Source organism: Caballeronia sp. SL1002 (genome assembly GCF_057814995.1).
In genome coordinates this window covers 1-57,671 of the sequence record NZ_JBYMUW010000006.1, presented here as the reverse complement: position 1 = coordinate 57,671, position 57,671 = coordinate 1, and the positions used below count along the sequence as shown (strand labels likewise).

The following is a 57,671-nucleotide window of genomic DNA, read 5'->3' as shown; positions in this document are numbered from 1 at the left end:
ACGACTGCCGTAACCGAACTTGTCGGCAAGCCGCCGCCCAGACGCTCGTCAAAGCCAGGAACGCCCGTTCGCAGACGCGACAGCGTTAAGTGTTCACCTTCGGATGGCGCGGCAAGCTTTGCTTCGAGCCGCGGATAAACGTCGATTCCGCGCGAGGTTATCTCGTATAGATGCACTCCGCCCAAAGCGCGCGTGCCTCGTGACTTCGCGACACAGATTTGTCTGACAGTCCTAGACCCAAAAGCGCGCTCTTCTAGCTGGATAACCCCGTCGACCATCGTGTGTTCCGGGCTTGATTCGTCAGAGTGCGCGCTCGTCAGAAAAAGCACCGTGCATCCCGTGAACGCTGCGTGACCCTGCAACTCGGCGACAAACGTCTTTACATCAAGATTACTCTGCCCGCTCTCGCGTGCATTAAGAAGTCCATCCATAACAAGGACAGTCGCGCCTTGGCGGGCTAGCTCACCGCGCAGTGCCGCAACCAGCGCCGAAAGACCCTCTTCTCGCAGGGTTCGGAAAAGGCTGATGTAGGTGATATCGACGCCCACTCGGGTCGCATCGAAAAACGCAAGCGTCGAGAGCGACTGAAACAAGCGATCGTGCGATTCGGCGAGAAGAGTGACGTAAAGGATCTTGCGCCCTTGTTGAGCTTGCGCGAACGCGATCTGATTCGCCAGAATCGTTTTCCCAGCACCGGGTCGTCCTTGCACAATGTAAGACGAACCCGCGATCAATCCTCCGCCGCAAATATCGTCGAATCCCGGCACATCGCTGCGCAGCCTTGTAGGCACATTTTCCATGTATAGGCCTGTGGATGTTTGGGACAAATACGCCTCTTGGCCCGAAATTTAGTCGCCAATTGCGATCTGGTCAGCCTTGTGCGGCCGCGTCGCGCCTCCAACGACGAACTCTTTCGAAGGTATTTCGACCTTCGAGCATAGCGTAGCACGGTGGATCGAACTAGCGATCCGGCATCTTATCGTACGATTTATATGCCTAATGTCGATTTTATCGCACAATTGAACTGCCCGGCCGGCGCTTGCTGGCATAAATCTGCTCCTATCGACGCCTACGGTCCACTACAAAAAGCAAGGTCCGCGGGGCCATCATTCCGGAGTGTGGGGGCTTATCAGGGCGCACCAAACCCCCAGATCTCTGATCGCCAATATCAAATCTTGGAAATGCAAGGGCTTGATCAGATACGCGTTTGCTCCAAGGTCATAGCTCGTCGCCAGATCGTGCTCCTCTCGCGAGCCACTCAGCATAATGATCGGGATAGACCACAAGGTCTCGTGTCCCCGGATCTCACGAAGGACCTCATGCCCGTCCATTCGAAGAAGCTTCTTATCCAACAAAATGAGCGCCGGATGACCTTTTTCTAGCGACTTCCCCATGCCTTGCCCCAGTAAATAATCCATAGCATCAGCGCCATCTCGAAAAGAAATTACGGGATTCGCTAATCGACAGCGTTTCAGAGCACATAACGCAAGATCAAGGTCTTTTGGATCGTCTTCGATTAAAAGGATGGGCCTCAACATAAGATCAAAGATCAATTATTATTAGTTCAAGTGAATGGTTCGTCACAAAAACGACCGTAGTCGAGGGAAGGCCTGCAGTAATCGCAACTCGAGTGCCGACGGACGAGTATCGTCGACTGCGGCGCGTGGCGCCCTCGTTTTTAAGTGTAAAGTTTTTCCCCGGGCGGCCGATAGTTCATGTGCGTGCCTTGCCCCTCGCCAAACGCCGATTTTAATGGACTATCATCATGTCGCCGACCAATCCCTTGCTTGTCCGATCTGCATCATCGTCGGGCTGCCTCGGCTGTGTTTCGCAACCTGACGAGGCGATCGACCTTTCTTTTGCGTTTCAGCCTATTGTGGATACGGCGGCTCATTCCATCTTTGCGTGCGAAGCGTTGGTCCGTGGCCCGAATGGCGAATCAGCCGCATCAGTGCTGTCCCAGGTAAGCGAAACAAACCGCTATCACTTCGACCAACTCTGTCGCACAACAGCCATCGCTCAGGCTGCGGCGATCGGCTTACAGTCATTTCTTTCAATTAACTTTATGCCTAATGCCGTCTACCGACCAGCGGCGTGCATTAAAAGCACTTTCGCAGCGGCGAAATTGCACGGCTTTCCGATTGATCGGGTGATTTTTGAAACGGTCGAAGGCGAAAACATTATTAGTCGCCCGCATCTGGTGGAGATATTCAAGGCTTATAAAGAATTTGGCTTTAAAACTGCTATCGACGATTTTGGCGCCGGATACTCCGGGCTCACTTTGCTTGTCGATTTTCAACCGGATTTTATCAAACTCGACATGGAGCTCGTTCGAGGTATCGACAGCGACCAGGTCAGGCAAAAAATTGTCGGCGGTGTGCTCAGAATCTGCGCTGATTTAGGGATCACCGTCATTGCTGAAGGCATCGAGACGCGGGGAGAGCGAGACTTCTTCGCCAGCCACGGCGTGACCCTGATGCAAGGATATTTCTTTGCGAAGCCCGGATTCAAGAACGTACCGGCCTTGAACAACGGAGCATTTCAATAACCGGATTGTGCCCCGTTGAACAATTGTGACTTATCCGCCAGATCCCGCATCCAGATCCTTACTGGAGCTGTTTGACCCTTCACTGTCCGATTCCTGCCGCGTATCGTTACCCGCAGAATCTTTTGTGACGCCAAGCTTATCGAGCGTCTCGTCAATCTTGGCTCCATCTCCTTTCGCTAGCCGGGAGTCGACCTCGCCAGGAGACAGTTCTCTAGTCTTTGTCATAGCATCTCTCCGATTTTACCCCGCGAAGATCCGGCGACCTTCACTTTAAGGTTTCAACACGACCTTGATGCACCCGTCCTCTTTGTCCCGGAAGGTTTTATACATCCCCGGCCCGTCTTCGAGCGGCACCGTATGGGTGATTACGAAAGAAGGGTCGATCTGCCCTTCTTGAATGCGCTGAAGTAGATCATCGGTCCAGCGATTCACGTGGGTTTGACCCATCTTCCATGTCAGCCCCTTGTTCATCGACGCTCCGAACGGGACCTTATCGATCAGCCCGCCATAAACACCCGGCACCGAGAGAATGCCCGCGGGACGGCAAACATAGATCATTTCACGCAGCACATGGGGCCGGTCTGTTTCAAGCATCACAGCTTGTTTGACCCGGTCATACATTGCGTCCATCGAGCGGGTAGCGTGCGATTCCATACCTACTGCATCAATACACTTCTCAGGCCCCTTCCCGTGCGTGAGCTCTTGCAGGCGATCGAGCACGCTCTCTTCGTCGAAATTGATAGTGATCGCCCCGCCGGCCCGCGCCATCGCCAACCGCTCTGGCACCCGGTCAATTACGACGACCTGTTTGGCCCCTAGCAAAATCGCACTGCGGATCGCCATCTGTCCAACAGGTCCGGCGCCCCAGATTGCAACCGTGTCCGTCGGCTCGATCTCGCAATTGACCGCAGCTTGCCAGCCCGTCGGAAAAATATCGCCGAGAAACAGCACTTGCTCGTCCGTTAGTCCTGCGGGAATTTTTACGTGGGTTGTGTCAGCGAAAGGCACGCGAACGAACTCTGCCTGCCCGCCTGCATAACCTCCGGTTAGATGCGAATAGCCGAAGAGCCCAGCAGTCGCATGGCCAAATACCTTGTCCGCCTCCTCCTTGTTGCGATTGCTGCGCTCACAAACCGAAAAGTTGCCACGTTTGCACTGGTCACACTCGCCACAAAAGATAGTGAAAGGCACGACGACTCGATCGCCAACCTTCAATGCCTTATTGTCCCGACCAACCTCGACCACCTCTCCCATGAATTCGTGACCCATGATGTCTCCGCTCTTCATGGTCGGCATAAATCCATCGAAGAGGTGCAGGTCCGAACCGCATATAGCACAACTCGACACTTTCACGATGGCGTCTCGTCCCTCTTCGATGACAGGGTCCGGGACCGTGTCACAGCGAATGTCGTGTTTCCCGTGCCAGCGAAGTGCGCGCATAGATCCTCCTGGGATCGATTCGATGATGAGCCGTCGGCTCGCAATGGTCGAACGCTCAGTGAGCAATCGCCGCACCCAAAAGCATCACACTCTGCTCACGATGGCAGCGCATGCCACGCGTTACTTGCCCTACGACTTGCAATTTGGGGAAGCGCTATTTGGTCCGACGTTTCCGATGGCAATTTGGCCGCCCGGCCATCGTCTGCTGGCACATCGCGTGCTGAAATGGCCGGACTTTGGCTAGCTAGAGCCATAAAGTCCGTGCCCGAACGCTCCCATATCAATGGGGCGCCAATCAACTTGCCTCGAATTAACGAATGCTAAACGACATCCGCATTGCCGAAGGCTCGCCGTTTCCACTCGGCGCCACCTGGGACGGTGAAGGCGTCAATTTCGCGCTGTTTTCCGCGCACGCCACGAAGGTCGAACTGTGCCTTTTCGATGAAAAGGGCGAAAAGGAACTCGAACGTATCGAGCTGCCCGAGTACACCGACGAAGTGTTCCACGTGTATCTGTTCGGTCTGAAGCCCGGCGCGGTGTACGGATACCGTGTCCATGGACCGTATGAGCCCGAAGCCGGACACCGGTTCAACCCGAACAAGCTGCTGCTTGATCCGTATGCAAAGGCGCATGTCGGCGAGCTGAAATGGGACCCGGCCGTGTTCGGCTACACGCTCAACGCCGACGGCGACGACCTCACGTTCGACGAGCGCGACAGCGCGCCGTTCATGCAGAAATGCCAGGTGGTCGACCAGACTTTCACGTGGACGCACGGCACCCGCGTGCGGGTACCGTGGGAACAGACCATTTTCTACGAAACGCACGTGCGCGGCTTCACGAAGCGCCATCCGGCGGTGCCGGAGCACCTGCGCGGCACGTTCGAGGGGCTCGGGCAGAAGGAAGTGATCGACCACATCAAGAGCCTCGGCGTGACCTCGGTCGAACTGCTGCCGATCCACGCGTTCGTGAACGACAGCCATCTGACCGACAAAGGTCTGACCAATTACTGGGGCTACAACACCGTCGGCTTTTTCGCCGCCGATCCGCGCTTTTTCGCGCAAGGGCCGGGTGCGATCGCCGAATTCAAGGCGATGATCGACCGGCTGCACGAGGCGGGGCTGGAAGTCATTCTCGACGTGGTCTACAACCACACGGCCGAGGGCAACGAACGCGGACCGACGCTGTCGTTTCGCGGTATCGACAACGCCTCGTATTACCGCCTGATGCCCGACGAAAACCGCTACTACATCAACGATACGGGCACGGGCAACACGCTCAACCTGTCGCATCCGCGCGTGCTTCAGATGGTGACCGACAGCCTGCGTTACTGGGTCACGGAAATGAACGTGGACGGTTTTCGTTTCGACCTCGCCACGATTCTCGGCCGCGAGCCCTACGGTTTCGACGAAGGTGGTGGTTTTCTGAAAGCCTGCAGGCAGGACCCGATCCTGTCCAGCGTGAAACTGATCGCCGAGCCGTGGGATTGCGGCCCGGGCGGCTATCAGGTTGGCGGCTTTCCGCCGGGCTGGGCCGAATGGAACGACAAATACCGCGATACGGTGCGCGAATTCTGGAAGGGCGACGACGGCGTCGCCGCCGAACTCGCCACGCGCATCACAGGCTCCGGCGACAAGTTCAATCATCGCGGACGCCGCCCGTGGGCCAGCGTGAATTTCATCACGGCGCACGACGGCTTCACGCTCAACGACCTCGTCTCGTACAACGACAAGCACAACGACGCGAACGGCGAAGACGGCAAGGACGGCCACTCGGACAACAAATCGTGGAATTGCGGGGCGGAAGGCCCGACGGACGACGCCGAGATCCGCGCGCTGCGCGAGCGCCAGAAACGCAACATGCTCGCGACGCTGCTGTTCTCGCAAGGTACGCCGATGATCCTCGCGGGCGACGAGTTCGGCCGTACGCAGAACGGCAACAACAACGCATATTGCCAGGACAACGAGATCAGCTGGGTGGACTGGGACGGTATCGACGAGGACGGCCGCGCGCTGATCGAATTCGTCCGCAAGCTCACGACTCTGCGCCACACACTGCCGGTGTTGCGGCGCGGGCGCTTTTTGACCGGCGAGTTCCGCGAGGACCTGCAGGTGGCGGACGTGAAGTGGCTGAGTCCTTCCGGCGACCCGCTCACGCCCGAGCAATGGGACGACCCGTCCATGCGCTGCTTCGGCCTCGTGGTCGACGGCCGCGCGCAGGCGACTGGAATTAGACGACCCGCATCGGACGCGACCATTCTCCTTGTCGTTAATGCCCACCATGATATCGTCGATTTCAGCTTGCCCGCCATTCCCGGCAGTGATCGTTGGCGATGTCTTATCGACACCAATGCCCCAGTTCGTGAAGAAGTGAGTGAATTTCTTTCTGGCGACGTGTACCAAATCACTGGGCGATCGCTGTTGCTTTTTGCGCTGCGCGCGCACGGGGATACCGAAGAAGTATTTCAAAGGCTCGAAAACGAGCTGACCGACTGACCACCGACAACGGTCCGTCAAAATAGTCAGGAGCTTTCCTCCATGACTGAATTGGCACCACACGGCCGCAACTATATGCGGCCCAGGCCGGCGGTCCGATTGTCGCTGGTGGATGCATGTCTGGGAACCGACTTTCAGCTCGTACCTATCAATGCGATAGAAAAAAACAAATTCGAAGCATATCAATCAGGAATGCGTACTGCTGAATCCGTAGTGCCGAATGCCGGCCGTCTCATCCCCCACAATGGAGAGCAACTATGTTCGTTCACAACAAGCGTCTGCAATACACAGTCCGTGTCGCTGAACCGAATCCCGGTCTGGCCAACCTCCTGTTGGAACAGTTTGGAGGTCCGCAAGGCGAGTTGGCGGCCGCGTGCCGCTACTTCACGCAGGCAGTCTCCGAAGACGATCCGGGTCGCAAGGATCTGCTGTTCGATATCGCCACTGAAGAACTGAGTCACCTTGAAATCATTGGCTCAATCGTCGCCATGCTCAATAAGGGCGCGAAGGGCCAACTGGCTGAAGGCGTTGAGAAGGAAGCAGCCCTGTATCGTTCGCTGACCGGTGCTGGGAACGACTCCCATCTGACACAGTTGCTATACGGCGGCGGTGCGCCACTTACAAACTCCGCGGGCGTGCCGTGGACCGCAGCCTATATCGACACGATTGGTGAGCCGACAGCCGATCTTCGATCGAACATCGCTGCGGAAGCTCGAGCGAAAATCGTGTACGAGCGTCTGATCAATGTCACCGACGACCCGGGAATTAAGGATGCTCTTGGCTTTTTGATGACCCGGGAAATCGCGCATCAAAAGTCGTTTGAAAAGGCGCTGCACTCGATCCAGCCGAACTTCCCACAGGGCAAGCTCCCCGGTGTGCCGGAATTCACAAGCGTCTACTTCAACATGTCGAAGGGTGAGGAAGTCCGGGGGCCGTGGAATGAAGGCGGCGATTGGAAATACGTCGAGGATCCGCAGCCCGCTGTCGACGGCGGCGACGGCCTTGCAACGGTAAATGTCACAGCCGACGATGTAGACGTTCTTCAAGCCATGGCGGCGAGAACCGCGTCCGACACCTCGGCCGATCCGACCACCGGCGCAGACCTAGGTGCCGGCGAAGCAACTAAAGTCTAACGCATCGATTGGGGCAAAGGCACTGTTGCCCCTTTTGCGGTTTTGACCGCCAAACTCAGTAAAGACTGCGTCCAACAAAAAGCCCGCCCTCAAGTGGCGGGCTTTTTGCAAATAGGTGCATTACGTCCCTGCGATTTCTTCCGAGACTTCTTGCTCGGCGAGAAGGGTCAGTTTCTCGTCGGTTGCCTTTTCCTCTGCCAGCGTTTCCGCGAGCAGCTTGGCGGCGTCGGTATAACCCAGTTTATTAGCCAACGCGCAGAGCGTGCCATAGGTGGCGATCTCATAGTGCTCCACCTTTTGTGCAGCGCCAATCAGAGCGGCGTCCAGCACCGGACCCTTCTCGATCTCTTCGATCTGCTCCTGCCCCTCTTCCACCAGACCTTCCATCGCAGCGCATTTGATGCGCTTCAGTTTGATTCCGGCCGATTCTACGGCCTTGTCGATCCGCTCGACCTGGCCATGTGTTTCCTCGAGATGCGTTTCAAACGCAGCTTTGAGGTCCGGATTCGTAGCGGCACGAGCCATCTTCGGAAGCGCGCGCGTCAATTGCTTTTCCGCGCTATAGACATCCGACAGTGCGTGGATAAACAGATCGTTCAAAGTCTTCACAGCCATGGTAAGTCTCCGTTAGAAAATGAGCATCAGCGAGTGCCGAAGCGCCTGTTTGAAACCCCTACTGACTCTACTGCACGCCCTTTTTTGCCGCTAATGCCTGTGCCATCTTCAGGTGTTCTTGGATGGTCGGCAGCGCCTTCGTTGCCGCCTTTTTCAGATCGCCGTTCTGGCCACCGTCAGCTTCTTTCTGAAATGCTTCGACTGCCTTTTGATGACCTTCGACCCCAACCTTTTGGATATACGCCTTGTCGAACTCGGCACCATGGAGCCCTTTCAGCGAGTCGAGGACCGCCGTATCCGAGTTGTCCTTCGGGACCGCGATACCATGAGGGGCCGCCATTTTGAGCTGGACCGTCAGTTTCGTGTGGTCGAGCATCATTTGATGTGCAAATGCCTTTACGTCCTTATCTTGCGCTTGTTTTGAAGCGAGCTTGCTCGCGTCGATCTCTGTGGAACTCGACATACTTGCAGCCTGGACGAATTCTTTATCCGGGCTCGGAAGATTATTCGCCATCGTTGTACTCGCCGCCTGCGTTTGCGCAAACGCCATGGCAGGGACCGACGTCACGAGAATCGTCGCTGCAATAAATTTTTTCGCTCTCATTCTTGTCTCCGGTAAATGACCTAAAGATGCGCAACGCAAACCGCGTTCCACGTTGAGGTCGCTAGCGGCCCTACTGGATCGGAACCACGGAACCCAGCTTTTGTGCGAGCAGCCGTTCGTAGACGCCGAAGCGAAGCTCGACTTCGGAATCATTGAAGGTCGCGACCGTTACCGTGACGTGATCGGCCGGCAACCCCAGTATCGTCGAGAGCGCAAGCTCAAGCGGAGCAGCACAGGCCTTGTCCTGCGCGACGGTGGTCGCGACAGTTACGTCATAGGCGCTGTCCTCGTCTCGGAAGACGACCTCAACAAGTCGCGCTCGGGCGCTCATCGTATTTTCGATACCAATCCGAGAAAGATCGGCAACTGTCCGCAGTGTTGCGGTCGGAAACCCGCGCGTGGCGCGCAAGCGCGTCCGATGTTTCCCGAGCGTCACCCATTCAGCATTGAAACTCATCATCACCTCCAGCTTCGATAGGGGAAATTTTGGCTTGAGTGTATGGTCGGGTCCGCCAGTTTCAAGGGCAGAATTGGGCCGAAAAACAGCAAGAGAAAAGCCTAAAAATTTTTGAGTTCGGGCCTTGAAAACTTGGTCCTGATCGCCTATTTTCGTTTTCGTCGCATGAGCAGTCGCGTACATTGCACTGCGTGTTTCGTTTTATTTGTCGTCGGTGAGACAGATGGACTGGAGCGCGTTGCCCGGTCGTCTCCTCGCCGCAATAACAGGAGAACCTGACCATGAGTGACCTTTTCTTTGGAACGAGCCTCTTCGAAGATCTCGATCGCCTGCACAAGCAGATGGCCAGTTTTTTCAATGGCGCGCCATCGAGCATCCGCGCCGGGCGTAGCGGAACGTTCCCCCAAATCAATATGGGCGCCACCGACGACTCTGTTGAGATCGTCGCGTTTGCGCCGGGCGTTGACCCGTCCAAGCTCGAAGTAACCATCGACAAGGGCCTGTTGATGATTAGCGGTGAGCGCCTGCCATCGCGAGGCGAGGCCTCGGAGCAAAGCCGTACCTATGCGCAAGAGCGCTTTAGTGGCTCATTCCGGCGCGCGATCGACCTCCCCCGAGATGCGGATCCCGATAAGGTCCAGGCGCGGTACGAGAATGGATGCTTGACGATCAGCGTCGGAAAGCGCGAATCCTCCAAGCCGCGAGCGATCGCCATCGAGTAACTTTATCGACCTGCTAACACCATCAGATGGAGTAAGCCATGAACGACAAGACTCAATTGACGGAACATAAAAACGCTCTTTCGCAATCCGGCTCGACCCCGTCGCAGCGCGCGGTGGCGGCAATTCCGCCCGTGGACGTGGTAGAGGACAGCCACGGCATTACGCTATGGGCCGATCTACCGGGCGTGCCGAAGGAAAACCTCGATGTTCGGGTTGAAGGGGCGAACCTTTTCATCGAAGCAGAGGCTGTGGTTCCCACGCCCGCCGAACTACGTCTGCAGCACGCGGAGATGGTGCAACCGCGCTTCGCCCGCGCGTTTGCGCTGAGCAGCGACTTCGATACGGGTCGGATTGACGCAAACCTGAAGGACGGCGTTCTCCGACTTACAGTGCCGCGACGCGAGGAAGCGCGTCCACGCCGCATTAATGTTGCAGTAGGCTGAGCTATACAGCAGCCGGGCGGCGCCAACGCGCGGCGCCGCCATCTCACCGAAGTCGAATCAAAAGCGTTCAATGGTCTTCCTCGGCGTCCTCTCGTCGTTGGGGACTCGACCGTGACAACGCGCGCTGTGGATCTGTCCTCAATCGGTCTTGTTGGTTGCAAGCGTGAGCCCGACCCGAGGCAGGAAGCGTCGATGATGCCCAATATCATTTGTTTATTGGCTTGACGGCCACCTAGGTACACCGATTGCGTTAAACGTTTGTCCCGTCCAACGGGGAATGTGCAATTGGGGAAGTCTTCGGCCTGCGTTCGCGCAGGTCTTTTTTTGGGTGAGCACGCCGGGCTTCCTTCCGATAACCAAACGAAAATGAGCCGTCCTATCTGCCACGATCTCGGAAAGAGGACCAACCGCATCGATGGGGCCCGGGCTCAAGAGGTACATCTCGGGCACAGAAGCGGCTTGCGCGGCCTATTGACGTGTGCCGGGCCTGCGGTCGTTGTGTCCGTGGCCTACATGGACCCCGGAAACTTCGCGACGAACATCGAAGCTGGCGCGAGATACGGATACGCCCTCCTATGGGTGGTGCTTGCTGCCAACATGATTGCAATGTTGTTTCAGTCGCTCTCTGCGAGGGTAGGGATCGTGACGGGCCAGAGTCTGGCTGCGCTCTGCCGTCAAAATCTCCCGAACCCTATCGTTTGGTTGATGTGGATCATCAGCGAGATTGCCGCCATGGCCACTGATCTAGCTGAATGTCTGGGCGGCGCAATCGGTTTTTCCCTACTCGCGCATATCCCGCTCGTCCTTGGAATGGTTATAACGGTGGCGGCAACCTATGCCCTATTGATGCTCCAAAGTGCCGGCTTTCGACCCATGGAACGGGTGATCAGCGCGTTCGTAGGCGTAATTGCGGTTGCATACGTCGTTCAGCTGACAATGGTGCATATTAGGTGGGACGCTGCCTTCAAAGGTGCCTTCATTCCCTCCGTACCAGATATGGGCGCGTTGTGGCTCGCAGTGGCGATGATCGGTGCGACGGTAATGCCACACGCCTTGTTCCTGCATTCCGGGCTTGCTGGCGAGCGCCTAGAAATGCGCAACGACGCTGAGCGCACGGAACTCCTCCGATTTTCGAACGCAGAAGTCATTGCTGCGCTATGTATGGCTGGTTCGATCAATATCGCAATGGTGATCACGGCTGTTTGCGCTTTTCACGCGGACCATCCGGAAGTGGCGTCGATCGACTTGGCCTATAAAACTCTTACGCCGATGTTGGGAAATATGGCGGCGTCGGCGTTTTTGGTGGCGTTGCTCGCGTCGGGTGTATCGAGCTCCGTGGTTGGTACGATGGCCGGTCAGATGATCATGCAAGGGTTCGTTTCATATCGCTTGCCGCTATGGCTTCGACGAGCGGTAAACATCATGCCCGGCTTCTTCGTTGTGCTAGCGGGTGTCGATGCCACACGTGCGCTGATTTGGAGTCAGGTTGTTCTCAGTCTTGCCGTTCCTGTGCCGATGGCCGCACTCATCTGGTTTGCCTCACGACGGGACCTGATGCGGCATTTCATGCCAAACGGAGTGACCATTGCTGCCGCAACCTGTGCCGCGGCAGCGGTTACGTCCCTAGGGATCGCACTGATATTTCAAACGTTCGCTGGATAGCGTCGGGTAAATAGTCGACCGCTCTGTGCAGCGGTTGGACCTTTGATATCTTGGCCGTTGGCCTCTAGAGCGCGCCAGGAATAGGCCCGCACGCCATCTTTTCACTCATTCGAACTATTATCTGGCTTATCAGCGCCCTTTTCGACGTTGTCTTTTTGATCGCCATAATCTTTCTGATTTGCTCCGTTGGTAATCTGCACGTCCCCTGCTTTGATCGGATCATTTGATTTGCGCGTGCGTCGCACACGAACCTGCGGTTTAGGTTCGCGCGCCAGCGGCCACGAAACGCGCGCCAAGGTCTTGCGGCGCCTACTCATTCGATAGATTTACTGGCTGAAGCGTTTCCAGGCTATTGATTGCGGGCGTGCGGCCCAGCGCGTGTCCTATGCGGATCAATGTTGCTCCGAAGCCGCCGCGAGCGCGATACGTACTACGCGCGCTGGTAACGACCTGCGGTTTGCATGTCCAGGCAATGCGCGCACCCACGCGTTCGAGCCCGGCGACGAGCGCTACGTCTTCGTCCAGCGCGAGCGGCTCGAATCCACCGCACATGAGGTACGCGTGCGTCGAGACTCCAAGATTGGCACCGTGCACATGGCGATGCCCCTCTTGCGGGAAGTAGTTGCGGTAGAACTCCCGCCGGACGAGTTCGTCGTGAAAGTTCCAATCGTCCACCGCCACGGTGCCGCAAACTGCGTCGACGGAGTGGCTGAGCTGACTCACGAGCCAATCAGGGGGTACCAAGGTGTCGGCATCAGTGAAAGCTAACCATCGTGCGCCTCGACAAATCGCATGGTCAGCGCCGACCCGACGCGCCACGCCGACATTGCGCGCATTGATGGCTATTCTGACCACGCCGCCATAGGCAACGGAAAGTTTCTCGGTGTCATCGGTGCAGTCGTCCATGACTAGAACAATCTCAACTGCTTCGCCACCGAGCTCAGAGTGACATGCGGCTGCTGTGACGGCACGCAGACACGAGTCGATGTATTCCGCTTCGTTATGCGCAGGGATGATAACTGCAAGCATCGCCGGGTCTCCGGATGATAGTCCGGTTTGCCAAGAGCAAAACTCAGGCCGCCTGTCTCGTGAGACCCCGCGTATCCCCGGCGTAACCTCGATCTATCTTCCTCCTTATGCAGCGGCTCTCCCGATCTTGGCGCGCAGGGTTTCGCGATATGACGCTGGGCTAAACGGTTGGACAATCGGATGCTGCCCGCCACGTGTGATGGGAACCCGGCGTCATGGCTGCGGTTACGAGTTAAACAAGTCATCGACAATTCGTCGCCCCGCGCCATAGCCGGCGATGAATGCATCCACCTCACTTAGAAATGGCTTTCTTGGGGATTCGCCAAACCGCAGCGGAGAGAATACGGCGACGGAGGCACCGGCCTTAGAAATTCTCACGACCGCAACAAATCCGAGGTTGTTTTTTGCGCTGGGTCTTGCCATCCACCTGAAATCAGTCTCAACAGCAACTTCAATGTCGAATCCGTGATAATGGTAAATGCGGCTCATTGAGTCACCCGAAATATTAGCTGCGACGCTGGCGAATGCTGGACGTCGTCTCTGGCAACGCTCGGCATCGCCGACCTGTCATCGCAACCGCGACCAGAAGAAAGGTAATTGTCTACGTTATAGGGTTGGGCCACCTCTTCGCCGCACGCACCGTCGAAATGATGAGGACCAGCACTACGATGCCGGCATTGGCACCGAACATCAAGCGCGTCTTCGTGAGGTAATAGCGGGTCTCTGACTGCCAATTGGATTCGTGATCCTCTCCTAGATAGCCGATGAGGCGCGCGGGCGCTCTAACGTTGTGGGTCTCGAAGTCCTCTTTTTTTTGGCTGGTTCTAGGCGGCCTCGTGCGCCAACGGGCTCGGGGCACAAGTTTCAAACCGAGGTCGGATGCGTGGTTGAAATGACGCTGGTAATCCAGACCACCTCCGTGTCGGCTGTCGCTCTGCCAAACCTTCCACTCGCTGAGTGGCGGCTATCCGCAGCGAAGGACCCTGGCCATGTGCGCGGGCGTTGCGCGCAGGTGACGGTCGTTGCCTCGGGCACACCGGCGAGTTTGCGAGCTCTTGGTCTCGGCTTTCTTTGCTTCTCGGCAACCCTCTTCCCCGGAGATCGCGAGGCTAAAAGCAAAGGGTGCTTATTAGCAAATTACGTCGACTCGTAAAACGCGCGATCGACTACGAGCAAGTTTTCGCCTGCCTATTGCGACCGCCACTGCATTCTTTCGAGGACATCTTTCGCCCACTCATGATCGCTCACACTGTCCTTTCTTGTTAGGAGGCTCACTTCGGTCGGGTCGTCTCGCAACATCGTCGACCGCATTGCTGAACTGTTGGAGATAGGAGCGAACAAAGGTAAGTAGAATCTCAAGGACTTCCGTCAGCGGCAACTGCACGGCGGCCAATTCGTGGATCCTCAACGAAACCGAAAAATCGTTGTGAATCTTTAGATTTTCAATTGGCGGGCTGTACCTAATCCAATGCAATTCCATCCCATTTTCGACTTCTCTGGTAAATACTTCCGGCCCGACTTCCGGAAGATAAATAGTTACATCCTCGTCCGAATCGATCCGCAGCTCTGCCGCCGGGCGCATCGCAATTACAGTGAGGAGAAGCAGCCGATGTTTATCGATGTTGTTCAATTTGTGGATTGATCCAAGAGTGGAACGCTCTACTGGATCCGACTTGTACGGTTGAACGCTCTCGATTATTTCTTTATAAATCTCCGGAATACCCTGTGTAGACTCGCCCTTCCAAATTTCTGTAAACCGTTCCGGCGTAAGCGTGACCGGGAATTGAAGACGCGCATTTTTTTCGCCCGACACGTCGCTAACTGACCAAACAATGTGATCAAGGCAGCTACGGAGATGATGCAGGATTTCTCCCGTTAGTATCGACAGACGCGGTGGAACTGTCGGCCCTTCCACCCGGAAGACATAGCGGCCTTCTGGCATCCGATTTTCGGCGACTACCTTGCATTTACTCAGGACCGCCCGCTCCTCCCACCGGAGCTCGGTCAATAGCTGCTGGGCCCGATCTAACTTCAGGAGACATCCGTCAAATAAGCCCGCCAATTTCAAATCTCCCTGATGTGACCCGCGCTTGCCAACCTTGGTAGGTGCCGGGCGCTCGCCGTGGTCCACAATGACTGTGCTTGGACCACATATACTCCGCCCCACCTCCGCCGCGCACGGTCATAGCGAATTTTTTTGGATCGCTGCGAAATTTGCTACACGGGCGGACGACAACCGACGCGGCTATTTCCAGCCATTCGCCTGAACACTCAAAGAACGAATGGGTGCTCCTCCTGCCATCGAATGTATGAGCTTTGCCTGGCGCTGGCTCGGATATCTTGAGCCAAGGCTTTTCAAGGAAATCCGTTGGGTTGACGCTCCCAAGTCGAAAACCGAGGAGCATGAACGAACGCACTGAAGCGTTCTCCTCCCCTTCCGTAAATTTCCATTAATTAGGGCCAGAGTAGAAGTGACCTCGTCATGCCGAATGCCTTCACTTTAGGAGGCGACGGCCCGGGCCGCGCACAATCGACAAGTCGATCCGACTCGATGACTGACGTGTACATATTAGTGGGTATCTCGGCGCTCTCGGCGCAGACGGCAAGCATTGCGTCCCGTTGATTGAGGCGGAGCGATAAATCCCTGCGCCCTGCAGTGGCTACGCAGTCCGCGCAACGCCCAGACGTCCGGAAAAAAATACCAATCGGCCGCAGCCTGCTCTTTACCCTTCGTCGCAAAACTGCGGTCGCTGCATTCGAAGCGCCGCTCTACCTACGCGCGTGCGCCGTGAGCACCATGTGCCGACCTTCGAATGGTTATCCAGCGCCTTTAGCCAAAGACCCGTAAATCAGGGCCAGTGTCCGGAAACGAAGGGTCGGATAGTCCTTACTATCCGACTCTTCACATCGGGTTGCGAAAAATAAATTAGGGCCCGAGTGATAACTTTACTTATGTCAATTGAATCAAGTTAGGTGGTATGCGCGTTCATGTCTCCAGAGGCTCTCTACGCGATGTAGCCACGCTCGCGGACCCGTCGACGGATGTCGCATGCAACCGACCAAAATGACGCTTGGCGTTCTTGCGTTCGTTGTCGATGCCGGACGTCAGTTCGTTCGTAGAGTGGCTGAGCCGGGCGATTGATAGCGGAGTGCCAGACCCATGCACATATATCGGTCGCCGAGCTAGAAGAGTCGGCATACTCTGCCCATAGCCGGCTGCGGAGAATCGAAGCGCGGCCATTCGCAAAGCCATATCGTTCGAAAGTGCTCACCTGCTAAAAACCTGCTTTTTGGAAATCGCTGGCGAGCGTTGACGACGTCGATCTTATATTCGGCGACGAGTTGGCGGATGCCCGAACCCGTAACGCGCTCGACCGATCCAGCGCCACATTCGACACTCTGAGCCGGATCAAGGAGAAGTTCACCTTGCACGCCAGCCAGCTCTAACTCATGCCGCTGGAACTGTCATCCTGCGGCGCAAACCTTCTGCCCAACTTCAAATCGGCAAACTGTCTCTAAAAGCGAGAATGCGGTCTAGCAGCTTATCCACCTCACCTCTATCATTAGATTTTAGCGTGTCTAGGTATAGTTGCTTCGCGCGTGCCTCAGTATGAGCCGTAGAGTCCAGCTTGAACACGTTGATACTCTCTTTCCCTTTTTCAGTTTTGAACTTGACAATTACCTTCCTTGTCTCATCAACCCAATCGTAATGAACCTCAGGATCATCAAGCATCGGATGAACAATCTTGAAGATCAGGCCGACGTACGTGTAGGCCCATTCCCGAACCGGGTTATAAATTCCTTTCTTTATGGGGCTATTGCAAAGATGACACGACAGCGTTAAATTTAGTGTGCAAAACATCAACGCCACATAACTGGGGCGTTTAGGCCCTCCTTTGGGCACAAAGTGTTCTATCTCGTTTGAACTCGTCTCATTGAACGGTAGCCCACAAAATCCGCATCGATGACCCTGGATTTCAAGAAGTTGCCGCCGGACTAAAGCCTTAAATTCTGCAATAGCTGGATCCCTGCTATCCCAGTCGCCGCCTTTGTAAGGCTTCAGTTTTCTGATTTTCTTATGAATAGCTCGAGGCACGCCGGGACGAATGCTAATTTTCTTGATCATTGTTTTTCGAGATATAAGTTTCCGCCTGCGCGAGAACCTCTCGAAGAGGATCTCCCTCCTTGAACATATATTTCTGCAGTTTTTTCAACAAACTCTCTACCGACCCGATATTGTCTCTATCGCGTTTTTTTGAAATCAGAGACAGCAATTCTCTCAAGTCATGCTCGAAATAATAATTACGTGTTGTGCGAAGGCCAAAAACTTCATATAAAATATTCTCTGCCGACCAGGCGTACGTGTCGTAGTCCACGAGGCGACACGTACGCCCGCCGTTCGGCATGCTATTCAAGATTATCACGAGACTAGAATTTTCCGGGCGGAGATCCGAGACCATGAAATGCGAATGAGAGGCTAATATTGCGTGCGAACTTCGGAAGCCTGATAAAATCTTCTTCAATAAATCCACATATAACATTTGCCATTTTGGATGAAGGCTGAGCTCAGGCTCATCAATGAGGATCAGAGAATCTTGGTCCACGCACGCTCCAAGATTAATCATTGTGTGGAGAATATGCTTCTCACCGGAACTCGAATTGTCGAACCCAAACGTATCAGTACCGTGGAAACTTAGCTCCGGCGGAGCGGTTAATTCCAAGAGTGAGAGCACGCTCAAGTCATCAATCGTTTGAGCAAGTAACACTGCCGGAACGTACTCAAAATTAAGATCAAAGATGATTTTTCCATCCTCGACGGATACACTTGATCTAAGTCGATCTATCGCACTTATCAATCTCTCATGTGTAACCTTAAAATCGCTCGGTAGCCTAGCTATCGCCGAGCGTGAGCGTTCAAGAGCCTTTAATCTGTCGTCAAATGCAGTGACAGAAAGTCCACGGCTAAACAACGTTTTTCGATTTAGTGGAATGCTGAAAGTGATGCGCTGCTGGAGCTTAAGAAAATCCAATACTTGCTTTAACTGACCAAGTTCACTATCTCTAATCACACCTGCAACAATAGACGAGAAAATTTGACGCTTTATTGACCCCGTATACGATGCATTAGACGCGGCCCGTATTCCGCAATACTCATATAGTTCTCCGTGGTCATTGCTGAAAGAAAACTTATCGTTCAGCATATACGAAACAGCAATCACTTTTTTTGGCTTCGGGAGATCCACCACTGGAATTTCCGTTCCGTCCAGTTTTGCAACTAAAGATCGCTTATTACGTTCAACGTCGCAAAGTTGTCCATCGACCATGTACGCTACAGTGATATCCTCGTATCTCGCGACCGGATACGACATCCGCTTTCCCATTGCTGAATCTGAAAGCAATCTAAAAAAATCTGCAATAAGTGAAAGAAGATGGCTCTTGCCGGTACCGTTTTCACCAATAATCAGTGTCGAAAGAAGTTCATCACGCGTCCCTAACGGGTCCGCTGTAAAACGACAGTCGTAGAGGATCTTCCCTTTGTGCTTTATCTTAAAAGTGAGAAGGGTAAACATTTGATTTCGCGGGTTAGATAGTTTTATTGTGAAATTCCACCGGCGGATCCATGTCAATCCAATTACAATCCATCAGGCCTCTCGGTTGGACTTTGAGTCAACCTGAATGGTACCCGATGACTGCAATGATTCGGTCCAAGGTCCGAATCGATCAAATCGTCTACTTACCTCCGCACAGCGGGATTCGTACTACACACCGGTTGCAGTCGACGTCCTGTTACTGATTGGCGACGATAGGACGCTGCCTCGATCAACCGATTTTGTCCGAAAGCGGACATGATCGCAGCGCGACGGACTTATGTTGATAGTCCAATGTAACGCGACAATGCGAGACTAGCGAATCCAAGACGGTTGTGGATTCCGACCGCCCGGTATTTCCGGAGCAACCCGATGTCCAGCCGCAAGCATTACGGTCATTGGGAGAGTCGCTGAAGGAATGTTAGTGAAGTTTGACCCGAGGCACAGCTGTGCGCCGTAAGCCATGTACGATAAGGTCCACTATCGTGCGTCGAAAGCCCGATACCGTCGCGCGATGTTTTCGATAAAGGGCTGCATACATGACCTTCGCTACCGGCCCTTCGACGTGGAGACTTCCACGGACCAGCCCGCCTATCAGGTTTCCCACAGCCGAGAGTGAGCCGACTGAAATCAGCGAGCCATGATCCGTGTAACTGAATTGACCGAGCGCTTTATCTTCGAGGCGTGCTCGGAGCGCTTTTGTTAGAAACTCGGCCTGTTGATGTGCCGCCTGCGCGCGGGGGGGAACCATCCGGTCATCTTTCCACGAACAGCTTGCGCAATCTCCGAGTGCAAATACATTTGGGTCGGTTTCGCTTTGCAGGCTCCGGCTAACCTTAACCTGATTGATACGGTTGACCGAAATTCCGTCCAACGAAGCCAATACGTCAGGTGCCTTGATACCGGCGGCCCAGATCGTGATGTCTGCCGGAATGATTCGTCCGCTCTTTGTCTTCACTTCGTGTCGTCCGACTTCGATGACTGGGTCACCGACGGACACGTCAATCGCAATTCTTTTAAGCAAATCGGTCGTGGTTTCCGCGACCTTCACCGGAAGAGCTGGGAGAATTCGTGGACCGGCTTCAAGCAGAGTCACGTCGATGCCATTGTCCCCGCCAGCAGCATGCAGCCCAAATTCCCTGAAGGCCGTCTCCATCTTGCGAAGTTCGGCTGAGAGTTCGACTCCCGTAGCACCGCCGCCGATAATTGCGAGACGCACAGCACCGTCACGCCCCCTTAGGGTGCCCGCCGATTTCTTCACGCAGGTCTGTAGAAGCTTTCGACGCAGCTTCTCCGCTTGAGCCAGCGTATCTAGAGGAACCGCATTCGCCTGCGCTCCCGGAACACCAAAGAAATGGGTCTGGCTGCCGAGCGCAAGAACGAGCGTGTCGTATTCGATTTCTCGAGCTGGAAGAATTTCCTCGTTTCCGTTATCTGTATCGAGCACTGCCGCAAGAGCAAGCCTTCGGGCCGAGCGCTGCAACCCGACCATCTCGCCGCGAACATATTCGAAATGGTGCCAGTGGGCTTGCGCTATGTATTCAATCTGATGATCGTGCGTGTCAAGACTTCCCGCTGCGACTTCGTGAAAAAGAGGCTTCCAGACATGCGTCGGGCAACGATCAACGAGCGTGATACGCGCTCGCTTCGATTTGCCGAGCCTGTCGCCGAGGCGTGTCGCCAGTTCAAGGCCACCAGCCCCGCCACCCACGATAACGATGCGATGCATCACGGACTCCTGAATTAGTTGTAACCAAGAATCGCAACAGCATAGACATCGGCGCGGTCCGACACATTGCTCGCTAGCGAATTCATCGGTGCTTGCAACATGGCCGCATAAAGCGAACCTTTCTGACGTCCGCCCGCTCGCCCGACGGGTACATTCGAGCGGGTTGCGGTAAGCGGCGCGGCAGCGACTGCAGGTGTAGTAGGCGTGATCATAAAGGCACCATTAGTTGGCAATTTGAAAAGCAACCACCTGATTTCGAGTCTTTCAGCGAAATCGCCGTCAGCTGGAAGCCAGTACTAAAACTATAGGAAGACAAATTAACAAAAAAAAGACGACACTTTTTGACTCCATAGGAAGCTTTACCCTTCCTATCGACGATCACTCGGCAAAATTGATGTAGGCGTCTTGCTAAAACGGCGGCCCAGTTATTAACCACTGCCAGCGACAATTCTCGGAACGTAGTCGCCGTCTTGAATTCACTCGCTCCTTTTCACCGTCAAAGGACGCGTTCCACGGCACCAGGCTTGTCTGCCACGGCAGGGTAAAAAGCAAAAATCCCACGCATTGCTAGCGTGGGATTTTCGAGAACACTTTGGCATCAGACGCGCGCGACTCCGATCGCGGCGCGTTGAGCCCTTTATACGAAGGCGGGACTGATGATTGTAGAGATGAGGTGAACGACCGCGAGGTGCGTCGCCTCAGGAATCCCATCGACGTTCGCGTCGACAATGTTTGCGACCGAATTGATAAGCCCGATATCAACGCCGCGTTGAAGAAGCGATGCTTCCAGCGCCGCGCTATGAGCTAGCGCCGGTCTGCCTTGCCGGGCGGCGAATGCGCCTGCGATTGCGTAGCAACCCCAGTTCGAACAGGCCGCCGTTACTAGAACGGCCGTGCCGGTGACTGCGCCTATTCCCGCACTACCATCTGGCCTTTGGTCTCCAAACTTGACGTGCTTGCGCACTGCATCCATCACGACACCCATGCCAATCTCGTTGCCACCGTCGCCGACTGCGACTGTCGGAATTTTTCGTTCAATGGCCTCATCGAAGAGCATGTCGATACGAGCGCGCCCCATACCGTAGTCGATGCCGCGCATGCTGCAGTAAATTCCCTCGATATTTCGACCGACCCGCTCAGTCGAGAAGAACAAGGCTGGCTGGTACTTGTTGAGATACTGCTTTGAGGCGTCGCGCGCCAGTGCGTCTTCCACCGGGAATGGCTCGACACACACTACAGCGAGACTTCCGTCGTCGCGGGCAATTGCGGCCTGTTCGTACGGGAGAACCGTAAGGCCCGCCGCAGTCAGGATTGCCGAAGTCGTATCGATAAGGGTCGCTTCCACAAACGTAATACAGAGCGCCTTCTTTGCCAAAGAAAGTGCACGTACCACCGCAGCAAGTCCTGCAGGCCCATCATTCTCGCCGATTGATGGTGAAATCCAGGCGCGGGAAACCGAACCTGTAGTGACGAAGACATTGGACTTTTCAGGAATAGCGGCCAGCGCGTCCGCCGCGGCGCCCACGAGCGAGCCGCCCTGCCGTTCCCGTGCTGCACGATAAAGATGTTCGACCCCTCGACCACCGAGGTCCAGGGAAATCAACGCGTCGAGCCTGTCGTCGATGGCATCAAAGTTTTTTGCAGCCATTTCATTCTTCCCCTACGATGAGACGTTTGATTTCTTCGGGGTTATCAATGATTTTTGCGACCTTGTTCAGCGATTCCATCACAGCGGTCACAACCGAATCGAACCCACCTACGCGACCTAGTGCATCGAGCGTCGGCTTCAGGCGGAGAGACACACGAGCCCCAGGTTGACCGTGGGTGTTCACTGTCAATACGCCGTAGTCCTGCAGCAGAACCATTCCCAGTGCCGACGTCGCCTCGCACGGGACGACAGTGGGCTTCGAGCATTCTTTTCCAGCCAGCTTCATAAGGATGCGGAGCACGGCATCTTCGTCCACCATTGGCCCCAGGTCGCTACGCTGTACCAATTCCTTGCCGAGCTTCTGCTCAAGCACCGCTGCGAGTTGCTGACCCGCAACGGACTCTTTCCTGAGGTCTTCTGGCTCATATTTCTGCAGCGACCTGAATACAGCGGCTGCAATTGGAGCGCGCGCCTCCATACCGAACTCGGCGCCCTTAGCCGCAGCGGCCGTCACCAGGTCGGTGCGGCCAACAAGTACTCCAGCACGGGGCCCAGACAAACCCGCCTTATCACAGTTGGTTATCGAAACGTCTGCGCCCATCTGAAGGCTCAGCTGACCACCATGCAATACGGTCCGCAAGCGTGCCCCATATGCTTCATCCAAGAAAACCTTTGCTCCGAGGGCGTGGGCATATTCGGTCACTTGCCTCGTAATATGGTCGTCGAGCCGTTCGAGACTGCTGGTCACGGTTGTGATAACGACAAGCGCTGGCTCGTTCCTTCGAATCGTTTCCAGCCATTCTTTATCGCCTTGCACTTCAACTACGTCGACACCTGCGATCTTTGAGCCGCGCACCACTGAAGCGTGGGACCGCCCACCAGGCGGCACCACGGAGACCACCGGCTTTCCATTTGCAAGTGCCGCAATCGTTGCAATGATTCCCGCGCTGGTCCGGTTGAACGTAGCAACCGCGTCACTCGTCTTGCCACCCATGTGGCCAATTGCGACCTGTCGCAACGATTCTGCCTCAAGCCCTGGTCCCACCCATTCCTCGCAGAGCGTACCGATGTCTTCGGGATGTATTGGAAAGTCGCGCTGATTTCCTGTGAAAACCCCTATCGACTCTGCTCCGAGCGTCTTTACACGTTTCGCGGAAACGGCTTGCCCGTGGCGAAGACGAAGTGCTTCATCAATACTTGAGCGAATAATTTCGCCTCGCGCAAAGCCAACCGTTGGGTCGATGGGGTTGCCGAAACTGTCGGTCTTAACGACAGACAAGCTCGGGCTGGCTGCGGTTTTCGCCGCTTCTTTAACGTCATTCATGACTTACACCTGTGTATTCAAATGGTGCAGCTGCGACGATACTCAAAGGACAAACTGAATCGTCATAGCGACACAAAGACAATGCTTCGCAACAGTTCTACAAACGCGGTATGACCCTGCCAGTTGATGCCGTCAACAGCGACTTCAGCTCGGGAGGTGGCTCCATCTCTCGCGCCCGCCTTTACTGTGGCTTCAATCAGCGTGTGCTCGAGAGTTTGGGTATGCAGGACCTCGAGGTTCCGTTTCTTCGCTGCCAAAGCCGCCGCAATACCATACGCGCCCCAGTTTGAAACCGAAGCGCTGACAACCACATCGGTCGCTGTCACGGTAACAACACCAGAGGGGTGGCCTGCAAGCGATTTGCCACCAAACGGATGCACCGCAGTAATGGCGTCCCGTACCGCGCCAAATCCAACCTCATTGCCGCCGTCGCCGATTCCGATACTTAGCACGCCACGCTTTCTGGCGTAGTCTGCAAGAAGGTAAGCGTGCCCGACGTCTTGCGGATTCCTGCAGTCGCCGCGCACACCGTGGAAGAAACCTTCCTTGTTTGGCCCATCCCGCTCGACGAAGATGATGGCGGCTGGCCTGTATTCGTTCATCAGTGCTTCGGCGACCTCGTGACCCGCTTTGAGTCCCAGAGGGAAGCAGACCGTAGATATCGGCGTTGACATGTGGAGTTCGGCGTTGACTGCATCGGCAACCGCAACTACCGGAGCCGCGTGTGCTTCTTCTGTGACAAACACAACGCGCACACCAAAGGCTATAACAAGGGCTCGGGCCAGGACTGCGGCGCCCACCGGGCCATCCGTTTCACCTTGCGGTAGATTCGGTGGCGTACCCGCGCCAGTAGCGATGAAAACGGTGTCACCTTCGGACAAGGTGTCGGCCAGCTTGCGCGCGGCAAGAGAGCTCAACGGTTCACCGTGATATGCGCGACAGGCGTTGTACATTGGCACAACGTAGCCCGCCGGGAGCCCTCCGTTCAGTGGTCTGATTTCAACCGTCATGAGGCGGTCGATACGTTCGCCCGTTATCTGTTCGTTAGTGAAGGTCATCTCGGTGATCTGCTCAACGGTCGATAGGTTCACGGTACGTTTCCTTCACGAGGAGAACGCATACGAGCGAGATGACGGCCGCAACAACGACGTACCACGATACCGACATCGAGTTACCGCTGCGTGCCACGAGCCACGCTGCTATTAGCGGCGTGGGTGCGCTCGAAATAATTCCCGACAGTTGATAGGCAGTCGAAGAGCCGCTAAAGCGATAGCGCGTCGGATACTGCTCGGCATAAATGACACCGTGCAGCGAACCAGTCGATGCATGCCCAATACCAAGACCGAGAGCCAGCGCGACCGTGATGAGCATCGGGTTAGCTGTATCTAACAACCAGAACAGCGGGAACGCATACACGGCAAAGAAAATCGCACCAAATCCGTAGACCACCCGACGTCCCACTTTGTCCGAAAGCCACCCGAACACTGGCTGCATGAACAGATCCACCGCGGCGGCGATGAGAAGGCCGGTCGATGCCACGCTGCGTGGCAGATGCAATGTTCCAGTGATGTAGGTCAGCGCATAAACGGTAATAAGGAAATAGCCGACGTTCGCGACGGTTTGGAAGAAGACCATGATGACGGTCTTTTTCTTTTCGTTTCTCCATACTTCGAGCAAGGGAGCGCGCGACACGTTGCCCGACTCTTTCACCTTTTCAAATGCCGGCGGCTCGGAAACTTGCAAGCGGATGTACATGCCAACAGCCAAAAGTGCGAGGCTGAAGATAAATGGCAGGCGCCAGCCCCATGCGAAGAACTGGTCGTCGGGAAGCGCCGAGACTAGCGCAAATGCACCCGTTGACACCAGCAAACCTGCTGGAACGCCCATCTGCATCGTACTGCCGAATAGACCCCGACGACCCTCTGGGGCGTGCTCCACCGACATGAGCGCTGCACCGCCCCATTCACCGCCCAACGCGAACCCTTGGACAACGCGAAGAAGAATAAGGAGCGCAGGACTCCAGTGGCCCGCTGAATTGTACGAAGGCAGAAACCCGATGCCGGCAGTGCACAATCCCATAACCAGTAGCGTGAAGACCAGCATCTTCTTGCGACCCATTTGGTCACCAAAATGGCCAATGACCATGCCACCCAATGGTCGAAGGATAAAGGCGACGGCAAACGATGCCATGGAAGCCAATGTCGCAAGCTCTGGAGTTAGGTCATTAAAGAAGACCTTCGGAAACACCAAGGCGGCTGCCGTTCCGTAGAGGAAGTAGTCGTACCATTCAACAGTCGTTCCGATAAACGAACTAAAAGCCGCGCGTGTCGAGACACTGCGTGCTTCTTTTGCTTCTTTTGCTTCTTTTGCTTCTTTTGCTTCGTCCGATGCCGTTGCTGCGAGATTTGCGCTCATGATTGGCTCCCAACCTGATGCCCAGTAGAGGTGTGGTCGTGACCCGGTCGGTCGCCAGGTCACCTTATCCGTGGCGCTTACACGTTGATGGTTACGCTTTTGCGCGACGTATACGCTTCCAGTGCGCCTTCAATAGAGTACTCGGCGCCAATACCGCTCTGCTTGGCACCGCCGTAGGACATACCCGGAATCTGTCCCCCGGCTCGGTTGACCTGCAGCCAGCCCGCATCAATCTTTTCCGTAACACGCAGTGCAGTCGTCAGGTCGTTTGTGAAGACATAGGCGGCCAGTCCGTACACCGAGTCGTTCGCCCACTTCAGGACCTCTGCTTCGTCCTTCCACGGCAGTGCGACCAGAACAGGCCCGAAGACTTCTTCACGACATACGCGCCAGTTGTTGTCGACGCCTGTAAAGATCACCGGCTCGGGGAAGAAGCCCTTGGCCTCATCAACTGTCGGGGGCAGTGCTCCCGTAAGAACCTTCGCCCCTTTGTTGATGGCTTCTTCGATAAACGCGCGCACCTCGGAGTAACGCTCCGCGCTAATAATTGCGCCAATGTCGCTTGTTTCGTCCAGCGAATCTCCGATTTTCAGTTCCTTGACCTTCGCTACGACCTTGCTCATGACTTCGTCCCAAACGCTCTCGTGCACATAGAGACGCGAGCCTGCCGTGCAGGACTGTCCTTGGCGTGCAAACCGCATCGCATTGATGATGCCGGTGACCGTCGCATCGATATGCTCCGGCGTTGCTGCATCCGGGTAGACGATGCACGGACTTTTGCCGCCGAGCTCCAGCGTTGCGTGACCGATACGGTCAGCGACCGCATGGCCAACAAGTTTGCCGACCTCGAGCGAGCCCGTGAACGACACCTTGGCCACATTCGGGTGCGCGGCAAGTGGGGCCCCGGCATCGATACCCGTACCTGTCACTACGTTGAACACGCCATTCGGGAATAGCCCGGTCGCGAGTTCTGCAATTTTGATAACAGCAAGGGGCGCGTCCTCGGCCGGCTTAAGGACCAAGGTGTTGCCCGTACCAAGCGCCATGCCGATTTTGACGGCGGCCAGTACGACCGGCGAGTTCCAGGGGATGATGGCGCCGACCACACCGAGCGGCTCCCGCGTCGTGTAGCTGAACAGGCCCGGCCCCAGCGGCAGCGTCTCGCCCTTTTGCTCGGCAATAACACCACCGTAGTAACGCAGAACTTCCGCCGCACCGAGAACTTCCGGGCGGCTCTGCGTGCGCAGCGCGTTGCCGCTTTCTGCGGCGAGGACGCGTGCGATTTCTTCCGCATTTGCGGTAACACGGTTACCCAGTTCAATCAGAAGCGCACCGCGTGCTCTCGATGCCAGGCGACGCCAGGTCGGGAACGCCGCGCTAGCAGCTGCGACGGCAAGTTTGACGTCGTCTTCATCGCTCGCGCCGATAGATACAATCTTCGTACGACGCGAGGGGTTCTCGACGTCGAAGGTGTTGCCCTTGGCCGGCGTGAGCCATTCGTTGTTAATCAGCAAGCCGGTAACGCCCGCCTTAGGCACGACGATTTCGGGGGAAAGATTGTCAGTCATGGAATTCACGGTATGTCCTTTGAAGTTCGGGCGGCTTACTGCGCTGCAGGCAGACTAAGACGCACGTTGAGCAGTTCTTCGTAGATTTCGTTCACGCTAGTTGAGTCTTTGCCGCCGAGTCCCTTTGCGCGAGCCGCGTTATAGGTCTGTAGGACGAGTTGGCCAAGGGGCATCGGCAGATTCGAAAATTCATCCAGACACAACTTGATGTCTTTGTGCATCAGGTCGATGGCAAAGTTAGCCGGCCGCTCCGGTGTGAAGAGCGTCTTCGGTAGATAGTCGAGCATCTTGCTGCCGGCAAGGCCTGCGCTTAGGACATCGCAAAGCACGTCCAGCTTCGCGCCTGCCTTGACGCTCGCGCTCAGGACCTCGCCAAGTGCCACCGTGTTAATCGCGGTGAGAAGGTTATGGCTGAGCTTGGTGAGTTGTCCAGCGCCCGTATCGCCACAATGAACGACGCGACCTGCCAGTACTTCAAAAATCGGATTCAGCTTTTCAAGCACTTCGCCAGAACCGCCGACCATCAAGACCAGCTTTCCGTTTTCCGCGCCAGCGACACCGCCGCTTACCGGCGAATCAACGAAGCTAACTTTCCGCGCAGCGGCTGCAGCCGCGATTTCCTTGGTCGTTGCAGGGTCCACCGTGCTGAAGTCGACAATGATTGCGCCCTCGGCTGCCGTTTGCAGGACGCCAGTCTCACCGGTCACAGCATCGCGCAGCGTCTTCGGACTAGGGAGGCTCAGCAGGATACGCTCGGCGTCCTCTGCCGCCTCGGCCGGGCTCGTTGTGGCGATTGCACCCTTCGATGCGAGCGCGTCGACTGCTGCTTGGCTAGGGTCGAATACTCGTACCTGATGACCCGCAGCGACCAGGCGGGCTGCCATGCGGCCACCCATACGTCCCACACCGATAAATGCAACCTTCATTTGAGCTTCCTCCAACTGAATTCTGATTGGTTAAGCCGGGCAATCGCGCAACACCTAACTCCTTGTGTGACAAGGGTTTTCCCTCGTGTCGTGCCGTGTTGCGTGCCGGTGGTATGACTATAGGAAGTCAAATTAAGAAAAAAAAGACGACACTTTTTGACGCTATGCGTAAGTTTCCCTTACCATAAGATTTCTTATTTTGTTGCAGGGGCGTGCAATGCTGAATCTGGGGCGTCTTCACCTTTTGCACGAACTGTCAGTGCTTGGGACGATTTCCGCTGTGGCCGAAGCAGTTCATCTCACACGGCCAGCGGTATCACAGCAGCTCGCTCAACTCGAGGACGAGCTTGAGACGGTATTGATCGAGCGGTCGGGTCGTGGCGTACAGCTAACGCCGGCGGGTCGTCGTCTCGTGGCGAGAGCGACAAGCCTGTTTGAGATGGTTTCGGATATCGAATCGGAGGTTGCGGCTGCAAATGTCGAAGTCAGCGGCGAGGTTCGCCTGTCCGCATTCGGCTCCCTCGCAAGCAGCGTGGTGCCTGTGGCTATCAGCCGGCTTCTTGAACACCACCCTCAACTCAACGTTGTCTTCAACGAGCTCGAGCCATCCGAGGGCTTACGTGCAGCGGCGGCAAAGCAGACTGACGTTGCCATCGTTGATGACCTTGTGAGCGCAGAGGCGTTGGCCAACGCGCTGGAGTTTCATCCGTTGTGCGTCGACCACTTTGACGCGGTGGTTTCAGCTGGGCACAAGCTCGCTGGCCGTAAAACTGTCGCGCTATCTGACCTTGCCCATGAGCGCTGGGCACTAAACCAGTCGGCGGCGACATATCACACGTTTCTTCTCAACGCCTGCTTTGCGGGCGGGTTCACGCCTAAAGTCACGACGAGCAGCCGGAACATGGCCGTCACCCTTGAGATGGTGCGAACGGGCTGTGCCGTTGCAGTGCTGCCACGACTCGGACTGCTACAGGCAGAGAGAGACCCGGACTTCTCTGTGATCCCGATAGCCCCGGTATTGAACCGACGAGTGTTCATCGCACTGCCTCGCGGAACTGCTAAAAGGCCTGCCATTGCGGCAGTTCTTGATGCTCTTACGCTTGCGGCCGAAGACGCCGAATGACGTTTGCTGCGACAGCATGCAAGCGCCGCAGTCTCCTTGGGGCTGAGTCGCGGCAAAGAGCAAGTTTGTCGACATTGGTAGCACGGCGCCCAGGCCGTTCGCCGACGATTCACCGCCTAAAATCGTCCGCTTCGAGATGAACCTCCGCCACCCCTCTCCTCAACGCCAAGCGTTCGGCTACGGCCACTATACGCTGGCGACCATCGGCGAACGCTCTACGCATCCGGCTCGCGTCGGCGTCGTGACGCAGCCAGAAGCACTGTTCAAGTGCGGCTCTGGGGATCGCGGCCCGCACTGAACGTCCTGCGGTTTCGATCGTGAAAACGACCGCGCTACCGTCTTCCGCGATGATCGGTTCAAACAAAGAGGTTGTGCTCATTTCAATTGAGAGAAATCGTTCGTCTCCGCAAACCGGCGTTTAGATCAACTTTAGCGCCCTCCGAAAAAGAGCGGACCATTATTTTCATAGCGTTCCATTGTCGCAATGATAAACTCTGTTCGCCCCCCGGACGCGCAGCCCGCTCCACATGAAAGCGAATGTTCATAAGCTCCGAAGACGCTCAAGGCGGCGCTTTCTTCGTAATCTTGAGTGATTCAAATATCTCGAGCTAGCTCGATCGTCCGAAGCATCTGTTCAAGTCGAAAGAGCGCGGAATCTTGCTCTCGGGCGCTCATAAGCGAACGAATCATGCCTAAGTTAGCCTCTAATTCACCGTTTCGCGAAAAATGCCGCTCGATGAGGTCAACGAACCCGTTGATTTCGTGATTTGCATAAAAAGGCGTCCAGCGACCCGTATCTCGGAGCCGGTCACGCAGCGATTCGAACTGATGCAGAGCGGTAGAAGCATTCATTTTCATCTGACGTCCTCGTCGGTCCACCGCAATACGCTGTCACGCTACCGTATTCCTGAACTCAGGCTCGAAGCTCTGTGGCTCATGAAAATGCGGCCATTGTCCTGCGCATCATCACTCCATCGATTCACCTACAGCATGCATAGGCAGAAAAAAGCCCCGGAACTATCGGGGCAAAAAGAACGCGCCGGAGGAGTCCAACGCGTCCGAGACTGCGCGATAAAAATAGCTCGATCAAAAACGCTTGTTTAGAACCTTCGCATGATGGGCAATGTGGTCGGCAATAAACGAAGAGATGAAGAAGTAACCGTGGTCATACCCTTCATGCCGTCTCAACGTCAGCAGTTGCCCTGCCTTCTCGCATGCCTCCTCGAAGTACTCAGGGTTCAGCTGTTTGTCGGAGAGAAACTTGTCGTCCAAACCTTGGTCAACGAGGATGCCTTCTGAAAATCTCGAACTCATCGTGCTCATGAGTTCGCTCGCGTCGTATCGCTTCCACATGTTCCGATCATTTCCCAGATAGCCCGAGAATGCGCCGGAACCCCAGTCACAACGCATTGGTGCTGCGATAGGTGCGAACGCCGATACAGACTTGTAGACATCCGGATTGCGAATAGCAAGGACAAGGGCTCCATGGCCACCCATCGAGTGTCCGAATATTCCTAGCCGGCTTCCGTCGATCGGAAACTGATCCAAGATTAATTCACGAAGTTCATCCCTGACATACGAATACATCATGAAATGCTTTGACCAAGGTGCTTCGGTTGCGTCGACGTAGAAGCCCGCGCCGGATCCAAACTCCCAGGAGTTTTTCTCCCAAGGAATACCCGTATCCCGTGGACTCGTGTCCGGGGAGATTAGCGCGATTCCGTGTTCCGAAGCATAGCGCTGCGCGCCCGCCTTAATTGGAAAAGTCTCTTCTGTGCAGGTCAGTCCCGCGAGATAGAAGAGGGCCGGGACTTTACGACTTGCGGCTTGAGGCGGCAGGTATATCGAAAACCTCATCGGCAGGTTGACCAAGCTCGACGAGTGCCGGTAGATCGCCTGCGTCCCGCCGAAGCTCCCATGTTCCTCGACTTTATCGAGCACCATCGAATCTCCTTCAGTAAATAACAACAGACCGGATTGATTCACCTTTCTTCATGAGGTCGAAGCCCTCGTTGACTTGCTCGAGCTTCAGATGATGCGTAATCAGATCATCGATGTTGAGCTTGCCTTCCATGTACCAGTCAACGATCTTTGGCACATCGGTACGGCCGCGAGCGCCACCGAACGCCGAGCCCTTCCACTCACGACCCGTAACCAGTTGGAAGGGACGCGTACTAATTTCCTGGCCAGCTGCGGCCACACCGATGATGAACGACTGTCCCCAACCCTTGTGGGTGCATTCGAGTGCTTGACGCATGAGGGTCGTGTTTCCGACGCATTCGAACGAGTAGTCTGCGCCACCGTCGGTCAACTGCACGATGTGGTCGACTACGTTATCTACATCCTTCGGGTTGACGAAATGGGTCATACCAAACTTGGTTGCCAACTCTTTACGGCCCGGGTTGATGTCGACACCGATGATTTTGTCTGCGCCAACCATCTTCGCGGCCTGAATTACGTTTAGACCGATCCCGCCCAAGCCGAACACAACCACGTTAGCACCCGCCTCGACCTTCGCCGAAAACACTACGGCGCCGACACCAGTCGTCACGCCACAGCCGATGTAGCAAATCTTGTCGAAAGGCGCGTCCTCGCGAACCTTCGCGACCGCGATCTCCGGCACCACAATATAGTTAGAAAAGGTTGAGGTTCCCATGTAGTGGAACAGCGGTTTGCCGTCGAGCGAGAAACGTGATGATGCATCGGGCATCAATCCCTTGCCCTGCGTCGAGCGAATGGCTTGGCAAAGGTTCGTTTTACGCGACAAGCAGAATTTGCATTGACGGCATTCCGGCGTATACAGCGGGATAACGTGGTCGCCTTTTCGCAGCGTGCCGACCCCTGGACCGACATCGACTACAACACCCGCACCTTCGTGACCTAGGATCGCGGGAAAGAGGCCTTCCGGGTCCGCGCCCGAGAGCGTGTAGTAATCGGTGTGGCAAATGCCCGTGGCCTTCACCTCGATCAGCACTTCTCCTGCCCGCGGCCCCTCGAGGTCGACCTCCTCAACCGTCAAGGGTTGGCCTGCCTTCCATGCGACTGCTGCTTTCGTCTTCATTTCTCTAAACTTCCTTGTGGGTGAAAAGAACCTGATACGTGGGCTTGCGCACAGGCCGGCTCGCATTCGATTACGCAGCCTGCGCTCGATGTTCAGGCAGTTTGGTCGCAGGGAATACACCTGACATCACGATGAAGCCCGGCACGCGTTTCACACGATCAGTCCAACGCCGCACGGCCGGATAGTCAGCGAGTGACACCCCACCTTCATCCGACAGCATGATGTAGGGAAAACATGCGAGGTCGGCGACGGTGGGTTGCTCGGTCTCGCAGAGGAACTTCCCACCGATCTTCTCGCGCAGCCAGAGATGATCGTCAAGAACTCTCAAGAGCTCGTGGGCACGACGCCTGCACGCTTCGTCGTCAAAGCTAAAGAAAAACAGATCATGTAGGCGTGCAGCGGAAATAGAACTCGTCAAACCGTCGGCAAACGAGAGCCACATTTGAATTTCACCCGCCAGCCGGGGGTTGTTTGACGGATACCACTGACCGGTCTTGTCGTACTGGGAGGCGAGATAAACAAGGATGGCCTGCGCATCGCGCAGCGTAAGGTCGTCGTCACTCAGTGCCGGCAACTGTCCGAGAGGATTGACCCGAAGGAAAGCGTCGGATTTGTGTGCTCTGCTTGGATAAAACTCAACCGGTTGTAGCTTGTACTCCAAGCCGAGGATACTCAGAAGCAGACGGACCTTGTAGCAGTTTCCTGAAAGTTCGTAATCGTAGAGCGTAATCATGGATGGCTCACATTAGAGGTCAAGTACAAGCTTCTGGCTCTTGCATCGAGATACGCATGGCATGACCCACTTGCCGCTTTCGTGTTCCCGCTTGGACAGATAAGTGTCGTGGTGGTCAAGGTCTCCGCTCAGAACAGCGGTCATACACGTCCCACAGACCCCTTGTTCGCAAGATGCTTCAATCTCGACGCCTTCGTCCCAGCAGGCTTTGAGAAGCGTTTTGTCTGAAGGCACCATGAAGGTCTTGCCCGACTTGGCCAACGTAACCTCAAATGCCTCTCCCCCTTTCGGTACATCGTTGTTCTTGAAGTACTCGAACCGCACGGACTCTTCCGGGATACCACGAGTACATGCGACGTCCTTGACCGTGTCGATCATCGGACCGGGGCCGCAGGTATAGACCTCTGTTGCTTGTGGGTCGAGTTCCGCGACCAGTTCCTCGAGTCGCCGACGCGTTCCATCTACATCAAGTCCTGCATGGATGAAGATATTCTTTCCGAGCGTGCGTAGCCGCTCCTCGAACGGCGTATGTTCGGGGCCGCGGACAAAGTAATGCATTGCATAATCATCGCCGCTTGCATTTAGCGCCTGCGCCATCGCCAGAATCGGTGTGATACCAATTCCACCAGCAATCAGGACAGGCCGCCGACCATTACGTCGGAGAGGAAAACCGTTACGGGGGACCGTAATTTTTAACTCTGTTCCTTCCTGCACGTCATCATGCATAGACTTGGAGCCACCGAGAGAATTGACTTCTCGCTTGACACCAATCAGGAAGGCTTCGCGCTCATGCGGCGCATTGACAATCGAATACTGACGTACGACACCCGATGGCGTCGTGACGCTCACATGCATGCCTGGCGTGAGTTGGGGCAACGAGCGATCGACGGGCGTGAGGCCGAACGAAACGATGTCGCTCGTTTCCTTGATCCGAGACGTTACCTTGCAGCGATATTCCGCCGACGAGGTCTGCGAAACGGCGGAAACGACGGGAATAGGCACCGGCGTTTGCTTCAATTCTCGCGCCAAGCGCACCTGTGAGACAGGTTGCTCGACACGAACACGCTCAAGGGCCCGACGAAATTCACCAAGCACACTCGAGAATCGCTCGAGGAATTTTTGGTCGATCGCTTCATGATGCAGCGCGCTGATATGTACGACCGCCTTGTCGACAGAATGCGGCTGGACATAGAAATGCAAGCTGGACCGCCCGTTTGCGCCAACTGAGAATCCAACCGCATCGTTTCCAAACTGACGCAAACCTACGCTGCTCGGATCCTCGCCAAAACATTCAGCGAAGCAGACCCCGTCGTCGAGAAGCCCCTTGGCCACTTCCGAAGCAGGCAGACTGAACGGTAAGCTGCGCAGAAACGTGACGGTGCCCCCGACGGCTTGGGTCTTGATGAGTGGTGGGTCGCCAATGGGCGCACCGAAGGAAGTCCAAATAAGTCCACCTGACTCGCGCACTGGAAAGGTATTGGCGCACGCCTTGCTCGGCTCCGTAGCATCACGGTGCGCCGGGACGAACGTACACCCGCCGGAACCACTTTCGTATGTCCAGCCGTGATACTGACATCGCAGTTCGTGTCCAACATTAACGCCGAGACTCAGTCGCAACCCGCGATGCGGACAACGATTCTCCCAAGCGTTGGCGATACCGTTGTCGTCGCGCCAGACGGCCAACTCTTGTCCCGCGAGCGACGTCTGAAAGACGTGACGCTCTGTGAGGACCTCAATGCTGGCAATCGGGTACCAGCGATTCGCATCAAATGTACTCATGAATCTCAATTCCTATGTCAGTCGCGAATTGCGCCGTATGTGAGGCCACCGTCGCGCATCCACTTGCGATAGGCAGTCGCGAGAACATCCGCACGAACTGGATTTTCTGTCTTTGCCGTAAGCGGAAGCCTTCTGGGGACCTGATTGACGAGAATCATCAGATCCTGACCAAAGATGGTCTGTTGGAAGTGGCGAAGCTGTTCGTCCGTGTTGACGTTATCGACGTAGCACATCAGCGTGTGAGCGATGCACCATTCCTCGTCCACTGGCTGAACGAAAAGACAGAGGACGTCCCAGCGCGCCGGTTCAGGCGGGCAAGTTTTGTACAGAATTGCGATGTACGGCCGCGTCACGCGATAGATGTAGTCCATATCGAGCGCGTCCTTTGCCGTCGCCGAACCGCGCGGCTGCGGAAATTTGCACTCTGTCGCGAAAATTTCATCGACGGATTCGTCGTATCTCACGTTGTATGGCGCAACCTCGGTGTAAGGCTCAGCGCCAAGAATGTCCGTGTGCACAAACGGAAAGTGCGCCATGTCGAGGAAATTTTCGACCGCGCGCAGTCCGGACGTGTTCACCCGAGTGGACCCAGCGCTCACGATGCGGCGATCGGTTTCGGCGAACTCCGGCACGGAGAAAAGAGCCCTCGGATTCTCGGAGAACGACAGCCAAAGCGCGCCGTACTGCTCCGTGGCCGACATCGGCCGTTCGGTCCCTTCATCGTCCCATTGAGCGGTGACACCGTTATCTTTTCGCGTGTACGAGACCACGCGGCCAAGCAGTCGGGTGTGAAATCTGCGGTCCGGAAGAACGTCCTCAAGCGCCGCTACAGGGTGCCAGTCATCGAACAGTTTCTGGTCAAAATTCAAGTCGACCTCCTCATTTGGCTTGTCAGATTGCAACTCTGGTATACCAAACTCTATTACGAAAAAAATCGCTGATACAAGCGATTTTTCGTTGGGAATAACACTGAGGGGCGAGTTGCCGGCGCCGTGGAGCGACTGGGAATAACAGGCCGGCCTGCGAGCACAGGCCGGGTTCGACTTTGACGCTAGACCGCCAGCGCCAGTTTCAGGTCCACTTCCGGAGTGGCCATTGCGTCAAAGCGATAGCCGCGGATGACGAGGTTGTAGTGCGAACCAAGCAGCGCCTTGGCCGCTGCTGCATCCTTATTTTCGAGACAATCAACCAGCTGTGAATGTTCGTCGCGCAACTGGCAGTAATCGAAACCGACACGAAACATCGCGTTGATCAGTGCTTCGCGGCGCCTTAAATGGTGATGGATTTGATTCAGCGTAGCGTTGTTCAGGAAGGAGATGAGTAACTCGTGGAACTCACGCCCCAACCTGTCACCGAGATCATGTTTTCCTTTCTCAAACGCTGACTTTTCCTTTGCCGTGTGCGCTCGGAGCGCTTTCAGTTGGTCCGGCGTGATGTTCTTGATCAGCTGGTCGATGACGCCGCTCTCGAGCACGAGCAGCATCTGATAGAGCTCAAAAGCGTCATCAAAAGTAGGTCGCCACACGGCGGACGATCGTTTCGGAGAAATTTCTACAAGACCTTCTTGGGACAGGCGAATCAATGCTTGTCGCACCACGGTGCGACTCACTCCGTAAAGGTCGGCGATATCCCGTTCGTTCAGTTTCGCTCCAGGCGGCAGCTTACGGTGATAAATCGCATCCGCGATTGCTCCTACTATCTTCTGGGTCAGCATGTGATTGGCAGAGCGCTGGCTAGCGCGTGGGAGTTGGGGCAGCAGTCGACGGTCAATGGTTCCTTAGATGGGCAATTTGGCACCAAAGAAGGGACGGTTGCACTGATTTCGCCCGCTCATTGACCGCTGACTGTCGGAATTTGCATTCTAGCTTCCTTTGCCGCGAACGCGCCCGAAACGCATATCGGGAAAAACGCTATGTTGGCACGATTTATGTGTGCAAGAACGCTCTTCAAAACCAGGTGCAGGAAATCCCTGATTGATTCCATTTTTTTTGACACCTATTTTGGTATACCAGATAGGTGTTTTGGCCCATTAGATTTACAGAAATGCACCACCTTACCCCACAGGAGCAACTAATGAGTGCGCGTGAGCAGTTCAAGCCTCTTTTGGAAGACAAGTCTTATCTTCGTCACTTCTGGCATCCAGTCTGCACGCTAGCCGAGTTCGAGCGTTCGAATGCGTCCGGACACGGTCCAATGGGCGTAACGCTCCTCGGCGAGAAGCTTGTGCTGGCCCGACTCAATGGAAAAATGGTTGCTTCCCCCGACCGGTGCGCTCACCGGTCAGCTCAGTTGTCGATTGGGCGTATCGCGAAGTGCGCGGGCAAAGACACACTGCAGTGCCCCTATCACGGATGGCAATACGACGAACAAGGCGCATGCAAGGTGATTCCGGCCTGCCCCGACAAGCCTGTTCCGCCAAAGGCCAAGCTCACCATCTTTGACTGCGAAGTTAAGTACGAAATCGTCTGGGTCCGTTTGGACAACTCGTATGGATGCACCGAGATTCCATTCTTAGGTGACTGGGACAACCCGAAAATGCAAGTTATCGTCGCCGACTCCTACATCTGGAACACAGTTGCCGAACGTCGCTGGGAAAACTTCACTGATTTCTCACACTTCGCATTCGTTCACCCGGGAACCCTCTACGACCCGTTCTTTGCGAGCCATCCGCTCGTTCTCGTCAACCGCGTCGACGGGGAACTGCAGTTCGAACTGTCTCCTCCGAAAGAGATGGAGGGCATTCCCGAAGAAGCGCCGATGGGTGACTTCATCTATCGCTGCACGATGCCCTACTCCATCAACCTCGAAATCAAGCTCTGGCGGGATGGCTCGCGCTTTATTTTATGGACGACCGCCTGTCCGATCGACGACAGAACCTGTCGCAACTTCATGGTCATCATTCGCGAGCGCGATGGCCAGCCCGATCACGTACATCTTGCGTTCCAGAAGCGAGTACTGGCTGAAGACCAACCCATTATCGAATCGCAATGGCCCGCCGAGGTCTCAGCGAACGAAATCTCCGTGGCAACGGACAAGGTCTCCATTCAGTATCGGAAATGGCATCGTGAGCTCTCGTTAGCAGCCCCGAACGGCAGAGAGGCATTCCACGAAGCGCTTCGAACTAACGTCATCGATGAGACGGCTAGCTGAGATCCTGCCGCAGAACCATTAAGCGCGCCGGCTGCGTTCGCACTATGGAGTCTATGCATAGCGCAGGCTTTATATCGTCGCAGCAACACCTAAACGTAGTCCTACCGACAAGCGATTCCTAGCGTTGCCGGCCAATCGCGGGCTATACCCTCTATTTTTCTGAAACTATCCGACTCGCTTGACACGGATATATTGACTTCGTACTTTTTGGTGTACCAGATTGCAAATGTAAGAAGCCAACGCGGGTCACAACATAGCCGGCGCACATTGGGAAGGCTCTTTCCACGAGCGTTGGCAACTAGTTCCCCAAAGCAACATAGGAGACAGAAATGGAACATGTACCGCTCATCAAAGATAACCATTACCTCCGCCACTTTTGGCATCCCGTGTGCACGGTCACTGAATTAGAAAGGGCGAAACCGTCGAGCTTCGGCCCACTCGCGGTCACATTACTTCGGGAGCAATTGGTCGTCGCGAAACTGGACAACAAATATGTAGCGATGCGCGATCGTTGCGCGCACCGGTCGGCGAAGCTCTCTTGTGGTCAAGTGGTCGGAAACGAACTGCAGTGTCCGTACCATGGCTGGAAGTACGACACAGCCGGTGCCTGCACCAAGATTCCGGCATGTCCGGCCAGCCCGATCCCGAACAAGGCTCGGGTGGAGAGCTTCGATTGTGAAGAAAAGTACGGGTTGATTTGGGTTCGCCTCGATTCGTCCTTTAACTGCACGGAGATTCCCTACTTCAGTGCTGCAAACGACCCAAAGATGCGAATCGTCGTCCAAGAGCCCTACTGGTGGCAAGCGTCTGCCGAACGTCGCTGGGAGAACTTTACGGACTTCTCTCACTTCGCTTTCATTCATCCGGGAACGCTGTTCGACCCGAACAACGCGGAGCCGCCTCTCGTACCAATGGACCGCGTCAATGGGCAGTTCCGGTTTGTGTACGACACGCCCCCCGACATGGATGTACCCGATCAGGCGCCTATCGGAACGTTCACCTATCACTGCAGCATGCCTTTCGCCATCAATTTGGCCGTCGAGAAGTACTCAACAAAATCACTGCATGTTCTCTTCAACGTGTCGTGCCCTCTCGACGAATCGCGCACGAAGAATTTTCTCATTTTCGCCCGTGAGCAAGGCAACGATTCCGACTATCTGCACATTGCCTTCAACGATGTTGTGTTCGCGGAGGACAAACCCGTCATTGAATCGCAATGGCCAGCGCAAATGACGACCGACGAAGTTCCCGTGATCACAGACAAGGTCTCCGTCCAGTACCGGAAATGGATGCGTGAACTGAGCGAAGCAGCACGAGATGGTGCCGAAGCGTTTAAGGCCGCTCTTCACGAGCCTGTTATTGAGAGCGAGCGGCAGTACGCGGATTTGCGCGGACTTTAAAGCGCCAAGACAGACCCTATAATTCCAGGAGAAGCAATGACTAAAAAGATGTTCAAGCTAGCGTGCGCCGGGCGAGGCGTTCAACCGTCATCGATGGAAAAGCCCGTCACCGATTGGCTGGCGGAGGAGCTGCCGGTCGATGAACAGTTCCGCCTTCTATATGAGACCGGCTTATGGGACGCTATGGACCGGATCCCGGTAGACGACGAACAACTGAAGCAGTATTTGAAGGCTAGCGAAAAGTACAACCTCCCTGTGCTGTCTGGCAGTTGGACTTACGTCTTGGGCAAAGACGAGGAGACGCTCAAGTCGAACCTCGTTCGTGCTCGTGAGGTTGGTTCGAAGTTCCATAATCTGATGGTTTGGGCCAAACATGCGGACGGACATTATGTGACAGACCAGGAGGTAGCTGACTCCTATCTGCACACCTATGACCTCGCGGAACCTCACGGTCTGACTATCTCCTACGAAGGTCATGTCGACATGTGGTCGGAGGACTTTCGCCGAGTTACGAAAGTAGCAGAGATGGTGAGAAGCCGTGGTATCCCATTCAATTTTTGCATGGACTACAGCCACTGCATCTTCAAGATCGAGAATGAAGTCGAGCACGCCGTCTCGCAGATACGTGGTGATAAAGAGTCGATCCGCAAACTCGACCCGTTCAACGACGACAGCTTTGCTGACGAATGGCTGAAGCAAAATATGGTGGTCTGGACGCAGGTCCGACCGGCCGCCCCGAACGGCCCGCGAAACTGGTGGGCATTCGAGACAGGCCCGTGGGATGGTCTTGGCTTCGATCGGCCAGGTCGTTCAATTCAATACCCATTTTCAAATCCGAAGCCCGGTGAATGGCATACGGACGAATGGCACGCGCACAAGCTCTCCACCACGAAAGAGCTGGTCCGTAAGGTAATCGATCAGTACCTGGATATTGATGATTCGAAGATGGAAATCATGACCATCGACAACATCAACCTCGCGGCGTACGGAACCGGCTGGAAGTACAACATGTTCGCCGACAGCTGTCTGGTCGCGAAGTTCGTTCGTGAACTCTACGCCGAACGGGTGGCGGTACATGAAGCCAAGAAGAAGGCCGAGTCTCTCGAGGCATTCGTGAACGCACACCGATCGTAAACCTACATCGCGATTGCTGTCGCTTCGCGCAAGGCGAACTTAGCTTCCCGAAGCGGCGATTCGGTCTCAAGCGAATCGCCGCTTCGAGTAATCCATATCCCTTTTTAATACAGGTTTAGTACCAGCGTCGATAACAAGACGGCGCCCGCGCGGGGATGCTGGTTGACCTCTGAATCTGCCTTAGAGCGAGAGTGAGTCATGTTAGATACACAAAGCAACGAGCAGCTGCCCCTCGGTGAGCTGATTCTCTTGGCCATCCAGCACGTTTTGATTATGTACGCGGGTGCCATTGCCACGCCGCTTATCATTGGAGCAGTTCTGAAGCTTCCGAAGGACCAAGTCGCCTTCCTGATCAACGCAGATTTGCTTGCCGGGGGCGTGGCGACGCTTGTGCAGACCATTGGCTTCAAAGGCGTAGGTATTCGACTCCCCATTATGATGGGTGTCACCTTCACAGCTTTGGGGACGATGATTGCTATCGGCTCAAATCCGGAGTTGGGCTTGCTGGGGATCTACGGGGCCACGATTTCCGCCGGGATCTTTGGCATATTGATAGCACCGCTGATCGGAAAGCTCCTCCGCTTCTTTCCACCAATCGTTACAGGAAGCGAGATTTTGATGGTAGGACTGTCCCTCATGGGTGTTGCGGCAGCCTGGTCGGGTGGCGGGTTTGGCAACCCTGACTTTGGCAACCCAGTTTATCTGAGCATCGCTGGCGCAGTGCTGATCTTCGTCCTGGTACTAGTGAAGTATGCCCGCGGTTTTATCGCGAACCTCTCGATTCTCCTGGGGCTCGCGTTTGGCTTCCTCATTTCCATCCCACTCGGTCAGGTTTCGCTTTCCGGATTGCACGAAGCTGGTTGGATTGGCTGGGTCATGCCTTTACACTTCGGTCTTCCAAAATTCGACCTTTGGGCGACCGCGTCGATGTGCGTGGTCATGCTAGTGACGTTTGTCGAGTCCGCGGGAATGTTCCTCGCCATCGGCGAGATTACAGGCAAGCAAATCACCGAAAAGGAACTTACGCGTGGCTTCCGCGCAGACGGCCTTGGAAATATCATCGGCGGAGTCTTCAATACCTTTCCCTATACGTCGTTCGCACAAAATGTGGGGCTTGTTGCGGTGACCGGCGTAAAAAGCCGTTGGGTGTGCGCTGTCGGCGGCGTCATTCTGATTCTGCTCGGGTTGGTACCAAAGCTATCCGTTGTAGTTGCTTCCATCCCACCGTGCGTTTTGGGCGGGGCCGGCGTGGTGATGTTTGGGATGGTAGCTGCAAACGGTATCAAGACACTCACGAAGGTCGATTTCACCAAAACTCACAATCTCTACATCGTAGCGATCAGCGTGGGTGTGGGCATGATTCCAGTAGTGTCCGAGAAGTTATTTGCAAAACTTCCGAGCGCATTGGGCCCGATCCTCAACAGCAGCATCCTCTTGACCGCAGTTGTAGCCATTGTGCTAAACGTCATTCTGAATGGAGTCAGCTCCGATGAAGAAGCCGCGCGCCTGACTTTAGAGACCGCGAGGGACGTAGAAGTCTGAGAACGCGCATAGGATGTGAGGTAGGCCCGGCGGCGCTGGGGATGTCTTTTGACATCGTAGCGCCGCTTCGCTTTTCGCCATCACACGGCCAACGGATGCTGACGAGGCTCTTACGGTTCCTCGCGGCCACGGAAGGGTTCTGGTACCCTGATTAATGTTTGCGACGGACAGAAAAAAGATGCGCCTAGTTCCTAAGTCGCAAGTACCCACAGTGCGGACGCGGGTCCGCGGTTCTTTTTGGTTGGTGTAACGGTAGATGGCACTCGATATCAAGCTTATTGAAGCGTTTGCCGTGATCGTGAGAACCGGCAGTCTCACAAAGGCGGAGACGCTAACGGGTACGTCAAAATCTACCCTCAGCCGGCACTTGCAACGGCTGGAGGAGGATTTGGGCGTCGAACTTATCGAGCGTTCTTCAAGACGGGTCGTACCCACCGAGGCGGGCAAGGCATTCTACATTCGCTGCGAGTCTCTGCTGATTGAAATGGGAGGCCGTCTTGAACTCGCTCGTGCAGAGGTGCAGGAGCTCAGCAGCGGCGTAAAGGGCAGGCTCTGCATTCTGGCGGAAAACCACTTCACGACGACTTTCGTCTGCCACGTCACTCGCCAGTTTTTGACCAGGTACAGCAACGTCGTCTGTGAGCTATATGCTGCGGGCCTCCCGGGGTCACCGCGCGTGGAGGACGCAGACTGCTATATATGCTCTGAGGCTCCCGACCTACCGAACGTCATTGCTAAACCGGTGGGCCGCTTGAGCTATGGACTGTACGCCAGCCCTATCTACGCTCGCCGTCAGGGCCTGCCCGCAGAGCCGAAGGAGCTGGTGCGTCATGAGCGAATCGCCTTGCGCGAGCCTGACCACGCCGGACAAATTACCTTGCATTCCCAACAGACCTCTCACGCGTACATCAGCCGGTCGATCATTGAAACCAATGACTATTGGGTCATGAAGACGTTTTGCGTTGACGGGTTGGGCATTGCACTGCTGCCCGATTACTTCGTCCAGCCTGAAATAAGGCATGGAAGCCTGATACCTGTTCTGCCGAATTGGAAGCCGGAGACGCGGCGAATATTTTGTGCCTACCATCGACAGCGATTCGGCAGTCAGAAACTTAAAAGCTTCATTGAGCTGGTGGCGCAGAGCATTGGGGACATACAGACCTTCAACAACTACGTCGCCTCGTCGGCGACCATCTTTCCCAAGGCTCCTGTGTAGTGACCGTGGAGGCGGCTAGCAGACGTGCTGTCCGCTCCCACTAGGCGCCCCCGGTAGGTGAGCAGCAAAACCGGCTATTACGGGAGCCGCCTTAGGTAGTCGCAACCCCGCCATAGGTCTTTGCGTACATCTCTGCGATGTGTTCGCCAACCGTATATTCCCGGCCTGAGCCGTCCTGAACTTCGCCACAAGACGTAAGCGGTTTGATGCGGTAAAAATAGTTCGGGTCGAAGAACGTCGGAACCGAGTAACGGTGCCTATCAGGCGCCGTGTTTAGCACACGGTGCATGTTTGAGTGATATAGGCCGCGCGTGAGAATCGGAACCATATCGCCGAGGTTTACGACAAACGTACCCGGAATGTGCGGCGCGCGGACCCATTCGCCATCGGCGTTGCGGACCTCGAGTCCACCGACATCATCCTGAAGAAGCATGGTCAGCATGCCCCAGTCGGTGTGTGCTCCAGCACCAAGTTGGTTTCCTTTCCCCACCTTGTCTTGCGGAGGATAGTGAAGCAGACGAGTGGTAATCATCGGCATGTCCAATCCTTCCGAGAAGTAATCTTCAGGCAAGTCAAGTGACAGTGCGAGCACTCCCAACAGGTGACGGCCGAGGGCGAGCATGCTGTGAATGTAGGCGTCAGTGGTCGGTCCCATCTTAGGAAGGCACTCCGGCCATTGATTGTGGCTGTTGTACTCACCTTTTGTCACGTAAGCCTGGAGGCCGTCAATTCCAGCCATAAAGCCCTCCTTCAAATCCGGCATCGAGCCATCATCCAGGGCTTGGCTTGACATGGGCTCGTAGCCACGCATCGACGGGTTGTCGTTGAAATTGATTTTGAGCTTCTCGTCTCGGGGGAGCGAGAAAAACTCGCGAGCAAGGGCCAGTTGCCCTTCCGTAACAGACTCCGACACGCGATGATTCGAAATGTAAAAGAAGCCGGTGTCACGGCAAGCCTTGTGGACTTCCCAAGCCACTTTCTTTCGCGCCTCGATGTCTTCAGAGAAGCTGCCCTCGAGGTCAATGACAGGGATGAACTTGGCGGCTGAGGGTGGCGTGTACGTGAGCATGATTCTTCTTCCAAAGATGCAGGGCCCAATGTGGGCGGGCATGTCCCGAACGCTTTCGCGACGTGGCACCCAAAACTTACCGCTCCAGATTTCTGCGCGGAAGCCCACCCATGAAACGCAACGTTTCAGTTTTGGGACGTCGACATCGCATTATGGTCGATCGCAGCAAGACGCCCGCCAATAGGACGTCTCCGGGCGACGGTCACCGCTCGACAGGCATGGCTTCACCATCTTCAGGCCTCTAGGGAGACACCTAGGGACTTTCACTAATTTTGAAACGCTTGGTCCTTTGGCTTTTTTAGAATACCTTTTGGTGTACCAGTTTTGCGCACTAGAAGGCCAATGTGTCAAGCGGTTTTCGAGAACTGTCGCGTCAAGTCCGTTTCTTGGCACACGACGAGCGTACGCCGCACAGAGGCCGGGGTCGCTAGCTAATCGAATTTCTGTCTTTGAAGTGAAGTTTGAAGGAACGGCACGCGAAGAGCCACCAAGTAAATCGCGTCAACCGATACTAGACATTAGGAGAACTATATGAATAAACGGATGATGGTTGTAGCGGCGGGGCTTATGTTTGCATCACAAGCACATGCCTTTGAGTGGGCGGATGACTCCATATCTTACTGGTACGGACCGTATTTCAGAATGCCGGGGTCGACTAGCCCTTCGCATCCGAACGGCAATAACGTGGGCATGAACAACATCGAATTCACTCACACCGACGGATTCAAGTACGGTACGAACTTCTTCGATGCTCTCCTGCTGATGTCAAACCGGCAGGATCCGGCAAATGCCACCGGCCACCAGCCCCAGGGCGCCTATGAAGGCTGGTTTGTCTATCGCAACGATTTGAGCTTTAACAAGATATTCAACACAGACAAGTTCACGTTTGGCCCGTTCTCCGACATCGGTTTCAATTCCGGCTTCAACTGGGACGCCAAGAACAACTACTATGCGTCCGGCGAGTTTGCGTTTCGGTTTGGACCGAGTTTCCACATCAAAGTCCCCGTAGGTTATTGGCAGATCTCCGCCGGCGCCTACAAAGAGATGAACAACGACGGCTACTACGGTCCGACCAACTTTCACTGGACGTACAACGTCGAGAGCTCGTGGAATATCCCGTTCACGATCGGACCTGTTCCATTGAGCCTGCAGGGCTATTTGAACGTGATTGGCCCCAAAGGGAACGACTACACGCAGCCAACGAAGACCGAAGTTTTGCTCCATCCGAAAATCATGGTCGATGTAGGTCAACTCGCGTTCGGCAAGAAGAACTGGATCGAGGCGGGCGTTGGTTGGGAATATTGGTATCACAAATTCGGCGCGAACAACTCGCTCGGTGGTGCGATTCAAAGCACACCATTCGTTGAAGCCAAGCTTCATTTCTAAGAAAAAGTCTGAACTGATCAGCCTTGACATCCACAATGCAGTAAGACTTCTGGACATCACCATGTTGAAGACACGCCGAGGTGCGCTTGGGCGCGCCGCTCTAGCGCTGCTCGTTCTGCCTCTTGCGCTTCTCGCGACTGCTCAGGCAGCGACCACACCGCTGAATATCTCCGTTGTTTATTTTGGTAACCCGGGCGACGGTGGTTGGACCCATTCCCATGAAATCGGCATCCAAGCAGCAGAGAAAAAATATGGTAACCAGATTAAGGTAACCAGAGTCGAAAATGTGCCGGAGAGCGCTGACGCCGCGCGAGTATTCAGGAACAGAGCTTCTCAAGGCGACAAACTCATATTTGGAACCGCTTTCGGATATATGAATCCGATGCTACAAGTAGCCAAAGATTATCCAGATGCGGTATTTCTCAACAGCTCCGGATACAAGAGCGCACCAAATCTCGGGACCTACAATGGGCGCGTTTTTGAGGCGGAGTATCTAGCGGGGGTGTTAGCTGGTCAAATGTCGAAATCTCACGTGCTGGGTTTCATCGGCTCGATGCCAATCCCCGAGGTTGTACGCAACATCAATGCATTTGCACTTGGCGCGCGCTCGGTCGCGCCAAACACGGTAGTCAAGGTTGTCTGGATTAGCAGTTGGTGGGATCCAGGCAAAGAGAAGCAAGCCGCCGAAACGTTGATCGGGCTCGGCGCAGACGTGCTCACGCAGAACACAGATTCCACGGCAATGATGTCGGTCGCAGAGGCGCACAACGTCTACGCGTTTGGTTTCGACGCTGACATGAGCAATTGGGGACCGAAGTCCCAATTGGGTGCCATCGAATACAACTGGGGTCTGTACTACGTCAAAGTAATCGACGAAATTCAACACGGTTCGTGGACGAACAAGCCCGTGTATTGGGGAGTGAAGGAAGGCATGGTCGACCTCACACATGTCAATAAATCCATTGTTCCTGAGAAAGTGCAGAAAGCAACGAATGAGGCAAGGGACGCCCTCAAAGGCGGAAAACTCGACCCATTCGCCGGCCCCATTAAAGACGACTCAGGAAAAGTTCGTGTGGAGACGGGGAAAACTCTTCCGGCTGACCAGATTGGCAGCATGAACTGGTTTGTTGATGGGGTGCAGGGAAAGTTGGCGCCGTAATCAGCTCCATGCGCGCTCTACTGATATAAAGCACTCGCGCCGCGAAGCGGTTACTGTTAGTGAGTCACGTTAAAAAACCGCCTCGGTGCATGCGATGCAGCGTGCTGCAATGAGGGTAGCGGTGCACGCGAGGCGTTTCCAATACTAGGTTATGAGACTCAACAGAGGAAAGAAGATGAAACTGAACACCATCGTCCTTGTCGCGTTAAGCGCTGTATCGCTCGCTGGGTCTCTCAGCGCCCTTGCGCAACCGACGGAACCAGGAAATACGACTCAAGCAGCGAGTATCGCATCGTCGGCCCATGTTAGCGATGGCACGCTTCGGCGACGGGTTAAAGCCGCATTGAAGAAAACGCCGGGTTTAACTGCCTACGACATCGCAGTGCGAGCAAAGGCCGGTCAAGTGACGCTGCAGGGCACCGTCAAAAATCAAGGGCAAATTGATCTGGCTGAAAGCGTTGCGAGCGGAGTGCCGGGCGTTACATCGGTTAAAAACACGCTTACAGTGAATCGACCGAACAATTCTTGGCGTTGATGCCTCAAGCAGCGCGGAGAGACCACCGATTCGACGTTAAGAATCGCGCGAGAACGAATTAGACGTCGAACATGGTCTCCGCCCAATGACTTTATAAAGCAAATGCTGTATCTGGAGGGGAGACACATGTCCGAAATCAGTCGATTCGAGGATCCGGCACGCCAGGCACGAATCAACCTCAGTTTATTCGCGATCCTCAACGCGATATTGAGAGAGCAGAGCGTGTCGCGGGCGGCGGTCAAACTCAACATGTCGCAATCTAGCGTTAGCCTAGCGCTGTCTCGACTGAGAGAGCTATTTGGCGATCCCCTTCTCGTCCGTGGAAAGTCCCGCTTGGTGCCGACCGAGCGCGCTTTAGAAATGACTTATTCCCTCTCGGTAATTGCCGAGTGTGTCGACCTCATGACCGGCCGCACCCAGGGGAAGTCGGATGCCGTTGTGCCGCGCAAATGCGTTATTTCGTGTGTGGACGAAATTTCAGCGTTTTTGGTTCCCGTTATCACTTCACAAATCCTCGCCAGTTCCGACCACACGATGGTGGAATTCCGGTCGATGGATAGACTTGACGTGATGGAAGAACTCCAAGCCGGACGGCTCGACACAGCAGTCATCAGTGGCTTTGATGCCGCGCCGTTCGGGCATGAAATGGTTGGGTCTGACCAAATCGTCTGTCTGATGAACGCGAAGCACCCTCTCGCACGATATCCTCATTTGAAGCGTAGAGATTACGAGAAGGCGGAACACGTCGTCCTGAGCTCGAACTTGCGAAGGCCTCAACCGGCGTTGGACCGTGTTCTGCGAGATTGTGGAATCAAGCGTCGCGGTGCTGTTGCACTACCGTACGCAGACGTCATTCCACATTTGCTGGAACGTAGCGACTTGCTATTTACCACATCTCGAAAATTCGCCTCCTACTATGCATCCATATTACCGCTACGCAGCGTTGCGCTCGAAGGTGACTTGCCTCCGATCAAATACTTCCTGGCGACAACGTCAGCATCCAAAGACCCGATTCGAGTTGCATGGGTAGCATCGAAGGTGCGGGAAGCGTGTGGAGATGGCCTGCGTCGATCCGACGCGATCGCACACTAGAAGCAAAGCGGTCTTGGCATTGGCCTACCAACATCTTTTCTACTTTTCAGTGGAGAACGGAAATGAATTGTCAGCCAATGTTCAACATCTTCTGCTCAGATGTGAACAAGCAATTCGACTTTTATGCGACTATCACGGGATGGCGGGAAATCAAGGAGGCGTCGTCGAAAATATACCGAGTGCTTGTTCACGATCATACTCAGCTTGGTTTCAACGGTCTCCCAGCCTACGACTTGCTAGGGCTAGCAGAACGCATGCGCACGCGGGAGACGGACAAGGTCACCAGCATGGTCACGTTTGTAGTCGAGAGCCCGCAGTTAGTCGACGAAGCTGCAGAACTTGTTCCGCAAATTGGAGGCAAGATCGTGAAGGCGCCCTTTGCGACGTATTATGCGCACTGGCAATTCGTGTTCGAGGATCCGGAAGGCAACATCGCCCGAGTAACTTCTACGAGGTTACCCACTGGAACGGTGCCACCCTCATCGCGCTTTCTTTGAATTCATCCTGACCGCCCTGCTGCTTGCGGATCTTGGCCCACGCAGTACGTGCCGTTCTTCCAGTGACACTAGCCGACCGTAACAGGCTTCAAACCTGTCTTTCCCCCAGTACAATTTTGTTGATATTTGCTGGATAAACCCACTGGCGAGCCTCCTGGTCGATCAGCGTCATGAACGCCGGTGGCCCGCTGAAGATAATCTGTGAGTTCGCGTGAGTCGGACTTATCGCGTGCGTTGCTTTCTGAATGATTGCGTCTTCGGTGAGGCCGAAGTGGTGCCTGACTCGCCCAAAGGGACTAAGCGCATCAAGCTCCTCTGTGAACAGCGCCCGTTCGCGTGTGCGGGCAAAGTTGTGAACTTCGAAGCGCTTGCCAGCAGCGGACAGACTCTTGGCGATTCCTGCAATCGCCGTCACACCGAGACCCGCCGAGAACAGAATGTAACGTGCTCTACAATCCATCGTCACCTTCGTGCCACGGGGTGGACCAATATAGAGCTCTTCACCTTGATTCCACGAAAACTGATTCGTCGGTTGCTCGCTGAGGGCATCATCTTCCTGTCGAAAGCCCACCACGAAGCCATCGCTACGACATGACGAGCGCCAAAGCGGGTGCGAACGCACCGCGCGGCTGTCGTTCGTGAACGCAACGTCGATCACTCCTCCATCATCAAATACTGGTAGCGCAACTGGACTCTTGGGCTTGATCTCAACTGCGTGATGCCCCTGCGCAAGTGCCCATCTACGCGTGACAATCGCGGCAATCATATTTTCGAGCATGATATCTCCGGTTCAACCTGTAAGGGCTATAGATTGCTCGGTTGAGTGCGCAGATGTCGGCTGACCCGAGCGTCAGATATTCTAAAATCGACTTCAGAGTAGGATGCAAAGTCACAGCCTGCAAGATGCAGAACGCGCATGCGCTGTATATGTCCGGCCCGATAGTGAGTGTCGCTTGGACTTTCAGGCTCCAAGAATGCAACCGGTCGTCCCTCAAATGAAACGATGCCATTCGAAGAGTTTTTTAAACCGGCGGGCTGGCTTTGATGGACTTGTTTTCCGTTGACCCCCGCTATATCCGCCCGTATATTTTGATAGTGCTCCGACGTTGACGAATCTAGATAACGATGAGCAAGCATGCGAAGGCCCAACCGCTCTCAGGTGACATGACCGAAGATGTCCAAAAACACCATCGACTCTCATATGATTTTCGTGCTTCACACGCTTCTCACAGAGTCGAGTGTTTCCCGAGCCGCCAAAGTTCTCGGTCAGTCCCAGCCCGCAGTGAGCGCAGCACTTCGGAGGTTACGCGAGATAACAGGTGACCCGTTGCTAGTACGCAGCGGAAGTCGTATGGTTTTAACAAGCCATGCTTTGTCTTTGATTGAAACGACAGCACAAGCGCTCCGTAGTATCGATGGTATTTTGAATCCTCGTGACACCTTCGACCCTGCTTCGAGCACGCGTACGTTCAGAATCGCGTCTCCGGACTATCTCGACGTCTTCTTCGTGCCGGAGATTGTTGATGCTTTCCGCCGTGCGGCCCCCCTTGCGAAACTTGAAGTAAAGCATTTATTAATGATTGAAGGCGGATACGAGAGCGGCCTTGAGAACGGCTTGCTTGACTTGGTAATTGGCAACTGGAGGATGCCGCCCGAACATCTTCATCTACAACCCCTATGTGAAGACGAACTGGTGTGCCTTCTTAACGCCCGTCATCCTATCCCACAGGGGCACCTTACTCACGATGCATACGAAAATGCAGAACATCTTTCGGTGACAACGTACAACGCTGGTCCTTGGGGCACAATCGATACAGAACTGGCGAGAAACGGTCTAAGACGTACCGTTACAACAACTCTTCCATACTTCGGCATGGCCCCATACGTCGTCGCCCGTTCAGAGTTGCTCTTCACTACGACGCGGGCGCTCGCCTCCCACTACGCTCAGGTTCTTCCTCTACGTATTGAGCGACTGCCGTGTCCTTCTGCCGCGCTGACGTACTATCAATTGTGGCACGAGCGAAGCCATCGCAGCGCGGCACTGAGATGGCTCCAACGACTGGTGAAGCAAGTAGCAGAATCAACACTGAAAAAGTCGGTGTTTAAAAAACTAGTCTGAGTTTGAGACCGATAACGGCTTTGAGTTTGAGACCGTTATTACCTCAATGATGGTAGTCCGAGAATATGAGCACTCGACTGCATGAAGCCCGGATAGACTACCCTCTCGGGAATATCAGAATTTGCCTTCCGCCATAGCTTCGATGAGCTGTGCCTTGCCTTGTATCTCGCCACCAAGTAGAACAAAACCCAACGGCCTGCCGTCGTCCGCATGTTCGCATAATGCCCTCAATCCTCCCGGTGCCGTCGTCGCGGGATATCGCCAAGTTCCTAGCAGCTCGGGAGCCACAACGACCGTTGGCATCGCTGGCACTTTGACGGTAACGGGCATCACCGGGAAGCTGACGCTAGTCGCCTCTCCATTCAAGGTTCGAGCCAACGCGCGAGCGGCGTACATAATAGGAAGCACGTAGGGTTGTACCTTTCCCTCGATTGCCGCGCAATCACCAATCGCGAATATGTCCATTGCGCTAGTCCGGCACCAGCGGTCGGTCAAAATACCACGATCAGTCTTGAGACCCGCAGCCGATGCCAGCGCAGTCCTTGGGGCCAAGCCTATTGCGGATAAGACGACGTCGGCCTCTAAGGTATCCCCGTCGTGAAAGCTGACTTTCAATCCGGTATCGGATTTGTTGATTGAAACCACTGACTGTCCGAGTCTCAGATCGATGCCGTGGTTTGACAAGGCCAACGCGAGGGCTTCACCAGCAGCGTCTGGAAGTAATCGGCAAAGCGGTGTCGGCGCAGGATCAACAAGCGTCACCTTATAGCCGGCAATAGCGAGGTCGTTGGCGAATTCACAACCTATTAATCCAGCTCCGAGCACCACTAATGACTTTGCCCCTTCAAGTTTATTTCTAAATTTTGCGTAGTCACGTAGATCATTCACCGACAGCACGGCTTCCGCAGCGTCGCCAGCAAGGGTTAAACGCTTCGCGTCTGCGCCCAAGGCGAGAATGAGGCTTGAATATCGAAGTGGTGCACCGTCAACAAGAATTTCGCGCCTGTCAGGATCAATACGTTCGACCGTCCGACGGGAAATTACCGTCGCATCGAGTTGGCCACTCATCGCAGCAGCATCGTACGCCACGAGATCTTTAGCCGCTTTCTTCGCGGCAAGCGCATTCGACAGCGCTGGCTTGGAATAGAAACAGGCGTCGTCGGCGCTGACCATCACGATAGGTACCGATGCGTTGAGCTTGCGCAGCTCGCGCGCGACGGTGTATCCAGCGATGCCTGTACCCGCGATGATGACGGGAAGTTTTGTAGAGTCGCTCACGAGACTACCACCTGCATGTCGAAATCTTGCTTGCCAGTGCCGCAATCGGGGCACAACCAATCTTCTGGAACATCCTCCCACGTCGTACCGGGGGCAATATTCGCGTCCGGAAGCCCTTGTGCCTCATCGTAGCGAAAGCCACAAATCACGCATTCCCACACCTTCATAAAGCCCCCCTCGAGCGTTAGCTTGTGTACGACTGGCCAAGTCCAATTTCGGCAAGAGCCCGGCGATAGGCGCCCGATGATCGGTCGGCCAAAATGGGAACTTCGGCGGTCCGGTCAATTGGCAAGTCCTCGGGGCACTGCCGTTCAACAATGGCGCGGTCCTCTTCAAACACCTGCTTGTTGAACGCGTAAACGTCTTCTACCGGCAGATGCGTGTCGAAGTTGCGCGCGATCGGACAGAAGAGGCGGGTGCGCCGCGCCGAAACCGGGCTCGCTGCGTTCAGGATTTGAATGCGTCCGCCTTCGGGGAAATGAACGGTTAATCGAGCGAAAAACGGAACGTCCACCTCGAACACGCGGCGCCACATATAGCCCTCTGGGGCGCGGTGCTGCAACGCTTTCGGAAAATTGCTGACGGTGCTGATGTACTCAGCGCGCAGGCCGGTGCCTTGTCGGTCGACAGTGTATTTCGGCACGAATGCGTTGTCTCGGCTGCCGAAGGTTTCATGGTGAATCCAAGCAAAATGTGCGACATCTATGAAGCCTTCCGTTTGCCGTCCAGCCGATGCATTGATATCAATCGTCGGGCAAAGAATCTGCTGGAATCCCTCCGCGTTCCATGCTGGGTATTCAGGAAGCGGTTTATGACCGCCGCCCAAAGAAACCCAAACGAGGCCGTAATCCTCGCGGACAGCGTATGTAGTCAACTGGAGCCGCTCTGGAATCGGACCTTCCTGGGAAGGGATGCGCGTGCATCGACCGCTCGAGTTGTATGCGAGCCCGTGATACGGGCACACGAGCTGCCCGTTTTCGATCCATCCTTGACTTAGGGGAGCGCCTCGATGGGGGCAGACGTCGCGCGCAGCGACGAGTGATCCATTTGAACGATAAATAACCAGCGGCTCATCGAGGAGCGTTGCTTGCACCGGCTTATCGTTTACCTCAGCAGCGAACGCAACCGGATGCCAGTACTGGCTAAGAATCGTCCAGTCACGAGCGTCAAAGGTGCAATTTCGAGGTAGATTCGCCGTACGTTGGAACTGGAGCGGCGATGTGGTGGGGGTGGACATGAATATTCTCCGAAGTGTTTTTTTAGTTCGGTCGCGCTCGCGTGATCCGACCGTTCGGGACGAATATATCCAGATAAAACTAAGGGACCAATCCACCTCACGGCATTGAGTCCATGCCGTGAGAGTAATGTGCCACGATGGCTGCGAGCACAGCACTGACGGCCCAACAGCGCATTATCCGCGGATGGGAACGCGACTAACCGGACTGATCCCCTTTGAATACAGACCTCCAGCGAGCGTTCGGAGTCTGCAAAGCCGGACAACCTCTCGGGTCGGCCGTTAGATCCGGCACACGACCTGAGAGCTCTAGTACAAAACCGTTGCGATATATCAGTTGACACCCACGCCGTAGACTGTGGCTAGATTAAGGATCTAGACGCACAAGCCTCTCATTCCGAACGTTATACCGATACGGGAAGCTGGCTCAAACGTCGATACTCCGTGATCGAGTTCTTGTGCGGAAAACGACACCCCGAGGATACGTGTTACGCAGCCAGCGTGAACTTCGGGTCGGCGGCCGGGGCACCAGCGCCGTCGAGCGCGACCCGCGCATTTGCTCCGAGCGTGTCCGACCTCACTCGTTTCTTGCCAACGCGCAAGAAAAGCGAGCTGATCGGACATTGCGTCTCTCTTCTGACGCCGTGGAGTCTAGCTGTCCTTTTTCGGAGGCGTGCGTAGCATTGGCCGTCCATATCGAAACTGATAGTGGGGGTGAGCCTGCACTCGCGTCCGAAGACCGTGCATCCGACCCATCGGAAGCAGGTCCCCTCATTCCGGACCGATTGGACCAAAATGTTTTATAATGGGAGTTCAATTGGAATGAAGCGAGCGAAATGACCCGGCCCCGAGAGTTTGACCCACGTGAAGCTCTACGCAAAGCAATGCATGCGTTTTGGAGCAAAGGGTATGAGGCTACGTCGATGGTTGATCTGTTGAACGCTACGGGTCTAAGTAAAAGTAGCCTATATGACACGTTTGGTAATAAACGGGAACTTTTTTTATCGGCGTTCGAATTCTACCGACTTGAACAGACTCATTTGTTGGCGACTGCACTCGTCAGCGAGTCGAACGCATACATGTCGATAAGATTCTATTTTAAAGAATTACTGGAAAACGCTCGCTTACAGGGGCATGGTGAAGGCTGCATGGGCGGTAACGAAGCAATGTTATTTGGTCCTCGAGATGCGGAAGTGCAGCACCTGATCATTCGTTATTTCGATTCCATCGAAGATGCTCTCGCTGGCGCTATCGAGCGTGGAATCCGCGATGGTTCGATCCCTTCGCATAAAGACTCGCGTAAATTGGCGCGTGCACTGACCGTAACGCAGCAAGGTCTGCAGTTGATGGTGCGAGCACAGATGGCGACCGAGCAGTTGGACGATGCGCTTACTGTGATGTTAGAAGCCCTGCAATAGGAAAAAGGGCTTTCGCGAAGAGCGAACAAGCGCCTTTTTTGGACCGATCGGTCCTATAAAACTAAGCGCTTCGAGAGTGAGCTTTGACATGCAGTCAGGATTTGGGGAAAGGGAAAATGGCGGCCGCAGATGCAATCTGGCAACATGTTATTCATCAATTATGCGAAGGGCCAGTGTGGGTCGAGTCGATTCGGCGCGACATGGGAGCGATGTTCCAATGTTCGTGCAAACGAACGTCGTCGTTATCCAACTTCCGCGCAAGCGTTATGGTTATAGATGTGCCGTCTACCAAAACCGCTGTAGTGACCTGGAGCGACTCATGCACCGGTCATTACGAGCAACAGGTATGGCAGAGCCACAGGGCAAGGCATGAGGGCGTGTGTGCCATCAGCGGCAGAAACATCAAATGCGGCGAAAAAGTATATTCGCCTAGGCGTACGAAATCATTCCAACCATGCAATGTCAACGCCATGATTGCGGAGGCCGAAGTAGCTCGAGCATCCGCGCATTCGCAGTGTGAGGTATCTAATCAGTCGGCTTGAGGAGTCCACACGCAAATGGGCCGGAAGCTCCAATCTGCTGACTTCCTGACTCCTGAAACTGAAACCACGACACATCTGCGCAACCAATTCGCGTCACGACACTGAGCCTTTCCCTTCGAAGTAATGGGCGAAAATGAATGTCGTGGACTGGGGCTACGGCGACGCAATCCGGTCGTGAAGGCAAGTCCCGTCTCCAACAAAAAGCGTGTGTCGTCAGCGCGGTGTGATTTGATGGTCGACGGCCGCGCTGTCACGGCGGACTTCGCTGATGCAGTAGTCAATCACGCCCGCGGCGAGAATTCGACACCTCGTCTTTATCGCTCTGATTGGCCGAGTCGCTTCCTGGACGTGCCTTTGTCCGACCGGCTCGTTCGCTGCGTCGGCCTTGGCGACTAGCAAAAGGGTGAAACTGCTGGAGAATCTACAAACGAGCCAGTGTCGGCAATCGATCATGCCAGGCACGAGCAATCTCCAGTTCTGCAGCTAGTTGGAACAATATGTCCTCTCTGCCGAAATTGCCGACGAAGTGGACCCCGATCGGAAGATCCAACGAATTCCAGAACAACGGCACTGACATTGCCGGCTGCCCGCTTGCATTGAAGTACGGAAGAAACGCGGTGAATAGTAATGTGTCTGCTCGATGGACCGCATATTCGCGATTGGCAGCATAGCGTCCGATTTGCGCCGGCGGTGCCGTCAATGTTGGGGTAAGAATCACGTCAAAGGATTCCGAGAACAAACGCATCTCTTGACCAATTGCTTCAATAAACTCGTTTGCACGAGCAACCTCCTGATCCGTGGCTTTTTGCGCGAGATCATATGCTGTGTACATCGACTCCTCAAGATCATCTCGCGTAATTGCGTGGCCTCTTCGACAAGAAAACGAATCCATAGCGGCGGCGGAGCCCTTCGCCACTACCAAACGCATTGCTTCACCGAATCTCTCAAAATCAGTTCTCGGAAGTTCTGCCTCCTCCACGTAATGCCCCAAACTCTCGCAAAGCGAAGAAGCAACGTTGACGGCAGCGAGACAATCGGGATGGATCGGGATGCCCGAAGGTGGCATCGTTACGAGGCCTATACGAAGTTTCCTGGGCCGACTACTAAGCAATTCCAGATAGCTCCCCTGAAAAATCGGAGGTGCGTACCGAGACGAACTCTTAGTTTTTGTTGCATCCAGTACCGCCGCGCTGTCGCGTACTGTACGGCTAATAACATGTTCGACGGCCATGCCGCCCCACGCTTCTCCGCCGTCGTCGACCGGATTTCGCAGGCGCGACGGTTTAAGGCCGAAGAGGCCGCAGCAGGAGGCGGGGATTCTGATGGAGCCTCCTCCGTCAGAGGAATGTGCGAGAGGCGAAATTCCCGCTGCAATCGACGCGGCAGCGCCACCCGAGGATCCCCCGGTAATGCGATCTAGATTCCACGGATTTCTAGTAGGGCCACCGTACACGACAGCCTCTGTTGTACAGTTTGCTGCCATCTCGGGGCTCGTCGTACGCGCAAAAAAATTGAAGCCGGCGTGACGCAAGCGCTTCGTGAGTTCGCTATCGCGGGAGCTAACGTTATCTCGCATCAAGCGAGAGCCATTAGAAAGCGTGAAGCCATTTGCTTCGAGAAAAGCGTCCTTTAGCAAAAAAGGCACACCAAAAAAAGGTGCATTGCTTACGTCCTTTTCCATGTTTAATGCTTGTCGGCGCGCGTCCTCGTATTTCGGCCAACAAATGGCATTGATGAGGGTCTGCGTCCGCTCGATCTGAGCGATGGCGAGGTCCAACGCTTCGACAGGTCTTAATTCGCCCGTTCGGATAAGTGCCGCCAAGGCTAGGCCATCCAGTTTGACGTATTCTGCTTGATTCAA

General features: G+C 55.1%; 53 protein-coding genes (1 of these 53 running past the window's edge). 20 read left to right on the top strand and 33 right to left on the bottom strand.

Annotated elements, in window-relative coordinates; translation table 11 throughout:
• Positions 1-800, bottom strand: partial view of an RAD55 family ATPase gene (locus tag AC3D25_RS30445; protein ID WP_488892245.1) — the 5' portion only. 643 nt of this gene lie to the left of the window's left edge; only the first 800 of its 1,443 coding nucleotides appear in the window; its start codon is at positions 798-800; its stop codon lies off the left edge, out of view.
• Positions 801-1,106: 306 nt separating this feature from the next.
• Positions 1,107-1,538: a response regulator gene (locus AC3D25_RS30440; protein WP_488892310.1), complete on the bottom strand. Its 432-nt coding sequence runs from the start codon at positions 1,536-1,538 to the stop codon at positions 1,107-1,109.
• 227 nt (positions 1,539-1,765) lie between these two features.
• Between AC3D25_RS30440 and AC3D25_RS30435 the strand changes: the two genes are divergently transcribed.
• The gene (locus tag AC3D25_RS30435) at positions 1,766-2,548 is read left to right on the top strand and encodes an EAL domain-containing protein (protein WP_488892244.1); all 783 of its coding nucleotides are present in this window, start codon (positions 1,766-1,768) and stop codon (positions 2,546-2,548) included.
• A 270-nt stretch (positions 2,549-2,818) separates the two neighbouring features.
• Here AC3D25_RS30435 and AC3D25_RS30430 read toward each other — a convergent pair whose 3' ends face one another.
• Entirely contained in the window at positions 2,819-3,988 is a 1,170-nt protein-coding gene (locus AC3D25_RS30430; RefSeq protein WP_488892243.1) for a zinc-dependent alcohol dehydrogenase, read from the bottom strand.
• A 317-nt stretch (positions 3,989-4,305) separates the two neighbouring features.
• Here AC3D25_RS30430 and glgX point away from each other — a divergent pair, with 317 nt between their 5' ends.
• Together glgX and AC3D25_RS30420 are read left to right on the top strand one after the other, a co-directional pair.
• Positions 4,306-6,480, top strand: coding sequence for a glycogen debranching protein GlgX (gene glgX, locus AC3D25_RS30425; RefSeq protein WP_488892242.1), 2,175 nt, complete (start codon positions 4,306-4,308; stop codon positions 6,478-6,480).
• 257 nt (positions 6,481-6,737) lie between these two features.
• The gene (locus tag AC3D25_RS30420; RefSeq protein WP_488892241.1) at positions 6,738-7,613 is read left to right on the top strand and encodes a manganese catalase family protein; all 876 of its coding nucleotides are present in this window, start codon (positions 6,738-6,740) and stop codon (positions 7,611-7,613) included.
• 120 nt (positions 7,614-7,733) lie between these two features.
• Here the strand turns inward: AC3D25_RS30420 and AC3D25_RS30415 are convergent, their stop codons facing one another.
• The 3 genes from AC3D25_RS30415 to AC3D25_RS30405 all read right to left on the bottom strand — a co-directional run bounded on the left by AC3D25_RS30415 (position 7,734) and on the right by AC3D25_RS30405 (position 9,472).
• The gene (locus tag AC3D25_RS30415) at positions 7,734-8,228 is read right to left on the bottom strand and encodes a YciE/YciF ferroxidase family protein (protein WP_488892240.1); all 495 of its coding nucleotides are present in this window, start codon (positions 8,226-8,228) and stop codon (positions 7,734-7,736) included.
• A 67-nt stretch (positions 8,229-8,295) separates the two neighbouring features.
• Complete coding sequence (locus AC3D25_RS30410; protein WP_488892239.1) at positions 8,296-8,832, bottom strand: DUF4142 domain-containing protein; 537 nt, start codon at positions 8,830-8,832, stop codon at positions 8,296-8,298.
• Positions 8,833-8,902: 70 nt separating this feature from the next.
• The gene (locus AC3D25_RS30405; RefSeq protein ID WP_488892238.1) at positions 8,903-9,472 is read right to left on the bottom strand and encodes a hypothetical protein; all 570 of its coding nucleotides are present in this window, start codon (positions 9,470-9,472) and stop codon (positions 8,903-8,905) included.
• A gap of 98 nt (positions 9,473-9,570) precedes the next feature.
• Here AC3D25_RS30405 and AC3D25_RS30400 point away from each other — a divergent pair, with 98 nt between their 5' ends.
• The 3 genes from AC3D25_RS30400 (at position 9,571) to AC3D25_RS30390 (ending at position 12,116) form a co-directional block, all read left to right on the top strand.
• Positions 9,571-10,011, top strand: a complete 441-nt coding sequence (locus AC3D25_RS30400; protein WP_488892237.1) for an Hsp20/alpha crystallin family protein — start codon at positions 9,571-9,573, stop codon at positions 10,009-10,011.
• Positions 10,012-10,049: 38 nt separating this feature from the next.
• Positions 10,050-10,454: an Hsp20/alpha crystallin family protein gene (locus AC3D25_RS30395; RefSeq protein WP_488892236.1), complete on the top strand. Its 405-nt coding sequence runs from the start codon at positions 10,050-10,052 to the stop codon at positions 10,452-10,454.
• 366 nt (positions 10,455-10,820) lie between these two features.
• The gene (locus AC3D25_RS30390; protein WP_488892235.1) at positions 10,821-12,116 is read left to right on the top strand and encodes an Nramp family divalent metal transporter; all 1,296 of its coding nucleotides are present in this window, start codon (positions 10,821-10,823) and stop codon (positions 12,114-12,116) included.
• 101 nt (positions 12,117-12,217) lie between these two features.
• Here AC3D25_RS30390 and AC3D25_RS30385 read toward each other — a convergent pair whose 3' ends face one another.
• The 13 genes from AC3D25_RS30385 to AC3D25_RS30325 all read right to left on the bottom strand — a co-directional run bounded on the left by AC3D25_RS30385 (position 12,218) and on the right by AC3D25_RS30325 (position 28,343).
• Positions 12,218-12,412, bottom strand: a complete 195-nt coding sequence (locus tag AC3D25_RS30385; RefSeq protein WP_488892234.1) for a hypothetical protein — start codon at positions 12,410-12,412, stop codon at positions 12,218-12,220.
• Between the two features lie 13 nt (positions 12,413-12,425).
• Positions 12,426-13,145, bottom strand: a complete 720-nt coding sequence (locus tag AC3D25_RS30380) for a glycosyltransferase family 2 protein (protein WP_488892233.1) — start codon at positions 13,143-13,145, stop codon at positions 12,426-12,428.
• A gap of 225 nt (positions 13,146-13,370) precedes the next feature.
• A complete protein-coding gene (locus AC3D25_RS30375) occupies positions 13,371-13,634 on the bottom strand; it encodes a hypothetical protein (RefSeq protein WP_488892232.1) in 264 nt (87 codons plus the stop codon).
• 745 nt (positions 13,635-14,379) lie between these two features.
• Positions 14,380-15,087, bottom strand: a complete 708-nt coding sequence (locus AC3D25_RS30370; RefSeq protein WP_488892231.1) for a hypothetical protein — start codon at positions 15,085-15,087, stop codon at positions 14,380-14,382.
• A gap of 1,554 nt (positions 15,088-16,641) precedes the next feature.
• Complete coding sequence (locus AC3D25_RS30365; protein ID WP_488892230.1) at positions 16,642-17,271, bottom strand: HNH endonuclease family protein; 630 nt, start codon at positions 17,269-17,271, stop codon at positions 16,642-16,644.
• Entirely contained in the window at positions 17,255-18,715 is a 1,461-nt protein-coding gene (locus AC3D25_RS30360) for an AAA family ATPase (RefSeq protein WP_488892229.1), read from the bottom strand. The genes AC3D25_RS30365 and AC3D25_RS30360 overlap by 17 nt, the downstream gene beginning before the upstream one ends.
• A 439-nt stretch (positions 18,716-19,154) precedes the next feature.
• Positions 19,155-20,462 carry an NAD(P)/FAD-dependent oxidoreductase gene (locus AC3D25_RS30355; RefSeq protein ID WP_488892228.1) on the bottom strand — a complete coding sequence of 436 codons (1,308 nt, stop codon included), beginning with the start codon at positions 20,460-20,462 and terminating at the stop codon, positions 19,155-19,157.
• Between the two features lie 637 nt (positions 20,463-21,099).
• The gene (locus tag AC3D25_RS30350) at positions 21,100-22,110 is read right to left on the bottom strand and encodes a glutamate cyclase domain-containing protein (protein ID WP_488892227.1); all 1,011 of its coding nucleotides are present in this window, start codon (positions 22,108-22,110) and stop codon (positions 21,100-21,102) included.
• Between the two features lies 1 nt (position 22,111).
• Entirely contained in the window at positions 22,112-23,434 is a 1,323-nt protein-coding gene (locus AC3D25_RS30345; protein WP_488892226.1) for a PLP-dependent aminotransferase family protein, read from the bottom strand.
• A gap of 62 nt (positions 23,435-23,496) precedes the next feature.
• Positions 23,497-24,525, bottom strand: coding sequence for a glutamate cyclase domain-containing protein (locus AC3D25_RS30340; RefSeq protein ID WP_488892225.1), 1,029 nt, complete (start codon positions 24,523-24,525; stop codon positions 23,497-23,499).
• Positions 24,506-25,849, bottom strand: coding sequence for an MFS transporter (locus AC3D25_RS30335; protein ID WP_488892224.1), 1,344 nt, complete (start codon positions 25,847-25,849; stop codon positions 24,506-24,508). The genes AC3D25_RS30340 and AC3D25_RS30335 overlap by 20 nt, the downstream gene beginning before the upstream one ends.
• A gap of 77 nt (positions 25,850-25,926) precedes the next feature.
• Positions 25,927-27,417 (bottom strand): aldehyde dehydrogenase family protein, encoded by a 1,491-nt coding sequence (locus tag AC3D25_RS30330; protein ID WP_488892309.1) that lies wholly within the window; start codon positions 27,415-27,417, stop codon positions 25,927-25,929.
• Positions 27,418-27,452: 35 nt separating this feature from the next.
• On the bottom strand, positions 27,453-28,343 hold the full coding sequence (locus AC3D25_RS30325) for an NAD(P)-dependent oxidoreductase (RefSeq protein ID WP_488892223.1): 891 nt from the start codon (positions 28,341-28,343) through the stop codon (positions 27,453-27,455).
• A gap of 217 nt (positions 28,344-28,560) precedes the next feature.
• Between AC3D25_RS30325 and AC3D25_RS30320 the strand changes: the two genes are divergently transcribed.
• Positions 28,561-29,466: a LysR family transcriptional regulator gene (locus AC3D25_RS30320; RefSeq protein ID WP_488892222.1), complete on the top strand. Its 906-nt coding sequence runs from the start codon at positions 28,561-28,563 to the stop codon at positions 29,464-29,466.
• Between the two features lie 109 nt (positions 29,467-29,575).
• On the opposite strand, the gene AC3D25_RS30315 is transcribed toward AC3D25_RS30320, so the two are convergent.
• The 8 genes from AC3D25_RS30315 to AC3D25_RS30280 all read right to left on the bottom strand — a co-directional run bounded on the left by AC3D25_RS30315 (position 29,576) and on the right by AC3D25_RS30280 (position 36,753).
• Positions 29,576-29,845 carry a DUF1488 family protein gene (locus AC3D25_RS30315; protein WP_488892221.1) on the bottom strand — a complete coding sequence of 90 codons (270 nt, stop codon included), beginning with the start codon at positions 29,843-29,845 and terminating at the stop codon, positions 29,576-29,578.
• 215 nt (positions 29,846-30,060) lie between these two features.
• Positions 30,061-30,324, bottom strand: a complete 264-nt coding sequence (locus AC3D25_RS30310) for a hypothetical protein (RefSeq protein ID WP_488892220.1) — start codon at positions 30,322-30,324, stop codon at positions 30,061-30,063.
• A 228-nt stretch (positions 30,325-30,552) separates the two neighbouring features.
• Entirely contained in the window at positions 30,553-31,410 is an 858-nt protein-coding gene (gene fghA / locus AC3D25_RS30305) for an S-formylglutathione hydrolase (RefSeq protein ID WP_488892219.1), read from the bottom strand.
• Positions 31,411-31,420: 10 nt separating this feature from the next.
• Positions 31,421-32,527 (bottom strand): S-(hydroxymethyl)glutathione dehydrogenase/class III alcohol dehydrogenase, encoded by a 1,107-nt coding sequence (locus tag AC3D25_RS30300; protein WP_488892218.1) that lies wholly within the window; start codon positions 32,525-32,527, stop codon positions 31,421-31,423.
• A 70-nt stretch (positions 32,528-32,597) separates the two neighbouring features.
• On the bottom strand, positions 32,598-33,260 hold the full coding sequence (locus tag AC3D25_RS30295) for a glutathione S-transferase family protein (RefSeq protein WP_488892217.1): 663 nt from the start codon (positions 33,258-33,260) through the stop codon (positions 32,598-32,600).
• Positions 33,261-33,272: 12 nt separating this feature from the next.
• Complete coding sequence (locus AC3D25_RS30290) at positions 33,273-35,039, bottom strand: PDR/VanB family oxidoreductase (RefSeq protein ID WP_488892216.1); 1,767 nt, start codon at positions 35,037-35,039, stop codon at positions 33,273-33,275.
• A 17-nt stretch (positions 35,040-35,056) separates the two neighbouring features.
• Positions 35,057-35,908 carry an aromatic ring-hydroxylating dioxygenase subunit alpha gene (locus tag AC3D25_RS30285; protein WP_488892215.1) on the bottom strand — a complete coding sequence of 284 codons (852 nt, stop codon included), beginning with the start codon at positions 35,906-35,908 and terminating at the stop codon, positions 35,057-35,059.
• 182 nt (positions 35,909-36,090) lie between these two features.
• Positions 36,091-36,753, bottom strand: coding sequence for a GntR family transcriptional regulator (locus AC3D25_RS30280; protein ID WP_488892214.1), 663 nt, complete (start codon positions 36,751-36,753; stop codon positions 36,091-36,093).
• Between the two features lie 359 nt (positions 36,754-37,112).
• Here AC3D25_RS30280 and AC3D25_RS30275 point away from each other — a divergent pair, with 359 nt between their 5' ends.
• The 5 genes from AC3D25_RS30275 to AC3D25_RS30255 all read left to right on the top strand — a co-directional run bounded on the left by AC3D25_RS30275 (position 37,113) and on the right by AC3D25_RS30255 (position 43,481).
• The gene (locus AC3D25_RS30275; RefSeq protein WP_488892213.1) at positions 37,113-38,189 is read left to right on the top strand and encodes a Rieske 2Fe-2S domain-containing protein; all 1,077 of its coding nucleotides are present in this window, start codon (positions 37,113-37,115) and stop codon (positions 38,187-38,189) included.
• 329 nt (positions 38,190-38,518) lie between these two features.
• Positions 38,519-39,589 (top strand): Rieske 2Fe-2S domain-containing protein, encoded by a 1,071-nt coding sequence (locus AC3D25_RS30270; protein ID WP_488892212.1) that lies wholly within the window; start codon positions 38,519-38,521, stop codon positions 39,587-39,589.
• Between the two features lie 36 nt (positions 39,590-39,625).
• Positions 39,626-40,723, top strand: a complete 1,098-nt coding sequence (locus AC3D25_RS30265; protein ID WP_488892211.1) for a hypothetical protein — start codon at positions 39,626-39,628, stop codon at positions 40,721-40,723.
• A gap of 198 nt (positions 40,724-40,921) precedes the next feature.
• A complete protein-coding gene (locus AC3D25_RS30260; protein WP_488892210.1) occupies positions 40,922-42,265 on the top strand; it encodes a nucleobase:cation symporter-2 family protein in 1,344 nt (447 codons plus the stop codon).
• A 256-nt stretch (positions 42,266-42,521) separates the two neighbouring features.
• Positions 42,522-43,481: a LysR family transcriptional regulator gene (locus AC3D25_RS30255; RefSeq protein WP_488892209.1), complete on the top strand. Its 960-nt coding sequence runs from the start codon at positions 42,522-42,524 to the stop codon at positions 43,479-43,481.
• 91 nt (positions 43,482-43,572) lie between these two features.
• On the opposite strand, the gene AC3D25_RS30250 is transcribed toward AC3D25_RS30255, so the two are convergent.
• Entirely contained in the window at positions 43,573-44,550 is a 978-nt protein-coding gene (locus AC3D25_RS30250; RefSeq protein ID WP_488892208.1) for an isopenicillin N synthase family dioxygenase, read from the bottom strand.
• 531 nt (positions 44,551-45,081) lie between these two features.
• Between AC3D25_RS30250 and AC3D25_RS30245 the strand changes: the two genes are divergently transcribed.
• The 5 genes from AC3D25_RS30245 to AC3D25_RS30225 all read left to right on the top strand — a co-directional run bounded on the left by AC3D25_RS30245 (position 45,082) and on the right by AC3D25_RS30225 (position 49,219).
• A complete protein-coding gene (locus AC3D25_RS30245) occupies positions 45,082-45,936 on the top strand; it encodes a hypothetical protein (protein WP_488892207.1) in 855 nt (284 codons plus the stop codon).
• Positions 45,937-45,997: 61 nt separating this feature from the next.
• Entirely contained in the window at positions 45,998-47,095 is a 1,098-nt protein-coding gene (locus AC3D25_RS30240) for a BMP family ABC transporter substrate-binding protein (protein ID WP_488892308.1), read from the top strand.
• A gap of 175 nt (positions 47,096-47,270) precedes the next feature.
• Positions 47,271-47,630, top strand: a complete 360-nt coding sequence (locus tag AC3D25_RS30235) for a BON domain-containing protein (RefSeq protein ID WP_488892206.1) — start codon at positions 47,271-47,273, stop codon at positions 47,628-47,630.
• A gap of 126 nt (positions 47,631-47,756) precedes the next feature.
• Positions 47,757-48,722 carry a LysR family transcriptional regulator gene (locus tag AC3D25_RS30230; RefSeq protein WP_488892205.1) on the top strand — a complete coding sequence of 322 codons (966 nt, stop codon included), beginning with the start codon at positions 47,757-47,759 and terminating at the stop codon, positions 48,720-48,722.
• A 77-nt stretch (positions 48,723-48,799) separates the two neighbouring features.
• On the top strand, positions 48,800-49,219 hold the full coding sequence (locus AC3D25_RS30225) for a VOC family protein (RefSeq protein WP_488892204.1): 420 nt from the start codon (positions 48,800-48,802) through the stop codon (positions 49,217-49,219).
• 88 nt (positions 49,220-49,307) lie between these two features.
• Here the strand turns inward: AC3D25_RS30225 and AC3D25_RS30220 are convergent, their stop codons facing one another.
• Positions 49,308-49,997 carry a ferredoxin reductase domain-containing protein gene (locus tag AC3D25_RS30220; RefSeq protein ID WP_488892203.1) on the bottom strand — a complete coding sequence of 230 codons (690 nt, stop codon included), beginning with the start codon at positions 49,995-49,997 and terminating at the stop codon, positions 49,308-49,310.
• A gap of 396 nt (positions 49,998-50,393) precedes the next feature.
• Here AC3D25_RS30220 and AC3D25_RS30215 point away from each other — a divergent pair, with 396 nt between their 5' ends.
• Positions 50,394-51,338 carry a LysR family transcriptional regulator gene (locus tag AC3D25_RS30215; RefSeq protein ID WP_488892202.1) on the top strand — a complete coding sequence of 315 codons (945 nt, stop codon included), beginning with the start codon at positions 50,394-50,396 and terminating at the stop codon, positions 51,336-51,338.
• 114 nt (positions 51,339-51,452) lie between these two features.
• On the opposite strand, the gene AC3D25_RS30210 is transcribed toward AC3D25_RS30215, so the two are convergent.
• Genes AC3D25_RS30210 through AC3D25_RS30200 form a run of 3 tightly spaced genes read right to left on the bottom strand, consistent with a single transcriptional unit; the run spans position 51,453 to position 53,853 of the window.
• Complete coding sequence (locus tag AC3D25_RS30210) at positions 51,453-52,616, bottom strand: NAD(P)/FAD-dependent oxidoreductase (RefSeq protein ID WP_488892201.1); 1,164 nt, start codon at positions 52,614-52,616, stop codon at positions 51,453-51,455.
• Positions 52,613-52,783, bottom strand: coding sequence for a rubredoxin (locus AC3D25_RS30205; protein WP_488892200.1), 171 nt, complete (start codon positions 52,781-52,783; stop codon positions 52,613-52,615). Before AC3D25_RS30205 ends, AC3D25_RS30210 begins: the two co-directional genes overlap by 4 nt.
• Positions 52,784-52,800: 17 nt before the next feature.
• Positions 52,801-53,853: a Rieske 2Fe-2S domain-containing protein gene (locus AC3D25_RS30200; protein ID WP_488892199.1), complete on the bottom strand. Its 1,053-nt coding sequence runs from the start codon at positions 53,851-53,853 to the stop codon at positions 52,801-52,803.
• 833 nt (positions 53,854-54,686) lie between these two features.
• Here AC3D25_RS30200 and AC3D25_RS30195 point away from each other — a divergent pair.
• Together AC3D25_RS30195 and AC3D25_RS30190 are read left to right on the top strand one after the other, a co-directional pair.
• Complete coding sequence (locus AC3D25_RS30195) at positions 54,687-55,268, top strand: TetR/AcrR family transcriptional regulator (protein WP_488892198.1); 582 nt, start codon at positions 54,687-54,689, stop codon at positions 55,266-55,268.
• A 116-nt stretch (positions 55,269-55,384) separates the two neighbouring features.
• A complete protein-coding gene (locus AC3D25_RS30190; protein ID WP_488892197.1) occupies positions 55,385-55,810 on the top strand; it encodes a DUF3331 domain-containing protein in 426 nt (141 codons plus the stop codon).
• 421 nt (positions 55,811-56,231) lie between these two features.
• Here the strand turns inward: AC3D25_RS30190 and AC3D25_RS30185 are convergent.
• A partial coding sequence (locus AC3D25_RS30185) for an amidase (RefSeq protein ID WP_488892196.1) occupies positions 56,232-57,671 on the bottom strand: 1,440 nt, incomplete at its 5' end.

Excerpts from the sequence above, each read along its gene's own strand:
- AC3D25_RS30440 (WP_488892310.1), bottom strand. The coding sequence starts at position 1,538 with ATGTTGAGGCCCATCCTTTTAATCGAAGACGATCCAAAAGACCTTGAT.
- AC3D25_RS30435 (WP_488892244.1), top strand. The coding sequence starts at position 1,766 with ATGTCGCCGACCAATCCCTTGCTTGTCCGATCTGCATCATCGTCGGGC.
- AC3D25_RS30430 (WP_488892243.1), bottom strand. The coding sequence starts at position 3,988 with ATGCGCGCACTTCGCTGGCACGGGAAACACGACATTCGCTGTGACACG.
- glgX (WP_488892242.1), top strand. The coding sequence starts at position 4,306 with ATGCTAAACGACATCCGCATTGCCGAAGGCTCGCCGTTTCCACTCGGC.
- AC3D25_RS30420 (WP_488892241.1), top strand. The coding sequence starts at position 6,738 with ATGTTCGTTCACAACAAGCGTCTGCAATACACAGTCCGTGTCGCTGAA.
- AC3D25_RS30415 (WP_488892240.1), bottom strand. The coding sequence starts at position 8,228 with ATGGCTGTGAAGACTTTGAACGATCTGTTTATCCACGCACTGTCGGAT.
- AC3D25_RS30410 (WP_488892239.1), bottom strand. The coding sequence starts at position 8,832 with ATGAGAGCGAAAAAATTTATTGCAGCGACGATTCTCGTGACGTCGGTC.
- AC3D25_RS30405 (WP_488892238.1), bottom strand. The coding sequence starts at position 9,472 with ATGTACGCGACTGCTCATGCGACGAAAACGAAAATAGGCGATCAGGAC.
- AC3D25_RS30400 (WP_488892237.1), top strand. The coding sequence starts at position 9,571 with ATGAGTGACCTTTTCTTTGGAACGAGCCTCTTCGAAGATCTCGATCGC.
- AC3D25_RS30395 (WP_488892236.1), top strand. The coding sequence starts at position 10,050 with ATGAACGACAAGACTCAATTGACGGAACATAAAAACGCTCTTTCGCAA.
- AC3D25_RS30390 (WP_488892235.1), top strand. The coding sequence starts at position 10,821 with ATGAGCCGTCCTATCTGCCACGATCTCGGAAAGAGGACCAACCGCATC.
- AC3D25_RS30380 (WP_488892233.1), bottom strand. The coding sequence starts at position 13,145 with ATGCTTGCAGTTATCATCCCTGCGCATAACGAAGCGGAATACATCGAC.
- AC3D25_RS30375 (WP_488892232.1), bottom strand. The coding sequence starts at position 13,634 with ATGAGCCGCATTTACCATTATCACGGATTCGACATTGAAGTTGCTGTT.
- AC3D25_RS30370 (WP_488892231.1), bottom strand. The coding sequence starts at position 15,087 with ATGCCAGAAGGCCGCTATGTCTTCCGGGTGGAAGGGCCGACAGTTCCA.
- AC3D25_RS30365 (WP_488892230.1), bottom strand. The coding sequence starts at position 17,271 with ATGATCAAGAAAATTAGCATTCGTCCCGGCGTGCCTCGAGCTATTCAT.
- AC3D25_RS30360 (WP_488892229.1), bottom strand. The coding sequence starts at position 18,715 with ATGTTTACCCTTCTCACTTTTAAGATAAAGCACAAAGGGAAGATCCTC.
- AC3D25_RS30355 (WP_488892228.1), bottom strand. The coding sequence starts at position 20,462 with ATGCATCGCATCGTTATCGTGGGTGGCGGGGCTGGTGGCCTTGAACTG.
- AC3D25_RS30350 (WP_488892227.1), bottom strand. The coding sequence starts at position 22,110 with ATGGCTGCAAAAAACTTTGATGCCATCGACGACAGGCTCGACGCGTTG.
- AC3D25_RS30345 (WP_488892226.1), bottom strand. The coding sequence starts at position 23,434 with ATGAATGACGTTAAAGAAGCGGCGAAAACCGCAGCCAGCCCGAGCTTG.
- AC3D25_RS30335 (WP_488892224.1), bottom strand. The coding sequence starts at position 25,849 with ATGAGCGCAAATCTCGCAGCAACGGCATCGGACGAAGCAAAAGAAGCA.
- AC3D25_RS30330 (WP_488892309.1), bottom strand. The coding sequence starts at position 27,417 with ATGACTGACAATCTTTCCCCCGAAATCGTCGTGCCTAAGGCGGGCGTT.
- AC3D25_RS30325 (WP_488892223.1), bottom strand. The coding sequence starts at position 28,343 with ATGAAGGTTGCATTTATCGGTGTGGGACGTATGGGTGGCCGCATGGCA.
- AC3D25_RS30320 (WP_488892222.1), top strand. The coding sequence starts at position 28,561 with ATGCTGAATCTGGGGCGTCTTCACCTTTTGCACGAACTGTCAGTGCTT.
- AC3D25_RS30315 (WP_488892221.1), bottom strand. The coding sequence starts at position 29,845 with ATGAGCACAACCTCTTTGTTTGAACCGATCATCGCGGAAGACGGTAGC.
- AC3D25_RS30310 (WP_488892220.1), bottom strand. The coding sequence starts at position 30,324 with ATGAAAATGAATGCTTCTACCGCTCTGCATCAGTTCGAATCGCTGCGT.
- fghA (WP_488892219.1), bottom strand. The coding sequence starts at position 31,410 with ATGGTGCTCGATAAAGTCGAGGAACATGGGAGCTTCGGCGGGACGCAG.
- AC3D25_RS30300 (WP_488892218.1), bottom strand. The coding sequence starts at position 32,527 with ATGAAGACGAAAGCAGCAGTCGCATGGAAGGCAGGCCAACCCTTGACG.
- AC3D25_RS30295 (WP_488892217.1), bottom strand. The coding sequence starts at position 33,260 with ATGATTACGCTCTACGATTACGAACTTTCAGGAAACTGCTACAAGGTC.
- AC3D25_RS30290 (WP_488892216.1), bottom strand. The coding sequence starts at position 35,039 with ATGAGTACATTTGATGCGAATCGCTGGTACCCGATTGCCAGCATTGAG.
- AC3D25_RS30280 (WP_488892214.1), bottom strand. The coding sequence starts at position 36,753 with ATGCTGACCCAGAAGATAGTAGGAGCAATCGCGGATGCGATTTATCAC.
- AC3D25_RS30275 (WP_488892213.1), top strand. The coding sequence starts at position 37,113 with ATGAGTGCGCGTGAGCAGTTCAAGCCTCTTTTGGAAGACAAGTCTTAT.
- AC3D25_RS30270 (WP_488892212.1), top strand. The coding sequence starts at position 38,519 with ATGGAACATGTACCGCTCATCAAAGATAACCATTACCTCCGCCACTTT.
- AC3D25_RS30265 (WP_488892211.1), top strand. The coding sequence starts at position 39,626 with ATGACTAAAAAGATGTTCAAGCTAGCGTGCGCCGGGCGAGGCGTTCAA.
- AC3D25_RS30260 (WP_488892210.1), top strand. The coding sequence starts at position 40,922 with ATGTTAGATACACAAAGCAACGAGCAGCTGCCCCTCGGTGAGCTGATT.
- AC3D25_RS30255 (WP_488892209.1), top strand. The coding sequence starts at position 42,522 with ATGGCACTCGATATCAAGCTTATTGAAGCGTTTGCCGTGATCGTGAGA.
- AC3D25_RS30250 (WP_488892208.1), bottom strand. The coding sequence starts at position 44,550 with ATGCTCACGTACACGCCACCCTCAGCCGCCAAGTTCATCCCTGTCATT.
- AC3D25_RS30245 (WP_488892207.1), top strand. The coding sequence starts at position 45,082 with ATGAATAAACGGATGATGGTTGTAGCGGCGGGGCTTATGTTTGCATCA.
- AC3D25_RS30240 (WP_488892308.1), top strand. The coding sequence starts at position 45,998 with ATGTTGAAGACACGCCGAGGTGCGCTTGGGCGCGCCGCTCTAGCGCTG.
- AC3D25_RS30235 (WP_488892206.1), top strand. The coding sequence starts at position 47,271 with ATGAAACTGAACACCATCGTCCTTGTCGCGTTAAGCGCTGTATCGCTC.
- AC3D25_RS30230 (WP_488892205.1), top strand. The coding sequence starts at position 47,757 with ATGTCCGAAATCAGTCGATTCGAGGATCCGGCACGCCAGGCACGAATC.
- AC3D25_RS30225 (WP_488892204.1), top strand. The coding sequence starts at position 48,800 with ATGTTCAACATCTTCTGCTCAGATGTGAACAAGCAATTCGACTTTTAT.
- AC3D25_RS30220 (WP_488892203.1), bottom strand. The coding sequence starts at position 49,997 with ATGCTCGAAAATATGATTGCCGCGATTGTCACGCGTAGATGGGCACTT.
- AC3D25_RS30215 (WP_488892202.1), top strand. The coding sequence starts at position 50,394 with ATGTCCAAAAACACCATCGACTCTCATATGATTTTCGTGCTTCACACG.
- AC3D25_RS30205 (WP_488892200.1), bottom strand. The coding sequence starts at position 52,783 with ATGAAGGTGTGGGAATGCGTGATTTGTGGCTTTCGCTACGATGAGGCA.
- AC3D25_RS30200 (WP_488892199.1), bottom strand. The coding sequence starts at position 53,853 with ATGTCCACCCCCACCACATCGCCGCTCCAGTTCCAACGTACGGCGAAT.
- AC3D25_RS30195 (WP_488892198.1), top strand. The coding sequence starts at position 54,687 with ATGACCCGGCCCCGAGAGTTTGACCCACGTGAAGCTCTACGCAAAGCA.
- AC3D25_RS30190 (WP_488892197.1), top strand. The coding sequence starts at position 55,385 with ATGGCGGCCGCAGATGCAATCTGGCAACATGTTATTCATCAATTATGC.